A 57671-nucleotide genomic window follows, 5' to 3' on the forward strand; every position below is an offset into this window, starting at 1 on the left:
TTTTAATTTTTAATTTCAAATGAAAGGTAGCCAATTTTTAAATGACTAAATAAGGAACCTTTTAAAAATTTAAGCATTCGGCACTTATTCATTTAAAATTTAGCCTTTAAAATTTAAAATTATGGATCGGATTCTTTCCTAGATTTCTCCGACATGGTCGAATTGACAGCTCGTAGCATTTTAGTATCCAATTACCTTTCCAAAAAGGTCTTCTTTTGGTACGTAACCGAAGAAGCGAGAGTCGTTGCTGACTTGGCGATTGTCGCCTAATACCAGATATTGATCATTTGGCACGGTGCCATCAATATCGATCACGCCCGTAAAGGTGATTGATCCCGAAGGTAAATAATCCTCGGTGATTTTTTGATTGTTGCGATAAACAACATCATCTACAATTTTGATTTGATCGCCCGGGATGCCAATGATTCGTTTTACATACCATGTGTTTAACGGATCGCCGGGGAATCGCAAAATGACCACGTCGCCACGGTTCCACGAATTGAAATTTTTCGAAACTAAATCTACCAGCACCCATTGCTTATCCTTTAGTGTTGGATCCATGCTGTGTCCATCAACTTTAACGGCAGTAATTAATGAACGCATGATTATCAACAACAGAATTACGCTCAGTAAAATGCCTCGGCCGAATAACATTAGCCAAGAAGCAAGAGTAGCAAATTTTTCTAACGTGTTGTTCATATCACCTTTACAAATACGCTGGCATAATGGTGTCTCTAATACTTTCAGACGCAACTTTTAATACCGGTGCAATATATTGCTGGAACTGGTCAAAATCACGAATTGGGTCTGGTGTCATTAGCCATGATGGCTGTCTAAACTCAGCATCTTTCCACCGCCCAAGCCACTGTGGAGTGACGCCCAGCACAATTGCCAATGGCAAATACTGTTCCCATGCGTTCTGATTTACCAAAGATGGGGGCACAGGGATTTTTGAGGTCAAAACTGATTTGCTGGAGATTAATTTTGCTAGTACGTCTGAGCCGTGTGGGCTCATGCGAGCAATACCTGGGGTAGAGGAATATAAAATGGCACAAGTAACCATTACCCCGCCTAAAAACCACAACAGTGGTGTAGCAGATGGCAAGAATAAGTAGGCGGATAAAAAGATGGTGCCAAAGATGGCAGTAAGTAAGAACGTAATGATATAAAGCCTCCAGTGAGTTACCAGTGGCGAGGGTTTAAACCAGCCGTAGCTTTCGACTTCTTGATAAATTGCCAAGTTGGCAGTTTTACTTTGCTGATTAATCATCTGCGTTTTTATCTCTTTGGATAGCTGGTATCCGGTGGAGTTGAAGCTCTGTTTAAACCATCGTTCCATCATAAATGATTCGTGATTGCGAAGCTCATCGCGGCCTTTATCGCGATACATCACTACGTTATCATCGCGAATAAGTATTCTAATATGACCGCGAATTGCCAAATCAATTAGAGTAGCCGCACTGGCACGCCGAGAGACGAATCCTCGGATTAGCACGGTTAAAGCACCGGGCGAAGTGTTTAGTATCTCTGGATGAATGTTGGAATCAATGTCAGTTATCCTGACGCGTAACCGACGCCTGAGAGCAAGAGAGGTTAACAAAACTAACGGTAGCAATAGCCCCATTGCTACCCATGCGGGATCTGGGATATTGCTGAGGGCGGATAAAATTCTCCAAATTATCGGATCGCTAAAAATACCACTTTTAACCTCGGCCACAATGGTAATTTGCCCACCATACATAGAATTTACAAACCAACTGCGAGATTGTGGAGAACTGGAAATTTGTTGGCTGGATGCGCCATGGATGGCGTATAATTTTGGATTAACTGAATCAATTATCCCATCGGAACTGGTAATAGTGATAGTATCTGTTGGGCCCGAATCTAGATTTGTTAGAATCGGAACAAATAATACATTTGTCCGCCAACCACGATGAAGCTCCCCTAACGATTCACCTGTTTCGGCATTCGTAACTTCTCCGTTTTTGTTTAAGGTTAAATTAATATCAGCCGCATATAATTTGGCGGGGATGAAAAATATACTCAAGCATATGAGCAATAAGAAATATTTTACAATTCTAGCCATTTTAACTCTCCACCAAAAAATTCTAAGCACCAAATTCAAAAAAAAATTAAAAATTTCGGTTTGATATTTTCCCCAAATTTGTTATGCTTTAAGCAAAAGAGAGGAAAAATGCTTCCAGAAACATTATCTCAGATAAAAGGTCAGATGACCAAATCCGTGGATCATTTGTCAGAGCAGCTTAAGTCGCTGCGTACCGGCCGAGCAAATTCGGCAATGGTTGAGGATGTTTTGGTAACATACTACGGTGCAAAAACGCCGCTAAAACAAGTGGCAACCATTCAAATTCCAGAAAGCTCTCTGATTGTAATTCAGCCGTGGGACCCGAAGGCATTAAACGATATTGAGCAAGGAATTCGTGAGGCCGAGCTGGGGATGAATCCAACTAACGATGGGCGAGTAATTAGGCTTAGTTTACCGCCGCTTACAACGGAGCGCCGTACGGAGTTAATCAAAATGCTGCATAAAATGGGTGAGGAAACCAGGGTAGTCATTCGAAATATCCGGAAAGAGGCATGGGATTCTACGCAAGCAGGTTTCAAAAAGGGTGATGTAACAGAGGATGATAAATATCGCACCGAAGAGCAGTTGAACAAAATTGTTGATGAATATAACAACAAAATTGAAGAAATTATTAAACTAAAAGAACAAGATTTGCAGACGGTTTAATAAATTTCTAATTACTAATTTCTAATGTCTAATCAATGTCAAATTCCTAATTACTAAAAGCACCATTAGACATTTAGTCATTAATAATTAATTAGTAATTAGACATTAGGCATTTGAGTAGCAGTATTCGCTTCAGAAAGACTTGGCACAATGACGTTAGTAATAACACTTGTAATATTTATCCTCATCTTTGGTCTAATTGTGTTTGTGCATGAATTGGGGCATTTTTTGGTGGCCAAAAAATCCGGAATTTTAGTTGAGGAATTTGGTTTTGGTTTTCCGCCCAAATTATATAGCCGAAAAATCGGCGAGACCAAATATGTGATAAACGCAGTTCCTTTGGGGGGATACGTAAAAATGCTTGGTGAGGAGCGCACTAGCGCAGACCCACGCTCGTTTAGCCAGCAGCCTGCTTGGGTTCGGGTGTTAATCTCGTTAGCTGGGGTAACCATGAACCTGTTGTTAGCGTGGGTGGTGCTGTCGGTGGTGCTTTGGTTGCCAAATTCAGTCAAAGGGTCAGACACCATATTTATTTCCGAAGTAATGCAAAATTCAGCGGCTGCAAAAGCCGGATTGACTGCCGGTGATGTAATCAGCCAAATTGATGATGTTAAAATGTCTAACGCTGAAACGCTGCACAACTTTACTACTTCGCATAAAAATCAATCCGTAACCGTAAAAATTAAACGCAATGGTTTTGAGCAGACCAAAACCGTCACTTTGGCCAATTCTGATACTCCGCTGGGCGTTTCGGCCGGTAGTTTTTCGCTGGCCGATGTTGTCCACGAGCGCTGGTGGCAGGTGCCGTGGCAGGCTATCACAGTGATTTGGTCCACCATTGTGGCAAACTTTCAGTTCTTAGGCAGTTTGGTTGGGGGGATATTTGGACTAAAAACTACCGTGGCCGTTTCGGCGGATCAATTAAGTGGTCCGGTTGGGATTTTTGGCATGGTGGCACAGTTTGCGGCAATGGGTTGGGTGTATGTTTTGCTGATCACCGCTCAACTATCGCTTGCCGTAGCCATCTTCAACATCTTACCAATTCCGGCGCTTGATGGCGGTCGCATACTATTCATTTTGTTAAATAAAATTTTTGGTAAGAAGATTGTCTCAGAGCAGATAGAAAACATCGTTCATCTAACCGGATTTGCATTACTGATGCTGTTGTTCGTTTTTGTGACCTATCGTGATATATTAAAGTTAATCAAATGAAACAATCGGGAGGATTAAATGGGTGAAACTCTAGGTGCAGACGTTTTGGATACGAAAGAGGCCATCAAATCTGAAGAATGGCGAGATGAGACTGAAAAATGGGCAGATGTCGCGCGCCAGTTTCTGAATAACTACAGAGAAAAACATCCGAGATTTAACGATCGTGTTGATTTTTCAAATCCATCGGATACTTTGGACAAATTTCTAAAAGAAGGCGCTGATCCGGGCCGAATTTCGGTGATGTATGAAGATGATAAACCGGTCAGAATGACAATCAGTGTGAGTCCAAGTAATATTCATATTTGGGGCGATGCAATGGAGGCTTTAGTCGCATTTTCACAGGAAAACGAAGCTAGTTAATCAAATGAAACAAACTCAACTTTTTGGTACAACCAAAAAAGAGACACCAAGCGGCGAGGTCTCAAAAAATGCCATTCTATTAACGCGTGGTGGCTATATTGATAAAGAGTTAGCGGGCATATACACCTTGCTACCGTTAGCGTTGCGCGCGGTGCAAAAAATTAGCGCCATTGTGCGTGAAGAGATGAATCGTCTGCCGCACACTAGTGAAGTTTTGATGCCGATGTTGCAACCGCATAGTTTGTGGGAAGAAAGCGGCCGGCGCGAGGGCATTAAAGAAATTATGTACGATTTAAAAGATGAGGCAATTGGCTTGGGGCCGACTCACGAAGAAGTAGCTCAAGATGTTTTTCGTCATTTTGTACAATCATATAAAGATTTGCCCAGGGCGTTTTATCAAATTCAAACCAAGTTTCGCCATGAGCCACGCGCCAAATCCGGCCTGCTGCGTGGGCGTGAGTTTATGATGAAAGATTTGTACAGTTTTCATCTAACTGCCGAGGATTTAATCGAGTATTACGATTTGGTAAAACAAGCTTATCTGAAAATTTATTCGCGTTGCGGGCTAAACGCTATTTATACTGATGCAAGCGGCGGGGTATTCACCAAATATCGATCGCACGAATTTCAAGTGTTAGCCGAAAATGGCGAGGATACTATCTACCTCAATCAAGCTGGGGATAGAGCGTGGAATAAAGAGGTTGTGCAGGAAGACGATCCGGAATTTTTGCAGTTTTGCTCTGGCGAAATTATTAAGAAAAACGCTATCGAAGTGGGGAATATTTTTCGATACGACAACAAATATTCCAAACCAATGCATTCAACGGTGGTAAATAAGAACGGTGAAGAAATTGAAGTGCTTGGCGCCAGCTACGGCATTGGTATCACGCGGTTGGTGGGCACAATTGTTGAAGTTTACGGAGATCTGGAAAAAAGTAAAATGATTTGGCCGGCGAGCGTGGCGCCATTCAAAATCCATCTGATTGAGTTGAGCGAAGGACTAGGTGAAGATATTTATAATGTGTTAATGTTGTCAAATATCTCCGATGTTTTATATGATGATCGCGCTGTTTCGGCTGGGAATAAATTTGCTGATGCCGATTTAATTGGATCGCCAATTCGGATTATTGTTAGTGCCAAAACGCAAGCGACAAAATGCGTCGAAATTGTTTTGCCCGATGGTAAAACCGAGCTAATAAAAGAAAAAGATCTCATCAATTACTTAGCAAAAAACTAAAATTGTGCTATAATCTCATCATCAGCACCGTATATTCCGCGTAGAGGAGGGGGCGGATGGACTTTGTTGTCATCTTCGTGATCGTGCTGTTTGCATCATCCGCGTTCATGTACTTCTCACCGCCGAGGTATGGTGAGCGGTTCAGGCGAGCGTGCGAGTGGACGTTGGTAACGGTAGGGTGGTTCATTGTTACCGCGCTGTACTGGGGATCGGGCATTTTCCGGGATGTATGTAATTTGACCATGACTATGTGGTCATTCTACATGCTCCTGGATACGACCAATCCAAGATTGTGACAGCACCTGACAATTCATTCTGTGCCTCTTGGAGGAGGTGAGCAGAGCAATGCCGAAGCAGACGATGTTCGCAAGGTACGCACACGAGGTATTTGTGGTTGCGTTCTGTCAGCCGCCGATAGTTCTGGCTTATCCGGCCGAAGCCGCTGTCCACCCGGTGGTTTTCACTAGCGGTTTCGGTGATGACACCCGGAGTTGTGGTTGGAATTGCCCGGGCTGTGGTGAGTACATCAAGGCGCCGCCGGTTGCTGATCAACTACCAAATGACCTGGGTACGTACAACAGCTGGCGGCGAAAGCATCGTGGAACGCAGCTCGCTCCTCACCTGTTTCTCGAAGCTACAGAGGGCGAAGGCCTGGTAATGGTGGCGAAGTGGTTCGCTGGAATATGGCTACAGACCGTTACCGGCGACTACCAAATCAACGACCTGCGCTGGCCAACCAATACCAATGTAGTGCCATACGAGGCGATGATGGAAGCGCAGCGAATCCTCGCTGAGTCACTCTCAACTCCGTAATGGACCACGCCCAGACGCATTTGTTTTGTTAGGAGGGAGGTGAGACTGCAATGCCTGAAATGTCAGATGTAACTGTTGTGTGCTCCGATATACACTTTACCGAGGTTACGGTGTACTCGGTATTGCGAGTTGAGCATAACCGAATCATTCCAATCGATTCGAACAAACCCAACTCACGGATCACTCTGGTGTGCCCAGCATGTGGTGCGTTCCTCAATGTCCCAAGTAAGCCAAAGGGGCTGCCTAATGTTCTCGACGCGCACTACACGACAACCGCAGCTAAGGTTGTGTACGGGCACCGATTCTTGGACGGTGACATCGCACACTGTGCCAAGGAAGTTGCAGATTGGTACGCACAGAAAAGGAAAGAGATGGCTAATAGTAGCTTCCCACACCGAAACCTCTGTGTTGTGGGTTGTGAAGATCCTTCAGCTACCCATCTCATTCAGGGGATCCTCGGACGTACCTGATGTGACTTTCCTGGTCCAAATCCACCCGGACGATTCGTCGCCCGGGTGTTTCTTTTATGTTATAATCTGGCTATGAAAATACCAACTCATATTAAACCGCAAATTGAAGCTCTACCAAAAACGGCGGGGGTGTATTTTTTTAAAGGTGAGTTGGGCGAAATTATGTACGTGGGCAAAGCCAATAGCTTGCGCGACCGCGTTAAATCGTACTGGGCCAAAGAGCTAAATCGAAGCACGTTAATTTACAAAATGGTTGAGCAGGTGGTTACGATTGATTTTGAGCTGTGCGATTCGGGTATGGAAGCATTAATTGCCGAGGCAAACTATATCAAACGTTTGCTGCCAAAATATAATACCCGTTTGAAGGATGATAAAAGTTATTATTACGTTAAATTAGATTCATCTGACGGCTCGGATTTCCCCAAACTGTTGCTGATTCGCAAAAATCAGATATTGGATGATGAAAAAAAAGTGCGCTATTTTGGTCCGTACACTTCGGCAAAAAATCTGCGCTTGGCACTCAAAATGATCCGTCGTATTTTCCCCTATCGATCATGCAACATTATGCCCCAAAAACCGTGTTTGCAATATCATATCAAACGGTGCAGCGCGCCGTGCGCCGGAAATATCGACCAAAAAGAATATGCCAAAACCATCTCGCGAATTGTAATGATGTTGGAAGGTAATACGCAAACACTAATTAAACAACTTAAAAAAGAGATGGATCAGCTGGCAAAAAAACAGTTGTTCGAACAGGCATCCGTTGTTCGCAACCAATACCTTGCCCTTCAACACTTGCGCCAATCGGCAAAAATTTTAGACGTTGACGATATTCGGGTCGAGGATAATGTTGAGGGCGTACCAGGTCGTCTGGAAGGGTTTGACGTCTCTAACCTGTCTGGAAAAGAAGCGGTTGTGTCGATGGTGGTATTTACCAGCGGAAAGCCGGACAAAAAGCGGTATAAAAAATTCAAAATTCGTGGCGTTTTTCAGCCCGATGATTACGCCATGTTACAAGAGACAATTACCCGCCGTTTAATTAGGGCTAACGTTCGGCCAGATGGTGCGGAAGAGCTGGTTAACGCTGTCACCAACGATTTTTCTGCTGACAATGAGTGGAGTCTGCCCGATATTTTCATTATCGATGGGGGCAAAGGCCAGGTTTCGGCGGTTAAGGCGGTTTTAGATCAATTTAACGTCGAAATTCCAATAATTGGCATTGCCAAAGGTCCAGACAGAAAAGGCGAAGATTTGTATTTTTCAACTCAGACAGATTTTAAGGATATTAAAATAATTAGGTCAATTCGCGATGAAGCCCATCGATTTGCCATTGCGTATCATCGTTTATTGCATCAGAAATCTATCATTAAATCTGAATTAGATGACGTTCCCGGTATTGGCAAAATTACTAAGACAAAATTGTTGAAACATTTTGGCTCGGTGGCCAAAATTAGACAAGCATCAGAGTTAGAAATTGCGTCAGTTGTTGGCCCAAAGCTAACCAAGGCTATCATAAAACATCTAATTTGATTGTTTGGGCAATTTGGCGAAATGACAGGAGACATGAACTTTGCTATGCTTAAATTGAGGCAATATGGCTGACGAACCGTCTGGGTCGGAAGTAATGATCGACCTTAATATAGTGCTTAATAAAATGTCCGATGACAATGCGCGGTTATCGTTTTTGGAGAACTTGCGTAAAAAAGTTGAAGACAATTTGACTAGTAACCCAAAGTTAAAGCCATTACTATGGCAAATTGCCTCTGCGTTATCGCCAATATATATTCACCATAATCGTACTGAAGACGCTGCCAAGCTGTTTGAAAGTGCCGGTGTGTATGATCAAGCCGCGGTAAATTTTATGAAAGTCAGAGCGTTTGGCGATGCCGGGCGCTGTTACTCTAAAAACGGTGAGCACGAAAAGGCGCTTCAACTGTATACTCAAGCTGAAATGTGGTTGCCTGCTGCTGAAATTGCCGATCAAACAGGTAATCCGACAGTTGCCAAAAACTTATATTCAAAGGCAATTGAACAGTTTACTAATAGTCGTGAGTACGAAAAAGCTGCTTATGCGGCGGAAAAGGCCGGTTTGGTTAAAGAAACTTTAACCTTGACCGCGGATCATATTGATCATATTGGTAATAAAGATTCCAAATTTTTGTACCAAGAGTTAGTGGAGCGGGCGCTGAAGGCAAATTTCAGACCGTTAGCGATTGAGCTGGCTATTCGAGGTGAGTTGTTTGACCAGGCTATTCAGATGGCAATCCAAGACCATCAAACCGATCAAGTGCCGGAAATTTATCAACAGTATTTAAATTCACTTTATCCCAAAGAACGAATGCCGGTTTTTAAGCGCTACATATCATTTCTAACTGAGCACGCAACGGTTGCAGTGGTTAGAGTGGCGTATCAGAAGGAAGTGAGGCATTTGATTGAGCGCGCAGAGCTTTTGTCTGCTGGGATGCTGGCAGAGGAAGCAAAGTTGCCAGAAGCGGCTGAAATTTATCGTCAAGCAATGGAAATAGCGGAGAGCAACGCTGATTTTGCCCAGGCAACCTTGGCTGCCACTAAACTTGGATTAGCTAGCGAAGCAAATTATTATCGCCAGTTGGCATCCATGATCGGATGATGAGAAATGCCGCAATCTGTCATTTCGACTCCTCGAGCCTTGTCTCGAGGGTGGCTTCCTGCCCTCTTAGGGCGTAAGCCCGGAGGGAGAAATCTACAAAATTAGAATTTTTAATTTTTAATTTTTAATTTCAAATGAAAGGTAGCCAATTTTAAATGACTAAATAAGGAACTATTTAAAATTTAAACATTTGGTTCTTATTCATTTAAAATTTAGCCTTTAAAATTAAAAATTATGTCGGGACGCGTCACGTTTAATTATTGCTGAAGTAACGAATTTGATTAGGTATGAGCACAAAAACATTGTTTGACAAATGGTGGCATTATCTAAAATATAGCCCAACTGATCCGCATTTTTATGCCGATTCGGCACCAAAAGTGGTGGCAATTGGTGGTGGAACCGGCCTGTCTAGTTTACTACGCGGGCTAAAACAAATTACGCCAAACATTACTGCTATTGTTGCCGTTACGGACAATGGGCAGAGTAGCGGACGATTGCGAAAACTTTATGACACGTTGCCACCGGGAGATATTCGTCAGTGCATCGCCGCGCTTTCACCGGATGAGGATGTTTTAACCAAACTAATGAACTATCGTTTCAAAAAAGGTGACGGGTTAAAGGGGCATGCGCTTGGAAATCTGCTGATGGTAGCGTTGGCAGATCAATCCGGTGGTTTTGACCGTGCCATCATTAGACTGAGCGAAATTTTACGTATTACTGGACGGGTAATGCCGGTTTCTTTAGGAAATATCCAATTAAACGCCAAATTAAAATCCGGCCAAGTGGTGGTAGGCGAGGAGCAAATTAGTCTTGCCGGGCACGATGACCCAATAGATCGTGTCTTTCTGCCTCATTCAGTGCGTGTTTATCCGCCCGCGGTACAGGCGATACTTGAGGCCGATCTAATTATTATTGGCCCGGGTAGTTTGTACACCAGCGTAATTCCGCCTTTGCTTTTTTCGGGCATCACTAAGGCGCTAAAAAGCTCGTTGGCGGTTAAAGCTTATGTTTGCAACATCTCGACCGAGCGTGGCGAAACCGAAGGATATTCGGTTCAGAATCATATCGAAAAAATTGTAGAGGTGGTTGGGAAGAATGTCGTTAATTTTGCGTTGGTGAACAAAAATCATGTTAGATCAAACCAGATCCCAGAAGGCGAATTGGGATCGATTAAAGTGATTTCTACCAGGCAATCGATAATTGAGGGCGTGCGGATCAAATTAGATTCAGTATCAAATTCAAAACAGCCGTTGTATCATGACAGTATTCGTTTGGCGGAAGTGTTGATTATGGAATATAATGAAATCAAGAAAAGGTTGAAACGATGAAACCGTTGGTTGTGGCAAATTGGAAGATGAATACCACTTTGGCTGATGCCAGTGTGTTGGCAACGCTGGTGCGCAATCAGTTGCACGACTTAAGTGGGGTAGATGTGGTGCTTTGCCCGCCGTACATTTGGTTGCAAGAAGTCGCGTCAATCTTAGAGGTTTCGGCCAGGCATATCTATTTAGGAGCGCAAAACTGCCATCCAGATAAGTTTGGAGCACTAACTGGCGAAGTCTCGGTGGCGCAAGTTAAAGATCTGTGCCAGTTTGTGATTGTGGGACATTCCGAGCGCCGTGAGCATTTTCATGAAACAAACGAATTTGTCAGCGACAAAGTGCAGGCGGTACTGGAAAACGGAATGACGCCAATTTTGTGCGTAGGCGAAAAAACCAAATCTGACCGTAGTATTGGGCTGGTAATAGATGAATTGCATCAGTCGCTGGCTGGAATCAAGCCAGCCGAATACGAGAAGTTAGTAATTGCGTACGAGCCAATTTGGGCAATTGGCACCGGCAACGCGTCCGAGGCGGTTTACTGCGAAATGGTCTGCGATGAAATTAAAAAGGTTGTGGGCAAAGAAACACGAGTGTTGTATGGTGGCAGCGTTACTGCCGAAAACGTTGACCGATTTACTAGTCTAACAGCAATCGACGGTGTATTAGTGGGTGGCGCCAGTTTAAAGGCATCAGAATTTGTTGAGCTGTGTAAAAAGGTTAGATAATGCAAATATTTACCGAATCTGACGTTAAAAATAAACGAATCATTTGTCGGTTCGATTTTGATGTACCGGTTTTAGATGATGGTAAAATTGCCGATACAAACCGAATTGATGCGGCAATCCCCACTATTTCACGTCTGTTGCAGCAAAATGTCGAACAAATTCTTATTTTGGCACATCGTGGTAAGCCGGTTGGCGTAGACGCAACGCTAACAATGCAAGAAGTGGCAAACTATTTGGCCCAAAAATTGTCCGACAACCCATCCGCAACATCTGAAATTGTTCAACAAGATGCAATCAACAATTTAGGTGTTTACGGGATTTTTCCAAAGGTTTATCTGCTAGAAAATATCCGATTTGATGCAGGTGAAGAGAAAAACGATCCAAAATTGGCGGCCGAAATTGCCAGACATGGCGACGTTTTTATTTTTGATGCCTTTGCCACAGCGCACAGAGAACATGCCTCGACGGTCGGTGTATCGGCGCTGTTGCCACATTTTTCGGGGCTGCATTTGGCGCAAGAAATCCAATATCTATCCAACATCAAAGATAACCCAAATCAGCCACTGATGTTCATTATTGGTGGCGCCAAAATTGAAGACAAGCTGCCAATAATCGAGAAATTAGCACCCCTGGCTGATCAATTTTTGATTGGCGGGGCAGTGGCTAACACCTTTCTCAAATCTAGAAATATTGATGTCAAAAGATCGCTGGTTGATCCGGATTTTATCACTCAAGCCAACGATATATTTGAGCGGTATGAAGACAAAATTATGTTACCAACCGATTATGCGTGGGACAGAGATTCGATTTGCGATATTGGGCCCGAAACTATTATGCAGTTTGAAGATGCGTTGGCAGATGCAAAAACGGTGTTTTGGAACGGTAATTTGGGACGAACCGAAGATCCGCGGTTTAGTCGCGGCACGCTAATGATTGCCGATGTCTTGGCTCGCTCACCACAAATTACGCGCGTAATTGCCGGCGGCGATACGGTTGGGTTTTTGAATCAGCATCAGTTGGCCGATAAAATGACTTTTGTTTCAACCGGCGGTGGTGCCAGTCTGGATTATCTAGCCGGCAAATCCCTTCCAGCTCTCACAATATTAGATGAGTAACTTGACTTTTTGCTCTTAACTCGCTACACCTATGGTATAAGTGAGTAATAAATGGCCACACATTTAGCAGTGTTTGTGGGGGAAGCGATTAATCATATTTTGACCGGCGATAAGTCGGTTGATATTCGATTGTCGCGGTCGGCTACCTTGCCATATCGCAAAATTATGAGTGGCGATGAAATTTACCTAAAACAGTCGTCGGGGGCGGTGATGGCAAAAGTTGAAGTTGAAAATGTGCTATATTTTCATCATTTAACGCCCGAAAAGATAGCCCAGATAGCTCAAAAATACGGCGAACAGATAAATATGCCAATCGCATTTTGGGATTCAAAACAAAAATCCCAGTATGCCACGCTAATTTTCTTATCTAACCCTCAGCGGCTATTAAGCACCATCAACTATCATAAAAACGACAGGCGGTCTTGGGTTGTACTGCAATAATAGATCGATATCAATGCTAGTCAAATCGATCGGAATCAGTTATAATTGACTATTGAAACAAAGGAAAATAATGCAGACAAAATTAGAGAATCTACCGAAATCTCGAGTCAAAATTACCATCACCTTAACCGCGCAAGAGTGGCAAAAAGCTTACGAGGAAGCGTTGGTAGAGATTGCCAAAACAATTAAGCTAGCCGGATTTCGTCCTGGCAAAGTGCCAGCAGTGATGGCGGAAAAACACATTGGCAAGGCCGGTATTACTTCGGAAGCGCTAGAGAAAGCCATTCCGCATTATTATTACGAAGCGGTTTTGGAACACAATTTACACCCGTTGCATCAGCCCGCCGTTACGGTGGCAAAATCTGATCCGGAGCTTGAATTTAACGCCGAGGTAGATATTTTACCAACAGTTGAAATCAAAGATTGGCACAATATCAAAATAAAAAAGAATGATGCCCAAAAAGTAACTGACTTGGATGTGAAGAAAGTGCTCGAGCACTTGCGCAAAGAGCGATCTCAGCTGGAAGCGGTTACTCGTCCGGCAGAAACTAAAGATTTTGTGCGAATTAACTTTTCCGGGTCGGTAGATGGCGTCAAACACGAAGGAATGCAGAGTAACGAACATCCTCTAGTTTTGGGCGATAATACGATGATCTCGGGATTTGAAGACCAAATTGTGGGCATGTCAGTGGATGAAGAAAAAACCTTTGACATCGTTTTTCCAAAAGACTATCGCGACAAAACTTTAGCCAAAAAGAAAGCTCAATTTATGGTCAAATTACTTGAAGTTAAACAAATCAACCTACCTGAATTAGATGAGAAATTCGCCGCAGACTTTGGCAAAAAGAACATGACTGAAATTGAATCTGCTATTTTAGAGCAGCTGGAAGCTGAAGCAGAAGAAGAGGCCAAAAATAAAGACGAGGTGCTAATTTTAGAAGAGTTGGTTAAGCGCACCAAAGTGGTTTTGCCAAAATCGATTGTGGAAAGCGAAATCGATCGCATTATAGACACCATGAAAGAGCGCATGGGTGCCAATGACACTCAGTTTAGTCAATACCTAGAGAGCCAAGGTAAATCGTTAGTCAAGCTGCGCGAAGAGGCTAACGATCAAGCGATCAAAAATGCCACCATTGGATTAGCGTTGGGAGAAATAATGAAGGCAGAAAAGATTGATCCCGAAGACAAAGACGCGGTAAAATTAGTTTTAGATAAAATCAAAGCAGAATCAACTAAATAACCCCCTGTCATTCCGGACATGATCCGGAATCTATGCGATAACAACAATTCCATCATTAAAAATTTCAAATTTCAAATTTCAAATTCTTGTTTGAGATTTCTCCCTCCGGGCTTACGCCCTAAGAGGGCAGGAAGCCACCCTCGACTCGAATGTCGAGTAGTCGAAATGACAACTCGTGAGCATAAAAATTAGAAACCAAGGAGCCCTATGTCCTATTTAATCCCCACGGTAATTGAAAAATCGCAGTATGGTGAGCGTGCCTACGATATTTATTCGCGCTTGCTCAAAGAACGCATTATCTTTTTGGGTGGGCCGGTAGATGATGTTATCGCCAATTTGGTAATTGCGCAAATGCTATTTCTAGAATCCGAAGATCCAAAAAAAGATATCCAGCTATACATCAACAGCCCGGGTGGATCGGTTAGCGCCGGCATGGCCATTTACGATACCATGCGGGTGATAAAGCCGGATGTTTCGACTATTTGCGTTGGTCTAGCGGCGTCAATGGGCGCGTTTCTGCTAGCCGGTGGCGCCAAAGGCAAGCGATTTTCATTGCCAAACAGCAAAATTTTAATTCATCAAGTGATGGGCGGGGCAGAAGGCCAAGCGACCGAAATAGACATTGCCGCCAAAGAAATCATCAAAACCCGCGAACAGCTAGATAAAATTTTAGCCGAAAATACCGGGCAAAAATTAGAAAAAATCTCGCACGATACCGAGCGCGATTATTATATGACCTCACTTGAAGCCAAAACCTACGGCATCATTGACGAGATAATTACAAAGAAATAGTCGAGCTGATTAGGGGAGGAAATGGATAATATCATTGCATCTTATCCTGTTTTGTGGTAAAACAATTATGGAAATCACATACCTCTGGGAGGTGCGCATGGCTGATCACGGGTATCGCGCCACCGTTGGGTTGAAGGCGCGAACGATGGCTGAAGCACAGAAGGTGGTCGCCCATCTGCGGGAAATGGACGGAATCGAGTTCGTTCTCGAGCCGTTCCAGATCCGCAGTGCCGCGGCGGCTGAGGAAGGCGCTGCTCAAGAGTCTCGGCCGCGAGTGCTAGCCCAGCAAGGTCTGGCAGCGGTTGCCGGCGGGGTGGCAAGCGGTGGCAATTGGTTTCGCGAGCAGTTGGACGAGGTCGCTCAGGAGGCTGAGGGGTGGCCACCGTGGCGCACAGCGGGCACTGATCGCTTCGCGCCGAGCAATGAGCCCGTGACGTTGTAGGTCGGTATGTCGTTTCTGGTGAGGGAAGGGAGGTGATGAGCACAATGTCGTACAGTTTCGTTGTCGTGTGCGACGATGAAATCGATCAAGATCAGGCTTATGCCATCACGCAAGAGGTTGATAGGATCCGAGGTGTTAGGTTCACCTACGCTCCCTATCGCAGTGGACCGGAGTCGGAGGCTCCGTCGCGACCGAAGACGTGGGGCGATGTCTTCCCGTCTGCACCGTTTTATCGAGCGGGATCGGCCGATCCGGTTGATATCCCGTTGGCAGATGGTGATGCGGACGACAAGCCGCCGCGGCCGGCGAAGGTGGGGGCTGCTCGGTTTGACTTCGCGGAGGTTGTGGAAGTCGAAGACCCTCCGCGGATGGAGAAGCAAGGGCATTACCCCGGCGAGGTCGGGTGATACCGGGGTTATTGGGCGGGAGCTGCATTGCGCAGCCCTCGCCCGTTTTCTTTTCTATCATCTGTTGACAAATGGTCGCGACTTTGATAAATTGAATAAGTCCTTTGAATAAAAGAGATTTTTGAAACGTTAGCAATACGATGACGTATTGCTGATTGTTGCGAACTTTAATAATTTGATTTTTATCGTTTTACATTTTATTTGTGGTCAATTGACCATCGCAGGCTGACGAAAGTTGGTCGGCGAAAGATTTCCGAATAAGTTTTTTAATTTTAGAGCTAACAAGCATCTAATTCGATCCTTAGGGATCTATTTGGAGAGTTTGATCCTGGCTCAGAATGAACGCTGGCAGCGTGCCTAACACATGCAAGTCGAACGGTCCGCAAGGACAGTGGCAGACGGGTGAGTAATGGTTGGGAACATACCCAGAAGTGGGGGATAGCCGCCCGAAAGGGTGGGTAATCCCGCATGTTATCGCAAGATCAAAGCATTTATGCGCTTCTGGAGTGGCCCAACTCCTATCAGCTAGTTGGTGGGGTAATGGCCTACCAAGGCAACGACGGGTAGCTGGTCTGAGAGGATGACCAGCCACAATGAGACTGAGACAAGGCTCATACACCTACGGGTGGCAGCAGTTGGGAATATTGCACAATGGACGAAAGTCTGATGCAGCGACGCTGCGTGAAGGATGAAGGCTCTCGGGTCGTAAACTTCTTTTGGCGGGGAGTAATCTTGAAAGTACCCGCAGAATAAGCACCGGCTAACTACGTGCCAGCAGCCGCGGTAATACGTAGGGTGCGAGCGTTATTCGGATTTATTGGGCGTAAAGCGTGTGTAGGTTGTAAGTTGCGTCTTTGATTAAAGACCCGGGCTCAACCCGGGGGATGTTGAAGATACGGACTTACTAGAGGTTTGCAGGGGCAGATGGAATTCCTGGTGTAGCAGTGACATGCGTAGATATCAGGAAGAACACCGATGGCGAAAGCAGTCTGCTGGGCTTATCCTGACACTGAGACACGAAAGCGTGGGGAGCGAACGGGATTAGATACCCCGGTAGTCCACGCCCTAAACGATGCTGACTAGGTATATGACGTATCGACCCGTGGTGTACCGTAGCTAACGCGTTAAGTCAGCCGCCTGGGGAGTACGAGCGCAAGCTTAAAACTCAAAGGAATTGACGGGGACCCGCACAAGCGGTGGAGCATGTGGTTTAATTCGACGGTAAGCGAAGAACCTTACCGAGGTTTGACATCCCTGGAAAGTCCTGGAAACAGGACCGTGCCGCAAGGAATCAGGTGACAGATGTTGCACGGCTGTCGTCAGCTCGTGCTGTGAAGTGTACGGTTAAGTCCGTAAACGAGCGCAACCCTTGTCGTATGTTGTATTTTTCATACGAAACTGCCGGCGTTAAGTCGGAGGAAGGTGGGGATGACGTCAAGTCAGCGTGGCTCTTACACCTCGGGCGACACACGTGCTACAATGGACAATAACAATGGGTTGCGAAAGCGTGAGCTGAAGCTAATCCCACCAAACTTGTCCTCAGTTCGGATTGAAGGCTGCAACTCGCCTTCATGAAGTTGGAATCGCTAGTAACGGCCGGTCAGCCATACGGCCGTGAATACGTTCTCGGGTCTTGTACACACCGCCCGTCACGTCACGAAAGCTGGTAATACCCGAAGTACCTTTTTTAGGTCCCACGGTAGGATCAGTAATCTGGACGAAGTCGTAACAAGGTATCCCTATCGGAAGGTGGGGATGGATCACCTCCTTTCTAAGGAGTCTAGCCCCTTTTTGTCGCAAGATAAATTGGTAGGTTAGGTCGATCGCTCCGATGTCCTGCTTGCAGGAACCGGAGTGACACTCTCGGAAACTGGTCACCCTCCTACGCTCCTTGGAGCTTCGGAAGGGCAAGATTGGCCACAAATAAGATGTAAATAGTTCTATAAAACAAAAATCCCCGTTAATTTGGGGATTTTTTGTGTGATGTGATATTCTTGAAGAAAAGGAGTCGAAGTGGTAGAAAATGGTGCACCTAGTCCGGATGGTCAACGTCGGCAGCCAACGAATGAGGAATATGGTCGAATGTACGCGGAGGATGATGCTTATGAGAAAAAAATTCGCGAGCTTACCGAAATGTCAGTGAGTTTTCTAAATGAGCTTGATCAAAGGTATGAAGCCGAAGGTAATTTAACTGGACTGATAGCAACCAAATATTGTGAAGAAGTGGCAGATTGGCTTGGGCAAAACCCTGAATGCTGTGAGCCGTTTTTAGAGGTGTATTTTGAGCGTAATAGACATAAATATGACGAGAGTACCTTGGCATCGCAGTTGGTAAATGAGCACGGTGTGTTGCTAGCGGCGGTGGCTAGAAAAGCAAAACCAGTAACCAACTAGTTAATCCAAAAATCCCCAAATCAAGGGGATTTTTGTGTAATTGATAATCTGGTGGGCGTACATGGATTTGAACCATGGACCTCGTCATTATATTTCGTGCTTCGCGCGAAATTATTTACAACTGAGAAATCGCCTATCTGGTGGGCGTACATGGATTTGAACCATGGACCTCGTCATTATCAGTGACGCGCTCTAACCAACTGAGCTATACGCCCTTTATGCCCACCAGATAACAGATTTTCAGTTGTAAATATCATTGTACGCGCTCTAACCAACTGCCTGCCCTTCCGTAGCCTTGGCGAAGGAGGGAGCTATACGCCCGTGTTTGATGTTAATATCATAACAAATTCTGACGCTTTCAGCAAGACCGTGCAATATGATATGTTAAACGCGTAATAAGATAATAAATATGGAGAGAATATGGATCATGCAAATGTAACCACTGCTTTGGAACTACCGGACAAGAAAATTGTCAAAAATTTGGGATTAGTACGCGGGGTAACTGTTCGTTCTCGTTCAATGTTTGGCACCATTGGTGCTTCATTCCAAACTTTATTTGGTGGAAACATCTCTTTATTCACCGAGTTGTGTGAGAAAACGCGACAAGAGGCGTATGATATTATGATCAAACACGCCGAAACTATGGGCGCAAACGCCATCATTGCAGTTAGATACGATGCCAACGAAGTGATGCAAGGCGCCACCGAAGTATTGTGCTACGGCACCGCTGTTGTGGTGAAAGAATAATCTATGAACACGTACCAAATGAGGCTGGCGAAGAGTCAGTTTGATATGATACGAAACGGACAAAAGATTATCGAGTCTAGAATATGCGACGAAAAGAGACAGCGTCTTAATATCGGGGATGACGTGCTGTTTATATCCAGAAACGATCCTAAGCAAACAGTCCTGACAAAAATCAAAGCACTTTTTCGCTACGCTACTTTTGATGATTTATTTACGGATTTCCCCCCTGAGTTGTTCGGAAATCATTCAAAATCCGCGCTGATTCAAGATGTCAGAGAGTTCTACTCTGTTGATGAAGAAAAGAAGTATGGCGTTGTTGGAATTAAAATTGAGTTAGTAAAATAAAATGCTATCAACCCCACATATATTAACCGGATCGGCTATTGGCAAAATAGCGGCGCCTTTAGGCTTGCCGGCAGTTTTTGCGCTCGGATTCATTAGTCATTTTGTATTAGATTTAATTCCGCACACCGATGCAGCGCTACTAGAAAGTTCAACCGAAGATCATACCTCGACCCACGACCTATTAGTGGTGATTGCCGAGGTCGTGGTTGGCACAGGGCTGTTTTTGTATTTTTGGTATATCAGCCACTGGAATCTGAGTTTATTAGTTGGCGCATTTGGGGCAACACTACCGGATTTATTTGACAACGCGCCGTGGTGGAAAAAATGGTTTCGCACTTCCAAACTTGGCTCAATTTTTCACTATCTGCATGAGCTGGTTGATGGCGGGCTAGAGAAAAATAAATTACTTGGCATCGCTACGCAATTTTTGGTTATTGCCGTGGCCATTATTGTTTTGACCTAAATCGTGCTAAATTAGAACTATGTGGATGATTATCTTACGTCGATTATTTGTTGGCCCAATTGCTATTCTGCTTGGGTATTTGTTGATCAAATATACCGACCGACTTTTGATGTCTGTTGGTAATCCAGAATGGATGGATAATTTTCCCGGCGGGGCACAGGCTGTTTGGAAAATCGCCGGTATTATACTAATAATGCTCGGAATCGTCGTCTTGTTAGGCGGATTCTCGAGCATGGGTTTGTGATTGGTGGACCTGAGAGGATTTGGACCTCCGACCTCTTCCTTGCAAAGGAATTGCTCTACCACTGAGCTACAGGCCCTTAACTTTTCGACTGTCTGTCAAAACTTATTTTAACATAAAATTTAACTAATTACTACGTCAATCGCTTAGAATTTATTCCATTTTGGGTTTTGGAGATAGAATAGGTCTTCTTTGACAATGAATTTGACTCCTTCCTTCTCGAGGAGGATTTTTTGTTGCGTGGGAGTGACGCTTGGGTTAACAATCGAAATATATCCTTTAGCATTAATCACCCGCCACCAAGGGATTTCAACTTCTGCGGGTAATCGTCTGAGTGCCCAGCCGACAACGCGAGCGCCGTTTTGTAGTCCCGCTGCTTTTGCTACATCACCGTAACTAGCCACAATACCGGAGGGTATTTTGGCGACGATTGAATATATTTTGGTATAAAGTTCAGACATTATAATCCTTGTAGGGGTGGGTCTCGACCCGCCCACGGGCGGACATCCTCCTTCGCCAAGGCTACGGAACGACAAGTATGAGTCCGCCCCTACATTGCTCGGAGAATATGATAGTGAAAAAGGAAGGCCCGCCTGCGAACGTCGCAGGCGGGGTCGAGCTACTGTGGGATCTCCTCTAGGGGAGAGGGGGTTCCTGCATGGAAGCAATCGGGCTGGTCGGCGTGATAGTGTCCGGTGAAACCAAGCGCGGAGCCCCATGCGAACTGAACGATTGGGGAGAAGTATCTGCCCCTTGGTTGTCTCGGGCTGTCATCTACCCGATCTAGTTGTGGAGGGGGCGATCCCTCCGGAATTGTGAGGACTAACTCCTGCCCATCAGGCATCATAAGTTCCTCCGAAAATGGCTTAGCATCTTGGCCTTAATTTAATCATATTCTTATGTGTCCAGGCGGCGCAACTTGTACAAATCCAGCGGCCTGTGTCATAATTAAGAGTGAGAAATGAGGGGAAATGCCACAAGCACAAAATTTACATCGTCGTACAACACATCCAAAAGCAGACGATAATGTTTCGCCAAAAGTCAATCGGAAAAATAGCAAAAAAGCCGAAGCTGAAAAAGTGGATTTACATGTTTTGCCTGTGGAAAAACATGAATCTTTTCACGAGTTTTATCCGTTAAACGTAACCAAAGTTGAGACTGAAAAAACCGGTGGGTACATTGGTTTGATTATTGGGTTGGTAATTCTGGCGCTGGTGGGTGGGCTGACGTTTTGGTACGTAAAAGAGCAGAACAATGCCACCAGTTCATCATCAACGCCAGCAAGCTCGGATCAAACCGGCGCCTCGACGAAATATCAAAACTCTACGTATGGATTTAATCTAACCCTTCCTAGTACATGGAAAACGGTTAAATACTCGGACGGCACGGTTTGCACTGCTACAAATTGTCCGGTGGCAGATATAATTTTTGTGATGCCTGTTGGGGGCGCATCGGACAGCATTGCGCTGTTAGCTCTTGACGTGTATTCAATCGCAAATTACACTGCCTTGGTTAGTGCCGCAACAATAAGTGGTGGGGTCGCGCCTGTGTTGGTAGGGCAGACTGACCAGTACGCGGTGGTAGTAAATTCGCAAGCAACTCGTGAATCTGGTACGACCGAGTTGGTTGGGATGGCGATTGATGCAATTCCAACGGTATTAAACTCATTTATAGCCACAACGCCGGTTGTAACCCCAACTCCGACCGCGACAGCCACACCTTAATCATGAAATAAAATAGATTTGACAAGCCCGCCTCTACACTGGTCGTGGCGTTTATTCTCCATTTGTGCTAAAATAATGTTAGAAATGGGCCTGTAGCTCATCTGGTAGAGCGCAGCATTCGCATTGCTGAGGTAAGGAGTTCGAGTCTCCTCAGGTCCACCAAATCAGAGGATGGGAGATGGAATATGGATGATGGAAACAGTGATTTTTATTGCGATTTTGTTTTAAATGACAAGATTAAGGTCAATATTATCAAAGAGACAGACATGGTACTGGCCTTCTTTCACACTAAACCATCTTGGGCTTTTCATGTAGTGATTGTGCCAAAAACTCATATATCAAATATTACTGAGCTAAAAGATCTGGCGATAATTGAAGAAATTTTTAAAATCGCACAAGAAATTATTAATAACAATAATCTCAAGGCTATAAATTATCGCATAATCACCAATGGTGGTGGTTTTCAGGACTCAAAACATTTGCATTTTCATTTAGTGTCTGGGGATAAGTTGTGAAAAAGCTATTGCATTGTTTTTTAAACCATATAGAATTAATATATAAGTAATAAATATTTAGGAGGGGTTTATGGATGGAAAAGAACCATCTAGCCATTTGGGGCATGTGGCGTTCGTGATATTAGCGTTTGTTTTGGGCGGAATAGTCGGATATATGGTTGGCGCAGCATACAATAGTATGTATACCAACGAAGATTCGTCATTCTTGTCATCTTGGGTTAAAAAGACCAATTCAACCGCATCACCAAGTGCGACAACATCTGCGTCGCCAAGTGCTACGGCAACCACAACTGCGTCACCTTCGGCTACTGCTACTCCGTAGTTGTAAAATCGTTGACATTTCATATCAGTTTGTGATAAGATGATTTAAAGTTGTTTGATGTACAAATAACCGTGAGGTTAAAACGTTTTACTTAAACAATCAGTTTAATTTCGGGATGGAATTAAAGATGTGAGCAATATTGTTTTGCTTGTGTTTTTGAACGCTTCCCGATGGGAAGTTTTTTGTTTCACTAGCCAGTGATGAGTCTCGGTCTTGAAACCGGGTCCACAAATTGCACGGGGACTGATGTCCTGGCGAGTAAGTTCTTTTACAACTGAAAGGTGCATTAACGTGTTAAGTAATTTCACGGTTAATGCATTAAATTATGTATAACTTCCTTATTGATTATACATAATATGATTCTTCCGATAATACTTAAGCCGCAAGGCTGTAGCAATTCGAAACCCCGCGAGGTTTTGTTTGCGCGAGCAAATGAAAATGAGCAACGAGGTGAGAGCCGAGTTGATCCAAAACCGACACGAGGTTTCCATAAAAAATAAAATTGTTAGGATGAAACTTACCAAAGCCTGGTAAGGATCAGTCATAACGTGTCAAGTAACCAATAATGAAAACAGATGACTAGAAGCACTTGTGTTTCAAATCTGATGTTTAGTTAAAGGTTTTGTTAGATCCGTTAATTAGAAGCAGAGACTCGAGACTGTAGAGGATTTTTCCTCTTAGGTTTCTTGTTTCTGGTCTCTAGTTAGCAGTCATGTAAAAAGTGACGAAAGCGCATGTGGAGGATGCCTTGACTGAAGATGCTGATGAAGGACGCACGAGGCGGCGATATGCTCCGGGAAGGTGCCAACGAACCAATGATCCGGAGATTTCCGAATGGGGTAACCCATCCCGTTTTACGGGATACTCTCCTTTGAATATATAGAAGGAGTAGGAGGCAGCTCGGGAACTGAAACATCTTAGTACCGAGACGAAAAAAAAGTAATTAACGATTCCGTGAGTAGTGGCGAGCGAAAGCGGATCAGCCTAAACCATCCGGAGGACTTAGAGCAGAATTATTTCTGTTTTATGTCTTCTGGATGGGGTTGCAGGGTGCGAACAGACCGTAAGGTCGAGTAGTTTGAAAAAATCAATTTATAGCAGAAGGTGCCTGGAAAGGCCCACCATAGAGGGTGATAGTCCCGTTATGCGAAATATTTTGGTCTACTTGGTTTGCAAACCTAAGTACCACAGGGCACGAGAAACCCGGTGGGAATCTGGGACGGTCACGTCCTAAGGCTAAATACATCTTCAGATCGATAGTGAACAAGTACCGTGAGGGAAAGGTGAAAAGAACGCCGCATAGGCGAGTGAAATAGTACCTGAAACCACAATGCGTACAAGATGTCGGAGGGCTATGCCCCGTAAGGGGAATGCCTGACGGCGTGCCTTTTGTAGAATGAGCCAACGAGTTAGCTGTGTATGGCGAGGTTAAACTTTAAATTAGTGAAGCCGTAGTGAAAGCGAGGCCTAAATGGCCGACTAGTCGTACACACTAGACCCGAAACCAGGTGATCTATCCATGGTCAGGGTGAAGCCCCAGTAAAAAGGGGTGGAGGCCCGCACTCGGCAACGTTGTAAAGTTGCGGGATGAACTGTGGATAGCGCAAATATTGCAATCGAACCTGGAAATAGCTGGTTCTCCTCGAAATATATATAGGTATAGCCTACATTTAAAATACACAGAGGTAGAGCACTGGTAGGGCTACTCCGCCGTGAGGTGGGGAAACCCTGATAAACTCCGAATTCTGATGTATGTTCATGTAGAGTCAGACGGTGGGGGCTAAGCTTCATCGTCGAGAGGGAAACAACCCAGACCATTAGCTAAGGTCCCAAATTAATCGCTAAGTGGGGAAGGCAGTGATCGTCCCAAAACAACCAGGAAGTTGGCTCAGAAGCAGCCATCTTTTAAAGAGTGCGTAATAGCTCACTGGTCTAGTTAAGGATGGTTGCACCGAAAATGTAACGGGGCTCAAGCGATTAACCGAAGCTATGGACTTCAACGCAAGTTGGAGTGGTAGAGGAGCGTTCGTAACTGCTGTGAAGCCATACCGTAAGGAGTGGTGGAGTGTTACGAAGTGAGAATGTTGGCATGAGTAACGAATTAGGCAGGCGAGAAACCTGCCCACCGCAAGAGCAAGGTTTCCTGGGCCACGATAATCGTCCCAGGGTTAGGCGGTCCTAAGTCGAGGCGCAAAGGCGTAGACGATGGACAGCTGGTTGATATTCCAGCCCTTGTTAAATTTTGATTGGCGTGACGCCTCATAGGGGCTTAAATGATCGCATGGTTGAAAGTTTAAGTGAGTACGAGGACAAGAAAAGCGTCCAATCGCTAAGGTTTAACAATCCGTACCGCAAACCGACGCAGGTGCTCGAGTCGAGTAGACTCAGGTGATCGGAAGAACCCTCGTTAAGGAACTCGGCAAAATAGCGTCCGTAAGTTCGCAATAAGGACTGTCCCGCGAAACTCGCAAGAGTGTAGAGGGATTACAACAAAAGAGATCAAGCGACTGTTTAGCAAAAACTTAGCTCCCTGCCAAAGCGAAAGCTGATGTATAGGGGGTGATGCCTGCCCAATGCCCGAAGGTCAAGAGGAGATTTAAGATTATATCAGGAATCGAATTTAAGCCCGGGTGAATGGCGGCCGTAACTATAAACCAAATTGTAGTTATAAAATTCGGCCAAATGCTGGAAAATCTGTCCTGAAAAAGGACTAGTATCCCGAACTAAAACCGTATAATATTAAATTATGTACGATTTTGAAAATGTTACGGGTGCAGACAATCAGCAGGAAAGACTTGTCGTGAGTATTTCATCCGAAATTGGCTCGTTTCTCTCCGGTTTTGCCATGGGAGAAGCCAGTTTCATGATCGTTTGTCGTTCAAGAAATGACTATAAAAGAAAATGGAAAGTGTCTGCAGCGTTTAATGTTTCTCAACACGATCGAGAGCCTCTCGATTTGTTTCATGAAACATTGGGTTGCGGAACGATTAGAAAAGCAGGAAATGATGGTTGGTATTTCGAAGTGAATAAATTATCAGATATCTGTAAAATAATTATTCCATTTTTTCTTAGGTTTCCTTTAGTGGGAATTAAGCAGAAAGATTTTGAATTATTCAAAGCTGCTGCTCAAATCCTGTCAAAGAGTGAAATTGACGATCAAGATTTTTCTAAAGTACTTTCACTGCGTGAGCAGATGAATAACGGAGGAAAAAGAAAATACTCAAAAACAAGAATCCTCAGAGACTATACGCCGAACTCCCGCTTAGCGGGATGATGATATAGTCCGATCTTCATGGCGACATGAAGTATCAATCAGAAATGATTGGTCTTTCAAGAAATTGAATGTAACATAAATGAACGGTCCTATGGTAGCGAAATTCCTTGTCGGGTGAGAGGAAACAAGCCCGACGCAAAAAAGTTGGCTTATAACGGTGAAGCCCTATTGTAATTATGGTATATGTTCGGTTAGAATGAATGTATAAATGCAAGGGTAATACCGTGGGAAGTCTTAGTGACCCCGTAACGACTGAGAGCGTAAGCTCGAGAATCCACGCAAGTGGGTTAACACGCCAGCCTTTAAAGGATGAAGAAATTAAATTTGCTTCATATCTCTCTGGGTATGTTGATGGAGAAGGATGTTTTTCCGTATCCCTCAACCCTAGAAAGAAAATGAATAATACTTGGGAAGTCAGACCGAGTTTTTCGGTCAGTCAGAATGCTGAACGTTCAGCCTTTTTATTCAAAATGAAAGAATATTTTTCGTGTGGTACTATCCGGCCTGATCGGTCTGATAATACCTTGAAATATGAAATTCGATCATTAGATAAATTAATTGAACGAATAATCCCGCATTTTGAAAATTTTCCATTACGTTCCGAGAAGCAAAAATCATTTCTAATATTCACGCATATTTGTCAGATGTTGAAATCAAAAAAGCACTTAACTTCAGACGGAATTTCTGAAATTATTGCTTTAGCCCCGACAATCAACAATGGCAAGCGAAGATATTATCCATTAAAGAAGATATAGTCTGCGCCACTAGTAATAGTGGATTGAACAAACGTTCAAAGAACGCGAAGTTCCGACCCGCACGAATGGCATAACGGTCTTGATCACTGTCTCAACGAGGGATCCGGTGAAATTACAATCTCGGTAAAGATGCCGAGTACCCGCATCAAGACGGAAAGACCCCGTGGAGCTTTACTACATCCTGGCATTGATATACGGATATCTTCACGTAGCATAAGTGGGAGCCTTTGATAACATTCTCGCGGGAGTGTTTGAGGCGACAGTGAAATACCACCTCTAGCTATTTGTGTATCTAACCCCTCACCCTGAATCGGGTGGGAGAGACAGTGTTTGGTGGGTAGTTTAACTGGGGCGGTTTCCTCCCAAATGGTAACGGAGGAGTACAAAGGTCGGCTAGCTCCGGATGGAAATCGGAGTGATAGCGCAAAAGCATATGCCGGCTTAACTGTGAGACCTACAAGTCGAACAGATGGGAAACCAGGTTTTAGTGAACTGCTGCACTTGAGTGATTTAGGCAGCAATCAACGGATAAAAGTTACCCCGGGGATAACAGGCTGATCGCATCCAAGAGATCACTTCGACGATGCGGTTTGGCACCTCGATGTCGGCTCGTCGCATCCTGGAGGTGAAGTCGCTTCCAAGGGTTTGGCTGTTCGCCAATTAAAGCGGTACGCGAGCTGGGTTCAGAACGTCGTGAGACAGTTCGGTCCTAATCTGATGTGGGCGTGGAATTTTGAGTGGGGTTGCGCGTAGTACGAGAGGACCCGCGCGAACGAACCTCTGGTGTGCCAGTTGTTCTACCAAGGGCAGTGCTGGGTAGCTATGTTCGGTTATGGATAACCGCTGAAAGCATATAAGCGGGAAGCCGGCCACAAGATAAGAATTCATAGATCCCCTGTAGACCACAGGGTTGATAGACGCTAGGTCGAAGCTCTGTAAGGAGTTAAGCCAAGGCGCACTAACGGATCATTTCATTTTTTATAACAACCCTCCTTCGCATAAAGCTACGGAGGGCAAGCGCTTGACACGTTATGACTGGTCTTTTAAAAAAAGTCCATTGTTCTGGTGCCTTTTGCCCCTAGGAAACACCCGTTCCCATCCCGAACACGGTCGTTCAGCTAGGGAGTCGCCAATGATACTTGCCTCGCAAGGGGCCGGGAAAGTAGGTCGGTGCCAGAACAATGGGCTTTTTTTGGTGCCTAAATTGCTCTAAAAAATTTGTTGACAATAAAATTAGCAGTAGATAACATTATAATGAGGTAATGTACAAATGAAATTCATTATGGGACATGCTGCTATCCCAACTTTTTTGGGGTACAAAAGGTGTATCTACAAATTGTTAGTTTTATTGATGTTATTTTTCTCTATGTTTGGCGGAGAGGTTTTTGCATTATCAGCGTTAACCAAATTAGCGAACGCGGCCGGCCCAACCACCTATTACGTGGATGCTGCTACCGGTTTAGATACAAACGATGGTAAATCAGAAGGTGCTCCTTGGCTAACAATAAATAAAGCCGCTACCACATTGGTCGCTGGAGACACAGTCTATATTAAGAACGGTGTTTATCGCGAAGGGGTTAGTTTCACTGTGTCGGGAACAAGTGGCAGCCCAATTACCTTTAGTGCGTATCCCGAACATTCTCCGGTGTTGGATGGGGGGGTAGCGGTGTCCGACTGGACACTACACGCAGGAAATGTTTATAAGACTACTTGGAACTATACCAGTGCCGGTTTTTGGGAGGACACGACAAAATTATTGACACCGAATGGCGCAGTGCCAGACGCTGCTGGTGAGTGGTATTTAGACGATGCGGGTAATACCTTGTACGTCTGGCCGTCAGACTCGGCCAATCCAGCCACACATACTTATGAAGCATCGGTTCCAACTGTTGCCTCAACAACATCGGGCAATATGTTGGAAATGACGGGTGAAAATTATATCACGATCAATGGGCTAAAAACTATTCATGCTAATAATGACGGAATTAATATGAGCGGAACCAGCACCGGCCTCGTATTTAACGATGTTATTTCAGAAGATAATACATATGACGGTTTTTCTCAGCATAATACGGTTAGAACCACTGTGACAAATATTACAGTGAACCGTAATGGAAAATGTAATCTTGTTAACGTAAACGATACATATATAAGCCTAAATGGTTTAAGTTCTACTCAAGGTACTTATGGGCCTAATGCTGCCGCGTCAATTCTATTCACCGAAAATGCAGCAGCGGACATTTATGACGCCACTATTGCCAGCGGATCCCATGATCTTACGTCTGTTTTTGCTACTGCAGCTGGAATAGTGAACCTATATGATTCTACCATGACAGCCAGAGCGTCGTCATATTACTTAAATTGTGGCGAGAAAACGGTTTTTGACCGAGTAGTGATTGACGCGCAAGATACAGGGGCACGGCTTTATAGTGGCTCAAATTCATCCGCAGATGCTGCTGATAAATTTATTTTTCGAAATTCCATCGCAAAAAATATTGGGACCGATGGTTTCTATATTACTACTGCCAACATTAAGGTGCTGATTGAAAACAGTATTATCATTGGTCAGAGTAGCTCCAACTTGTTACACGCTTGGGGAGCCGGGACGACTCTAGAGGTGTACAACACGATTATCGCCGATAATCCACTTCGGACATTCAAAGCCACAAGTGGCACAGTGACCGAGGATTATAACATTCTTTATAACTCTGGTGGGTATAGTAGCGTTGCAGCTGGAGCACATACGGTTGCAACTGACCCGAAATTTGTTAATTTTGCCGGAGGTGATTACAATATTCAGTCAGACTCACCGGCGATTGATAGTGGTATCTCTACTTACTCATCCACGACAGATTACGCCCAAAATAGCCGTTACGACCTACCGAGTACTGTAAACACCGGTGCGGGTACGTACGATTATTATGATCGTGGAGCCTATGAATACATAACGCCGCCAACCCCGGCTGTCTCTAGTGCGTCTCATCCGTCGCAAACCACATATTACTCTGATAGTACGCCAGATATAACGATAACCTCAGACACTTCATCAACAACTTTGTACCGTTATTTAGTTGATCAAACCGCAACCCGGAGCGCGGCAACGGTGGTGGCATCTGGAACATCTATTGGGACAAATACCACTTTTACGGTGGCAGCAGGAATAATTACCAGTAGTGGCACATGGTATATTCATGTCGTCGCTCAAAACTTAGATAACGATCCGGGTGGAGTAGTAAATTATACTATTAAGTATGATGGCTCTGGGCCAGCTGCATTCGCCCCCACCGCCGATCCGGCAAGTTGGGCAAGCGCGAATTCAAGTGTTGTTACTTTTGTCACCACCGATGCAGAATCAGGTGTGGCTAGCTATTCAGTGAAAATTGATAGTGGTGCATACATGGATAGCGTTGCCAGTCCATATACCCTTGACACATCGGCGCTTACCGATGGGGCTCGTACTGTTACAATTAAGGCGACCGATAATGTGGGAAACCTAACAACCGGAACGGTTACCATTTATATTGACAGAACATCTCCGGTTAGTTTTACCCCAACCCTAAATGTCGATTCCGTAACTAGCTTAACCAGCGCAGAGCTATCTTTTATTACCACCGATGCTGGATCGGGAATCGAATATTATACAGTTAGTGTAGACTCCTTAGCTGCTTCTACCCAGGTATCTCCATATTCAATAACAGGATTAAGTAGTGGTTCTCACACCGCCACTGTAATTGCGTATGATGTTGTCGGCAACACCACATCTGGTAGTATCACATGGACAGTAGACACCTCTGTTTCGGAAACAACTTCATCCACCGCAAGTACCTCTACCGTACCCGCGTTTTCGCTGGATAAAATTGGAGGAGTTAACATTAGCACTACTGCGACTCGATTTACGTATTGGGGGCATTTGCCAAGGTTCAGCGGTACCGCCGATGTTGGGGTATCTGTTGTTATCTCTACTCCCTCGATTACACTTTGCAGTGTTGTTGTCGACTCAGCAGGGAATTGGGAATGTCAATCTGAACAATATTTAGCTTTTGGCGAATATGCCATCACCGCAAGGGCTACAAATTCTATCGGGTTATTAACCGAACGAACCATAACACTTATTGCTGTTGAGGCAACATCTGTTGCTACTGAGCCGACAAGTCCTGCCACCGTTTCTCCAACACCAACAAGCGCTACTTCTGCTTCGCCAACTTCAATGGTTACAGTCTCGCCTGGTCCGATATCGTCCGCAGACTCAGGATCAAAAGCAAAATTACCAGTTTTGCCCAATGTAATTAGATATGCGCTCGAAGGACTAGGATCCTTAATTGTAGGTTTTCTACTAGCACGCCGTTATTATTTTAACAATAACACATAAGCAAGTCTGTGGCTTGGCCAGCGAATAAGCAGTTTATTAAAAAAAACGACTGATTTTTTGACGTTGATTTTATTGTTGAGATATAATATTAGTGTAAGAATGGAGGGTACTAATGTATAGTCGAACAAGAGGATTCACTCTATTAGAACTAATGGTGGTTATTGCAATTATTGGTATTTTGGCTGCGCTTACGATCTCACTTACTGCCAGCTCACGGCAACGAGCGGCAGATGCAGCTATCAAAAACAACGTTCACTCTGTTATGGTCGCGGTTGAGGCGATATCTATTGCTTCAAATCCGCAACAACAATCCTCTGGTATGATTAACCAGTTTATTCCAAAGGCAGGTGCGGTTACGGCTCCAGAGCCTCCTCCGGGAGACCCGTACGGAGTGTTAAGTAATACCATGGCTGATGCTGTTTGGATAGACGGTACATTTGACTTAATATCCTTAAACACGACTGATCCGGGGTACATTGTGATGCAAATATTACTTAACCATAACTTACTTCATCCACCAACATTATTGGGCAGCAAGGCAGGAGTTTATTATTATGCAAGTTGGGGAGGCAATATCATCTCCACAACCACCGCACCTGCGTTGCGTGCAGTTAATGCGGCGGCAATTGGTAAGCTAAACGCAAAAGTCAAGCCGGATAACAACGCTACCTTCAATGGTGGATCATTGGTTAAAGGTAAAGCAACCCTGCCCGGAAACAATACAACTCAATATTTTGTCGTTACCGACAATTAATTTTAATTTATTTACTGAACGATTTACTGGGCATGTGTTGAGACTGGCCCAGTTTTTCGGTATTCTAATAACATGCCAATAAATATTTCAACTTGTGCGGTAGTGCTAGCGGCGGGCAAAGGGACGCGCATGCAATCCGATATTCCGAAAGTACTGCATTTATTGCATGGACGGTCGTTAATTGATTTAACTCTGTCTCAGGTTAATCAATCAGCTATTAATCAAACGGTAGTTGTAGTTGGTTATGCAAAATCTGCCGTTGTTGCCGAGATCGAATCACATAAATATTCTGTTGATTTTGCGCTGCAAGATCAACAACTTGGCACCGGACACGCGGTTCAGATGGCTATTCCTCAAATCAAATCAAATACCTCGACGGTCATTGTAACCTACGGCGATATGCCATTTGTCTCGTCCGATATCTTTAATCAACTTATTGCAAAACAGCAGCAAACAAATGCCGCGGTGGTACTAACCTCGGTATTTTTCGATGACCCAATGAAGCCGGCATTCGGACGAATTAAACGTGATATCAACGGTCGTATCGAAAAAATTGTCGAGCAAAAAGTGGCCAGTCCGGCAGAACTTAAAATTCAAGAATGTAATGCCGGTCCGGTGGCGTATGATTATCAATGGTTGATCAAGGCGTTACCCAAGCTAAAGCGAAATCCGCAGAGTCAAGAATATTATCTGACAGATTTGGCCGAGGAGGCGTGCCTAGAGGGGCGACTAGTTGAATCCATTGTGGCCGAAAATGAAAACGAGGTGTTTGGAATTAATACTGTTGAACACCTAAGCCAAGCGATTCTAATATGAAAGTAAAAATTAACTCATTCTGGTTTGGTTTGATAATTGTTTTTGCTACTGCAGGAATTGGACTGGGACTTTATTTGCGTACTCAAACCGATAATCTGGTCACCGTAACCATCGGGCAAACCAAAATCACGACTGAAATTGCAAAGACGTCGACGCAAAAAGAACAGGGGCTTAGTGGGCGAACGTCTCTCAAGTTCGATTCCGGGATGTTATTCTCGTACGATAATCCGACTCGTCCAACCTTTTGGATGAAAGGGATGAAATTCCCGCTCGATTTTATCTGGGTGCGTGACGGTAAAGTGATTGAATTAACCGAGCACGTTGCAGCGCCGCTATCAAGTATGACCGAAAGCCAGATGCTAAAATACGTGCCAAAAGAAAATGTTGACGCTGTAATAGAAGTGAACGGCGGATTTGTGGAGTATAATAAAATCAAAGTTGGTGATACGGTTCAAATGACGAATTGAGATTGAAATGAGAAAAATTGGTTGTCATATTTCTAGTGCGGGGGGAATCAGCAAGATTTTTGATCGTGCCAAAATTGCAGATGCTGAATGCCTACAAACCTTTGCCGGAAGTCCGCAAACATGGAAACCAGCGGAGTATTCGGATGAAGATGTTGAAAAGTTCAAAACTGAGCGAGTAAAAAACACTAACATTGGGCCGTTGTTTATTCATGCAATGTATTTAATCAACCTAGCCTCGCCTAATAATCAAATTAGGCATGGATCAATTAATGCGTTGGTCAAAAGTCTAATGGTAGCCGAAAAATTGGGATTTGACGGGGTGATTACGCATACCGGCTCAGCAGGGTCGGCTAGTTTTGATGATGTTTTGCCTACGTTGCAAAAATCCCTTGGTCAGATTTTGGAACAAGTGCCGGCAAATCTTAAGACTAAATTACTGTTAGAAAACGCGGCCGGTGCGGGCGGAATTATCGGTGGTTCTGTAAGCGAGTTAAGCCAGATGTTAAAATCGGTTGGTTTGGATGAACGAATCGGTTTTTGCATCGACACGTGCCACGCCTTTGTTTCCGGTTATGATTTGCGCACCGACGCAGGTATTTCTCGCCTCGCTACAGAAATCGAATCCGACTTGGGTTGGAACAGGTTGAAAGCTATCCACTTAAACGATTCAAAAGGTGATTTAGGTTCAAAAAAGGACCGGCACGAAATTGTGGGCAAAGGATATTTAGGGCTCGAGTCATTTAAAAAAATCCTACATCACCCGCAATTCAGTCAGATCCCGATGATTTTAGAAACCCCAGACCTAAAATCCGACCTAACCGAACCTCCGGAGAGTCTGGTATCGATCAGATCGCTGATGTAAAATACAGATGAAGGGATAATAATGAACCAAATTTTTACCTACTACGACAAATTTTTAACCATGTTCCCGGATCCGTGGCATCCGTATGTTTCCATTGCCATTTTAATCGCCATGGCCGTCATTGTTTTTCGATTTTGGAAAGTAGAGATCGTTGGTATTATTTTGCTGATAATTTTCGTTCCCGCGTCTATTCCAATCTTGCGCAATCTTGGCCAGACTCTCCTTCAATTTGCCAATCATATTATTGGTAAATAAAAGACATTGGAGTAGTTAGGGAGATTTGGGATTTTAGGGGTCGCGGACGATTATAAAACAATCGCTTTATTTATAAGTGGCATTATTTCGCCGTACGTTTTAGCCGCGATGCGAAAAGCGGATTTACCTTTGGGAGTGATTTGGTAAACTTTGCGCTCGCGACCCTTAAAAATAGTGCCGTGAACCGTAACATATCCCTCTTTTTGCAACTGATTTAACGCGGGATATAAAGTGCCCTCAGTTGGTTTGCATGCGCCCCAACTAAGATCATCAATTTTTTGTGAGATCACATATCCGTACAAAGCTTCATCTTTAAGCGCTTTGAGCAAAAAGAATCGAATTAGGCCCTGATTAATCAACTTTTGCCAATAATCTGGCGATTCTAAATCGGGCATTTTTCCTCCAATTGAACCGCATTTGCAGCTCAAACTTTTTGTACTTTGCCCCACTTCAAGTAACTTTAGACTAGACCAATAGTAGGGCGTGTGTCAAGGGCGATGCGGGTGACAGTTGATCTTATAAATGATATGATCAACGGGTAAAGGATAAAGATTGGAGGAAGTATGGTCAAAAATCTACCTTTATGGTCATTTGCAGTTCTCGGATTGTCGTTGGTGCTCGGCATTAGTTTTTATGTTAAGAACCAGTTTAACCAAAGTATTATCTCTGAAAACTCGTCTTATGAAGCAATCGCCGCCGAGGATGCTCCCGTTGCGTCAACTCAGCAGAAAAAACTTATTGACCAATGGATTACCGCGAACGACTTAAATACCTATGGCGATCCAAAGTGGGTGGTTTATTCCTCGGGTCCGTTGAAAAAAGATGGCGGCTTGAACAAGTACACTGATCGTTATATCTACATTATTGATAAACATCCTGACGCGCCTTGGAATACTGTTACTAACTAGGAATGATGATGAAAAAATGGCAATTAGCGCTAATTGGAGTGGCTATTGGATTATTGGCCGCCTTAATATTCCCGACAAAATCGGCCAGCAACACTTTACCAGGGCAAAACGTGATTAAAGTGAAAACTGCTGATGGTGTTTCGCCCGTGAATAGCCAAGTTTTTGGAGTGAACGCACTCGGATCGGCCATAATTGGGCCAAAAAAAGGTGATAGCGGGCAAGTTTTGCAGAACACTGTGAATAATATAATCGGGAATTAGCATCACGACCTGTCATTCCGGACTAGATCCGGAGTCCAGGCAATAATAGATTTTTTATATAGATTCCGGGTCGAGCCCGGAATGACAAATTAAGGAATATAGTATGCCAGAGCTACCAGAAGTTGAAACTTTAAAAAATGGGCTTAAAACCGTTCTCATTGGGCAGAAATTGGCATCGGTGCAAATTAACAAACCCAAAATGTGGCGTGGTTTATCCTCGGATCAACTTGTAAATCAAACCATCCAGTCTATCGACCGGCTGGCTAAAATGCTGGTGATAAACTGGTCAAATAATTTAACCTTAATTGTGCACCTAAAAATGACCGGTCAGCTGATTTTTGTAGATAAAGCAGGTGAAGAAATTGCCGGCGGTCATCCTGATGATCAATTTGTAGCCAAGCAGCCGAGTAAATACACCCACATTATTTTTGATTTTTTGAGTGGTGATCATCTGTATTTTAATGATATGCGTCAGTTTGGTTATGCGCATTTAATTGCGTCTGATCAATTGGAGCAGGAACATCAGCAAATTGCTAACATTGGGGTTGACCCGTTTGTGGCAGATTTTACGCCGGAATATTTATTTAAACATTTTCAGGATAAGCCAAAAACCTCGGTCAAACAGGTGATAATGGACCAGTCGGTTGTCGCCGGCATTGGCAACATCTATGCCGATGAAAGTTTGTTTGAAGCCAAAATTGCTCCAACACGACCAGCCAAGAGTATTACCGAAGTTGAGTCAACGAAACTACACCAAGCGATTATCAATATACTCAAGCTTGGCATCAACTTGGGTGGCACATCGTACAAAGATTATGTGCATCACGACGGTAAAAAAGGGACCATGCAAGATCATCTAAAAGTTTATCGCCGGGGTGGTTTGCCTTGCGTGGAATGTGGTGGAAAAATATCGCGTATTACCATTGGCGGCCGTGGTACTCACTTTTGCCCACACTGCCAAAAATAAAATTCGAAATTCCAATATATCCAATCAATCCAATTTGGCCAATTGGAAACGGTGTGAATGATTTTATGTGGTCTAACTATGGTGTAGAATAAAGTTATGAATAAAAAAACTTTACCGCGACACATCATTGGTGGGGTGGCGTTTACCTCTGGGCTGGTGCTTTACGCGCCAGACGTTGCGGTAATGGCGCTGCGTGAGCCATCGGGTCAAATTGCGGTTAAGTCTGTTGCGCTTGATCCGGTTCACTATCAAAACAAACTAATAAAACTGTTTTTTGTGCGCGGGTTGTGGCTATTGTGGAACAGTATTAGTCTAAATGGCCGATTAAGGCGGATGGTAGATCAAACCGCCAGCGCCATGATTGAGCCGGGCGACAAATCGACCGGGGCCAAACACAAGCCATCCGCTTCACTATTCCCGACTGTTGGTTTGGTGGCAGCGGTGTTGATTTACGGCGCGGTTTTATTTGCAATCGATTTGTGGAATGCGGTGTCTGCGGGCCAAAATGATGCCGTTCAGACCAACGGGGTGGCGCTGGGCTTGAGTTTACTGGCGGTGGCGTACATTTTATGGAAAGGTGATCTGTGGTCGTACTTGGGCTATCACGGTGCCGAACATCAAGCCATTACCGCCTACGAAAACGGCAAAATCGACATAAAGAACATTGGGCTTGCCTGGCCATATCAAAACCGCTGTGGTGCCGGGGTGGTGTCTTACGTGGCGATATTTTTGGTAGCGCTTGGGTTATTCGCGCCGGAATTAACTTTTTGGCAAACGGTGGCGCTGGCTCTGGTCTTGTTTAGCTTGTCCTACGAGTTAGTGCACTTTTTAGATAAGTACAGCGCACATCTTTGGGCGCGGTTGTTACTGATTCCGGGAGTGCTGTTGCAGCTGTTGGTGGCAAAACATCCGCATGCCGACCAAAGCGAGGTAGCTTACGCCGCAATATCCGAACTGGTTAAAGAAAGTGCTGTGCTAAAATCGCAAAATCCTAAATTTGATGAAATGACACTAGACTAAATTCGAAGCACTAAATCCGAAATCCGAAAAAAATTAAAAAAGCTCAAATTCAAATTTTTTAAAAAATAAAAAAATTGTAATTAACTTTTTGCCACCATTGACAAAATACTCTCGATTTTGATACTATACCAAAGTATGATTAAACACATTCAACCAATTAATAAGTGCTTTACGCTCTATCGCTTAGAAGGGCACGGGCTTAATTTGTAAGATGACAATAAATCAGAATTAACAAATAAGAGCTCCTCTAAGGCCCAAACCACCTTGTAGGAGCTCTTTACAGTTTATTCTGGAAAGACCTTAACAACTCACGCCTCGTTAGCTCAGATGGCAGAGCGGCCTGGTTAGCACCAGGACGGCCGGCGGTTCGAGTCCGCCCCGGGGCATGTATTCTACGGCAAGACGTCCACAACGCGCATCAAGGAGGACAGCAAGTGAGGCGAAAGCCAGTGGACCAACTGATGGTCCGAGATGTCTTGTCACCAGGCGAGGCATTGAAGATCATGCGTGATGCCGCCGAAGCGGCTAAGGGCAATGTCCTGCAACGTCAGGACGACGTCACGAAATCCGGACAGGCCCATGTAATGCGGGCCACTGCCGGAACGACTGTTACGCAGTACCGCAATGAGGAGGTCAAGCGCTGTGACAAGTGACTTGGAGGCAATTCGTGAAGCGGCTGGACTGCCAATTCCGATTGCAGATGCCACCAGTGGTTTCATCACCAACTCGGACACGACACAAGGAAGTGGAAGGGCTGGTGGCAATGCCTAAGCAACGGACACACTCCACTGCAGCGGGGCGGCGCGTCACTGATGAAGATGCGCGTGATGGCGATATAATGCAACTGGCCAAGGCTGTGGTTGATGGGGCACGAATAACTGAGTTCCAAGCTGCCAATGCATTGTGCCATCGTCTTCGGGTCGCCATTGATAGCGAGTCGCCCAAAAGCAGATCTCTCGTGACCCTTCGTCTGGCAATACGGACTCTCGAGGCACAATTCTCGACCATGGTTGGGTCTGTCACCTTGTCCAGTGCCGTAGTCCGGGCGCGGTAACAGGCGCAATACTCGCTCCATTGGGAGCAGACCGATAGTCCGGGCGGGAGAACATCCCCGCTCGGGCTTCTTTTTATCCATTAATCGTAGGGGCGGTCTCATACCTGCCCCTCGTAGCCTTCTTGACCTTCCGAAGCTTTAGCGCAGGAGGTGGCGTAGTGGGGTGTCCGCCCGTTTAATTATATAGATTCCGGGTCAAGCCCGGAATGACAAGTGAATAATGTGCTAAAGTAATCTTATGAGAAACGTTACCACGCTTGGAATAGTGTTAAAACGCACTAATTTAGACGAAACTGACAAGATCTTGACCATTTACAGTCAAGAACTGGGAAAAGTGTCGGCTATTGCCAAAGGTATTAAAAAAATCACCAGCCGTAAAGCCGGGCATTTAGAACCGGGTAACGTGGTGCAATTTGAACTAGCCAAAGGTAAAACATTTTACATTATTACAAACGCCAAAATTACCCATTCTTTTGCTTATGCTGATTTGGATAAAATGAAAAAATTATTTTTGTGGTGCGAGATTCTGGATAAATTAGCACACGATAGTGAAAAAAACACCGATTTGTTTGATCTGGCTGTTAGGGGGTTAAGTCATATTGCCGCTGAAAACGATCTAATTAAAGCCGAATTAGAGTTATATAGTACTACTGGTTACCAATTAGAAATTCGCCAATGTATTTTAGGACAAGAAGTCCTAAAACAAGATCAAAATTACTTTAGCATTACCGGTGGCGGGGTGGTTTGCGCAGATCACATGGCCAAATATCCCGATTGCGTCCCCATCTCCGTTGAGGCGATTAAATTTTTGCGGTTAATTCAAAATCGAGATTACGAAACGCTGGCTCGAGTAAAAGTTGGCGTCGAAATTGGGGAAGAACTTGAAAGAATTGCCATATTACAGCGCCACCATGTCATTGAGCGGAAAATAAATTCTGAAGGATAGAAAAATAATTTCAAATTTCAAATTAAAAATTTCAAATTGGGGGGATTCTTCTATGTAGATTTCTCTCTCCGAGCCGTAGGACTACGAGCCGGAGGCCAACATAGTCGATTTGACAATCTCCTAGGGTCGAAATGACATATTTGGTAATATCGTCTAGAATCCCGGCCGATATTGTGCTAGGGTGGGCGTATGCATAACGACGTTTGGGCTGAGGTCAATTTAGAAAATATCAAATATAATTTTAATGTACTAAAAAAATCGTTAATGCCGGAAACCGGAATAATCGCCGTAGTTAAATCTAATGCCTATGGGCACGGTCTAGTTGAAACATCGCGTGCACTATCAGATGTTGGTGCGGATATGTTGGCAGTAACCAGTATTAAAGAAGCGCTAGATTTGCGCCAGAATAACATTACCACCGCCATCATCAACCTCTCATACACCGCCCCCGAAGACGTAGAGCAATGTATCACCAAAAAAATCACCGCCACCATTTATGATGCCGGGCAAGCGGAAAAGTGTAATCAAATTGCGTCCGATTTAAGAAAGCCGCTTCGGGTGCACCTGAAAATAGACACGGGGATGTCGCGATTGGGGATTTTGGCAGAAGAGGTTGAGGCTTTAGTGCCCAAAATTATGCGTTATCCGTATTTGCGAGTAGATGGGTTGTATTCGCATTTTGCCGACGAAACCGATGCGCAGATGGTACAAAATCAATACCAGAATATGCAGATGGCATTGTTTTCGTTGCAAAAACAAGGGTTGGTAGTGCCGGCGGTACACATGGCCAAGTCTGGTGTTGTGTTTAAATCGAATCAGTATCACTTTGACGCGGTGCGTGCGGGGATGGCGCTTTACGGATATGAAGACTATGGCAAAAATTTGCGCCCCAGCATGACTCTTAAAACAGTGCTCGCGCAGGTAAAGAAAATCAAAGCTGGTGCCAGTGTTGGGTATATGCAGACGTTTACCACGTCCAAAGACCTCTTAATTGGCGTTTTGCCAATTGGTTACGCGCATGGGATTGACCGCGGGTTATCAAATGTTGGCCATGTTTTGGTGGATGGTTGGAAATGTCCGATCATTGGGCGGGTATGTATGGCGCAAACGATTGTAGATTTGTCGCCGGTGCTAATGACATCTAGAATAAAAATGGGTGATGAAGTGGTGGTGCTGGGTAAACAGGGCAAGCAAGAAATCACCGCGCGCCAGATTGCGGATTGGCTTGGTACTAACACCTACGAGGTAGTCACCCGCATTCCCGAATCCGTCCCCAGGATTTATATGAATTGAATCCTTGTCATTCCGGACTTGATTGTTCCGTTAGGAACTAATGACCCCGACCGGAAAGGGCGTGAGGAATATCCGGAATCTATATAATATAAATTTCCTTAAGGAGAGAAACAGTGAATCTATCACCAGAAGAAATTAAGACAATCAAAACGTATGATGACCATTATGATGCCATTTATCAACAGCGTAATACTGATGGATATTGGAAAGCAGAAGCGGACGAACTAAAAAAACATCTGCCGAGTGGCAAAATCATTGAATTTGGTTGCGGTGGTGGGCGTGACGTTCGAATGTTATTAGATTTGGGATACGAATATATTGGCACCGATATCTCCAAGGTAGCGGTGGAAAAATGCAAAGCAAAATTTCCAAATCAAGAATTTATAAGCACAGATTTATACTCGCTTCCATTTGAAGATGGTAGCTTTGACGGATTCTGGACCATGGTAACATTGATGCACATCTATCCACGGCAAAAAATTAATCTGGCGTTGGCCGAAATAAAACGCGTTCTTCATCCTGAAGCATATGGTTGTTTATCAATTAAAAACGGAGAAGGTGAGACATTGCATCCGGATGTTTTGAAGCAAGGCGGTGAAAGGCCACGAATGTTTACGCTATGGACCGAAAAACAATTCGCAGACGTTTTAGCTAAAAACGGGTTTGAAGTGCTAAAATCATATGGAAAAACAGCAAATTCGTGGTCAGATTGGTTAGTTTATTTTGTCAAAGTGAGATAATTTGGAGGAAATATGCAAACATATAACAAATTGGTGCGGGATAGAATTCCCGAGATCATCAAATCCAAAGGTGGGGAGTTTAAGACACGTATTTTGTCTGATGACGAATACAAAGTTGAACTAGACAAAAAATTATCCGAAGAAATAAAAGAATATCAAGCAGATCAAAATATGGATGAATTAGCTGATCTGCTAGAAATAATCTATGCCATTGCCGAAAATAATGGGGTAAGTAAGGAAGAGCTCGAAAAAATCCGCGTAGATAAGGCGGCCAAACGAGGTGGATTCAAAGACAAAATCTTTCTCATCGAATCGTAAGGGATCAAGTCAAATACTACGACCTGTGTAGGGGCGATTCTCGTTGGCCGTCGGACATCCGATGCGTCAGATAGGACATCGCCCATTTATGGTTGACTACATGTACTGTAAAGCGTATATTTGTGTTGCCTGCAAAACTGCGCAGAGTACCGATACAGAACGGTGGTGAGACAAACGTGGTAGATTTGGACGGATTTCCGGCCAGCATCGCCAATGGTGAGATTCGGGTAGAGGTGTACGATAACCTGAAGTACCCTGAGTTCGGTCGGTTGTACACCGAGCGCGTTGTTACTATCCCCTCTGACGATCTGCACGCATGGTCTTTGCTGGCTGATGGTGCCCAACTGTTGGTGACTTACCGTCATCTGTATCCCACTGGTGGAGGCGTGGCCAGCACTGAGGTTGGAGAGTACCGGGTTCCCGAGGGCACGAAGGAGGTATTCGTGTCGTACGCCTTTGGGATGGATGACTTGATACCGTTCCATGGGTCTGGCGATGACAGAGCATCTGAGCTACATGCTTCGAAGCAGGGCGTGTTCCCTTTCCGGCAAGGTTTGGGGCGTGCCCACAACTTGTACCACCAGCCTCTTGGGCTCGACTGGGGCCAACTGTGTAAGGCAGCAGATGTGTTGGCTATTCATGGTCGGTTAGTCGGGCGAAAGGGCATCCCTGCTGACTTGTCCGAAGGTAAAGTGCTTAAGAGCGGATGGGCAGCCGGCGAAGGTGGTGCCGAGGTGTATCGTGGTTACCACGATGTCGTAAGCGGTCGCCTGGTCTATCCCAACAACCTACCAGGCCGATCCCCGTATCTGGTCCTCAAGTTTGACCAGCCGCACATCATCTGGTGCCCGGAGATCAACTGGAAGTAGCGCCGAGTCTTGTCGTGTGGGCTGTGCCAACTGGCGCAGCCCACGTTTCTTTCGTAGACCACGCTTTAGCGTAGGAGGTAGCTAAGGAGGGCGCCCGCCCGCTTGAGATTGACTAGATGTACCGAAAAGCGTATTTTGGTGTTGCCTGCAAAACTGCGCAGAGTACCTAAACAGAGAGAAGGTGAAAATCGTGGCAGTTTCACCTAAAAGACCAACCGAGGTTGGTCGGATCAGAGTGTTGTGGAAGGACAACCTGGAGTGGCCAAACATGGATGATCTTCTTGGGGCTAACGTGGTCTCTCTGCCTACCAATGAAGACCGTTGGGCCATGCTTGGGGGCGAGGACAGGCAATTGTTGGTCACTTACGACCGCCCTGTGGGTGTTGGAGCGGCGAAAGTGGACATGAAGACCAGCTTCATCGTTGGGGACGATGGTGGCATCCCGTTCTGTTTCTCGGCCACAGGGCAGGCAGATCAGCTGTTCGAGACGCAGCTAAGCGTTTTCGAAGTGCCGCGGCTAATGAGCCAGATTACGGAAGAGATGGATTTGGTGAGTAACCGGCGCCATGACGTCTATTACGCGCCACTCTATCTCGGGTGGAAGGAATTCCTTCGTGTAGTCGCTGCCCTGAACATCCTAGGAACCTCTTGTTTGCCAGACGCCAATCCAACCAATGTTCCTCGAGGTGAAGTTGTGCTTCGGAAGTGGGTGGCAGGCGATAACACATTTGTGGTCAAGGGGAATGGAATCATGATTGCATCTGGGACCCTTCACCATCCTCAAGCTGGCCCATTGTCTCTTGGTGATCCTCACCTCGTTCAGGCGATCACATTCCCGACCCTCTAGCCCCAACAACAATATCGCCAACACTCACGGGCAGGCCAACTGGTCTGCCCGTTTCAATATTTTGAATAGCCGAATGAGCAAAAGTTTGCTATAATTCGAATATGAGTTCAACGTCTTTAGACCAAATTGTTAATCTAGCCAAGCGGCGGGGATTTGTTTTCCCATCGTCCGAGATTTATGGTGGGCTAGCTAGCACCTGGGATTACGGCCCGTACGGTGTACTGCTCAAGAATAACGTCAAAGCGGCCTGGTGGAAGGCGATGGTGCTAATGCGCGATGATATTGTGGGGCTAGACGCCGCTATTTTGATGCATCCGCGCACTTGGGAAGCCAGCGGGCATACTGATAGCTTTTCTGATCCGCTAGTAGAATGTCGTCAGTGTCACAATCGATTCAGGCTAGATGAGTTGCAAGATCTACAAAAATCCGACAAAGACAAATTACAATGTCCGGTTTGTGGCACCAAAGATAACTTTACCGAGCCTAAAAACTTTAATCTGTTAATGAAAACTTTTCTGGGTACAACTGAAGATGCAAAATCGGCCGTGTACCTGCGTGGAGAAACTTGCCAGGGTATTTACGTTAACTTCAAAAACGTCCTAGCTACATCGCGCCAAAAAATCCCGTTTGGGATTGCCCAAATTGGTAAAGCGTTTAGGAACGAAATCACCCCCGGAAACTTTACTTTTAGAATGCGCGAGTTTGAACAGATGGAGATGCAGTTTTTTGTTAAACCAGATGCCGCTGCGGTCTATTACGATGAGTGGAAATCGCGTCGGTTAGACTGGTACAAATCGCTTGGGTTTGAAATGACGCGAGTCAGGTTCAAAGACCACGACAAGCTGGCGCACTACGCCAAAGCGGCAGTGGACATTGAGTACGACACGCCGTGGGGTTGGAAAGAGGTAGAGGGAATCCACAATCGTGGTGATTGGGATCTATCACGTCACTCCGAGTTTTCGGGTAAAGATCTATCTTATTTTGATGAAGAAAGCGGCGATAAATTTATGCCATACATTGTAGAAACGTCGGGTGGTGCTGACAGGATTAGTTTGATGGCTCTAATAGATGCGTATAACGAGGAAGAAACCGATGGCGAAACTCGTGTGGTATTAAAATTACATAAAGATTTGGCACCAATTAAAGTGGCGGTAATGCCGTTATTAAAGAATAAGCCGGAGCTGGTGGAAGTTGCTACCAAATTATTCCATGAACTTAAAGCGGCCGGCATTATGGCCGAATACGACGAATCGGGTTCAATTGGGCGCCGTTACCGCCGCCAAGACGAGATTGGTACACCAATTTGCGTAACCATCGATTTTGACACACTCGAAAATAAAACTGTCACCATCCGCGACCGCGATACAATGAAGCAGGAACGCGTTGGGCTAGACAAAGTACTAAAACTGACATAGCGCACTATGTCATCCCGGACTTGATTGTTCCGTTAGGAACTAACGACTCCAACCGCAAGGTTGCGAGGAGTATCCGGGATCCAGACTATAAAAGACGAGAATGAACTCTGTTTTTTTATATAGATTCCGGCTCGGGGGCCGGAATGACACGATGGGACGGGTGATTCGTGAATCACCCCTACGGGTAACAATGGATTGCGAGGGATTTTGCAATGTAGTCCGTCATCTGTCCTCTGTTATCTGTCTTTTGATCCCCTTGACAGTGGTGGGGTAGGGGGATTATTATCAATACAGATCCTTAAAAGTGGGGCAAAGTGGGGAAAAGTGGAAAACTTCTGGGGATAACTCCGCTGATTCCAACTAAGCAAGCCGGCCCAAACGAACCCATAGGTTCGAGCGGGTTTTTGAGGAGGGGCACGGCCGGTACCCGAGGGAGTTATCTCTTGGGTACCGCGCCGAAAATAATCAAAGGAATAAATGTTTATTGGCGAACACAACCACAACATAGACGACAAAGGGCGCTTACAGATACCAGCGCGTTTTCGGGGTGCGTTTGCTGACGGTGCGGTTGTGACTCGGGGCTTAGACGGTTGTTTGTTCATCTACACCTTAACCGAATGGCAAAAACTAGCCGAGAAATTAGACGAATTGCCGCTAACCGGCAAAGATGCTCGTCAATTTAGTCGGTTAATGCTGGCCGGTGCAGTAGACGTTGAGCTTGACAAGCAGGGTCGCGTTATCTTGCCTGGCTACTTACGTCAATTTGCCGGAATAAAGTCAAATGTAGTAGTAGCCGGTTTAATGAATCGTCTTGAAGTTTGGGATGAAGCCAAGTGGAAGACAGAACAATCATCTTTAGATCAGAATAGCGACGAAATCGCTGAAAAATTGATGGACTTTGGGATTTAGATGCATCCCCATATTCCAGTTCTTTTACAACAAGTCACGGATTTTGCAAAAGTCGACCATGGGGATACAGTTGTCGACGCAACGGTTGGTTACGGTGGGCATGCCGAAGCGTTATTGGAAAAAATCGGTTCAACCGGAAAATATCTAGGCATCGATAAAGATGAACAGGCAATTGCATATTGTCAGAGCCGACTAAAAAGATTTGGGGGTATCGTCAAAGTTGAAAACGCCGCAATGGGGCAGATGTCTCAGGTCGCTGAGCGTTTGGGAATAGATCAAGTAGACGTGGTATTGATGGACCTTGGAGTGTCGTCGCCTCAATTAGACGCGCCGGACTCCCCCATTAGTTTCAAATCTTCAGGAAGCTTGGATATGCGTTTGGGCTCTGGTCAAGGCGATCAAACAGCGGCAGACATTATCAATAAATGGGATTCAACTCGCCTCAAGAAATTATTTACCGAACATGGTCAGACCGGCACTAACAGGTTGGTTGATGCAATCATTCAGGCCAGACAGAAATCACCTATCACCTCAATTCCACAGTTAGTTCAGATAGTTAATCAGTCCGTACCGCACTTTCCTGGGATTAACCCAGCTACTCAAGTAATGCAGGCGCTGCGGGTGGAAGTTAATCAAGAATATCAACAAATACGTCTTGGGTTGGAACAAGCAGTTCGCTTACTGAAAAACGGGGGCAGACTGCTGGTTATCAGCTTTCAAAGCGGCGAGGACAGGATTGTGAAGCAATTTTTGCAAACCGAGAGCAAGGATTGTATTTGTCCGAGTGATTATCCGGTTTGTCGTTGTGATCATCGTGCATCCTTGCGGGTGATTACATCTAAGCCGATTGTCCCGGATGGCGTAGAGGTAAAATCCAATCCGCGCAGCCGCAGTGCCAAGCTTAGAGTCGCGATTCGGAGGATGGAAGATGGAGCATAGAGGATAGACGTCACGACCTGTCATTTCGACTCCCTCTGGGCGTAGCCTACGGGCAGAGCCTCGAGCATTGTCTCGAGGGCGGAGAAATCTCAAGAAAAATCAGTTAAGGGAGGGAACACAAATGGGGCGAGCACTTGTTTATACTGGCAAAAATCGATATCGTCACGGTTACCGTCGTCGAACGGTAAGTAAGTCGGCATTTATTGGGCCGACCACATTTAGGTTCGTCGCCATTGCGGCGCTCGGAGTATTGTTAGGTTTGTACGTTATCAATACTACGCGCACCACTGGGAACGATGCGGTGATTCGGGATATCTCGCAGCAAAAAGAGAGTTTGAATAATCAACTAGACGCCTTAACCGCTGAAGAAGCGCGAAACCAGACCGCAACCGAGACAAAAAAGAAGGCTGAAGGTCAGGGGATGGTGCAGGGGGCAAATCAGGTACAGTTGGCGAGCCCAACTCCGTAGGGAAAGCACGAAGCACGAAATACGAAGCACGAAAAAAATTTCAAATCACAATTTTTAATTTTAAATATAAAACCGTAGCCCAGACTTCGTGACCTTCCGTAGCTCGAAGAGCGAAGGAGGTTAGTCTGTTTTCCAGAGAAAAACACGCTGAAGCGTGGACTACGTTTATAATTAATGATTTGGAACTCAGAGTTAATATATTATGAAACCGATATCATTTATTAATCGCGAATCTAATCATTTTGCGCCGGATCGTCGTATCGCGGTGATGTTAACGATATTAATGGCGTTCTCGGCGGTGGTGTTAATCCAACTTTTCCGCCGCTCGGTTTTGCAATCAGGTCTTGCCGAAGCTAAGGCAGAAGCGCAACAGACGGTGCAGGTCAAATTAAACCCGTTTCGCGGGTCAATTTTGGTTAAAGACAAAGACAGCACAGCAACTACGCCAATCGCTCTAAACGAGCCACAATCAACCGTAAACGTGGTGCCTAATCAGGTTAAAGACGCTAAAATGGTGGCGCAAAAGTTATCACCTTTAATCGGGATGGATGAAGCAGCCCTTTTTGATCTAATCAATAACAAAAAAACCTATATTCCGCCGGTGGCCAAAAAGTTATCGCTTGAAGTTGGCCAGCAAATTATCGCGATGCACTTAAATGGGGTGACGGTTTCAATTGATGGTTATCGCACCTATCCCGAAGGCCAGCTAGCCAGCCAGTTACTCGGATTTGTGAATGCGGAAGGCAACGGCCAGTATGGAGTCGAAGGATACTATAACAACCAGTTGCAAGGGTTTATTGGTAGCATTTTCGGCAAAAAGGATGGTTGGGGGAATACCTATATCGACCAAGAGTCGGTTACGAATAACAAAGGGGCGAGTATTGTCTTGACCATTGATCGCGATGTTCAGGCAACGGTGGAGCAGCTGCTTCAAAAATACGTGGACGAATTCAAAGCCAAAAGCGGTTCGGTGGTGATTGTAGAGCCTCAAAGTGGCAAGATTATCGCTATGGCCAGTATGCCAACTTATGATCCGAATAATTATAACCTAGTTAAATCTGATCAACAAAACGTATTCCAGAATTTGAACGTGTCAAGAACTTTTGAGCCAGGTAGTGTAATGAAAACTATCTCAATTGCTGGCGCACTAGATTCGGGCAAGGTGCCGATAGATTATACTGGTAATTATGGGTCATCTGTAAATGTGGATGGATTTGAGATTCACACAGCTGATAATAAGTCGTACGGACACGAAACTGTGGCTGATATCTTGGTTAATTCAGACAACGTGGCCATGGTAGACATTTCGTCAAAAATGGGGCGAGAACTATTAAATGACTATATGAATCGTTTCGGTTTTGGGTCAAAAACCGGCATCGATTTAGACTCCGAAGTCGCTGGTTCGTTTCCCGCGCTAAAAAATTGGCGGTCGACAAACCTGGCTACAATTTCATTCGGACAAGGTATTTCAGTAACCCCTCTACAAATGGCAATGGCATATTCTGCAATTGCTAATAATGGTAAGTTGATGAAGCCGTACGTTGTTGGTGAGATTGATTATTCCGATGGCCGAGTAGATAAAACTAAAGCACAAACTGTGCGTCAAGTGGTAGGTTCTAGTGTGGTTCAACAGGTTACTGATATGATGGTACAGGTAGTTGATCGAGGCCACGGAAAGCGAGCAGGGGTAACGGGATACAAAGTCGCCGGTAAAACTGGAACAGCCCAAATTGCTAATCCAGATGGCCCCGGATATGTTGAAGGTAAGAATAACGGCTCGTTTGCCGGTTTTGCCCCCGCCACCGACCCAAAATTTGCGATGTTAGTAACAATAGAAGAGCCACAAGGGGTACAGTTTGCCGAAAGTTCCGCAGCGCCGCTTTGGGGCGATATTGCGAAATACCTGTTAAAAGATTATTATCGGGTTGCGCCAAACGGAGGATAGAGTATAGAATATTGACGATGGATTTCTTTGTTTGTCATTTCGACCCGAGGAGTGTGTCAACACGACTACGATGGAGAAATCTAAGAAAAAATCTCATCCGCAATTTTAAATTGTAAATTGAAAATTTCAAATTCTTTTGTAAGATCTCTCCACCCTCTCGACAACGCTCGAGGAGTCGAGATGACAAGTCGTGGAGTATAACAACATTCAAAATTAAAATTGAGGCAATAATGGAATTACTAACTAACAACATTCTCGCTTTGCAGAAAATTTCTTGGCTGACTTTTGGTGCATTTGCTCTGGCAATGCTATTCACCCCCATTCTGACTGATATTTTATATCGCTATAAGCTAGGCAAGAAAATTCGACAGGGTTCCACTCCAATTTTTTCCATGCTTCACAAGGGCAAAGAAAACGTGCCTACTATGGGCGGAATCTTAATTTGGTTGCCGGTTATTATTATTACCTTACTATTTAATAATGTGCGCGGGCAAACTTGGTTGCCGTTATTTACATTAGTCTGCGCCGCCCTGCTTGGTTTAACCGACGACATCTATAACGTCTTTCGCATTGGGCCAAACGGTGGTGGTATTCGCACCCGTCACAAATTAATCTGGCTGCTGGCCATCGCTTTTGTTGGCGCATGGTGGTTTTACACTAAACTAGGATGGGGAACTCAATTCGGAATTCACATTCCGGGATTATCCGACGTGTCTATTGGTTGGTGGTACATCCCGTTGTTTGTCTTTGTAATCGTTGGATTCGCCAATGCCGTCAACATTACCGATGGGCTTGATGGTTTAGCGGGTGGGTTAGTGATGTGCGCGTTTGGAGCTTACACCATTATTGCATATGTTAATGGTAGCTATGGGCTAGCCGCTTTTTGTGCCAGTATTGTGGGTGCCACGTTGGCATTTCTGTGGTTCAACATCTACCCGGCGCGGTTTATTATGGGAGATACGGGCTCGCTAGCCCTTGGAGCCACGCTTGGCGTGGTCGCAATGTTAACCAATACAGTTTTTATTTTACCTATCATTGGCTCGGTTTTTGTGATCGAAACGTTATCGGTTATTCTTCAGCTAAGCTATCGTAAAATCACGCATGGCAAAAAAATATTTAAAGTTGCACCAATTCATCATCATTTTGAAGCCATTGGCTGGCCCGAACCCAAAGTAACAATGCGCTTTTGGGTTGTCGGTATGATCTCAGCTGTTATCGGTATCTTGCTTGCTCTTCTTGGCAAAGGATAGAGTAGAATTTCTAATGTCTAATTACTAATTTCTACCATCACGACCTATCGTTCCGTTCTCGATCCATGTCATCCCCGACATTATATTCGGGGATCCAAAAATAGAACGATTCTTTTTATGTAGATTCCGGATTAAATCCGGAATGACAACATCCCCCAACCACCCCAAAATCCCGAATATGCGCTATAATAGAAACATGAGATTACGTGACCGCGGGCGAATTGATGTACAACTTGCCACCGCCATTTTTGGCTTGGCTGTTTTTGGGTTGTTAATGTTGTACTCAGCCTCGGCTGATCTATCACGCGTGGCTACCGGTAGCGCCACAAATTCCACCTATTACCTAATCTTACAGCTAGAGGCGTTTGGTGTGGGCATGGTAGCGTGGATATTATTGCAGCTAGTGGATTATCATAAATATCAAAAATGGATGTGGTGGTGGTTTGGTGTTACTGCAATTCTATTAATTTCTGTTATTTTTATTTCTAAAGGCGAAGTTAACGGAGCCCATCGCTGGATTAGCGTGTTTGGTCAGACTTTCCAGCCCTCCGAAATTTCTAAACTGACCTTGATATTATTTTTGGCTTCGTGGTTTAGCCGCCAGCAATCTCGCGTGACCAGCTGGACCACCGGTCTTCTGCCATTTTTGCTCATCATTGGTGCCATTTCAGCGTTGATGTTAAAACAGCGCGATCTAGGGTCGCTCGGGGTTTTGGTCTGTATTGCCGTGGCGATGTATGTGGTGGCCGGCGCCAAGCTATCCCAAATATCAACGGTCATTTTGGCGATGTGCGCGGTGGTAGTGACAGCAATCAAAATCGCCCCTTATCGTTTAGCCCGCATTACCGCATTTTTGAATCCTGATGCAGCGACGCTTGGGACCGGATATCATATCTCGCAAGCAAAAATTTCGATAGGTTTAGGTGGGTTGTGGGGTAAAGGATTTTTGCAAGGAGTACAAAAGCAAGGTTTTTTGCCCGAGGCGCACACCGACTCGATTTTCGCGGTGGTGGTAGAGGAGCTGGGTTTTTTACGCGCCAGCTTGGTGGTGCTGGTCTTTGGATTCATAGGATTGCGGGGGCTAAGGGTGGCAAAATACGCGCCGGATATGTTTGGTACGCTTTTAGCGGTAGGCATAACCACTTGGTTTGTGTCACAGGCACTAATAAACATGTCCGCGATGGTTTCTTTGGTGCCTTTAACCGGCGTGCCGTTGCCGTTTATTAGTTTTGGCCGCTCAGCTCTGGTTGCGGCATTTATGGCTACGGGGGTGTTGTTAAATATTTCTAGACATATGGAGGCGAAGTGACAGAACAAGCACGAAGCACGAATTTCGAAATTCGAAAAATTATTAATCCAAAAATTGAATATTCGATTTTGAGATTTATTTCGTATTTCGAGTTTCGTATTTCGAATTTTTATTGATTGTCGGAGAATTAAATGTCCAAAGAAGAAAATCACAATTTGAGAATAGTGGTAACCGGTGGTGGCAGCGGTGGACACATCACTCCAATTATCGCGGTCATAGCACAGCTGCGAACCAAAACCGACGCCCATATTTTATGGTTGGGTGAGAAAAATGGGCTAGATGCCTCAGCGGCAAAGCAAGTGGGGGTGCGTTTCATGCCCGTGGCGGTTGGAAAATGGCGTCGGTATTGGTCTGTCGATAACTTAGTCAGCATCGCCAAAACATTTTTGGGATTCTGGCAAGCGCTCGGATATCTAGCTACCTATAAACCCAATGTGGTTTTCTCTAAAGCAGGTTACGTGGCGGTGCCGGTGGTAATTGCGGCACGCGTGTTAGGAATCAAAGTAATCGCACACGAATCAGATACGGTGATGGGTGCGGCAAATCGGGTATCAATCGGTTTGAGTCAAACTGTTTGTACCGGGTGGCCGATTGTGAATTATCCCACCAACTTTAGACGCCAATTAATTTACACCGGGAATCCAACTAAAAAGTACTCAAAAACAATCGATAAAGCCAAGGTTCTTAGTCGCTTTGGATTCACGAACGATATGCCGGTACTACTGATAATGGGGGGCAGTCAAGGCGCCTTATTTATCAACGAACTAATTTGGCATAACCTTGAGCAACTGGCCGAACATTTTCAGATTATTCATCAGACTGGGGCAAATTACAAAATTACGGCCGAAAAATATCGTCAAAAACTGTCTGCCACTTGTAAATCGCGTTATCAGCCGTTTGGTTTTGTGGAACAAAATATGGTTGAGCAGTGGCTAACCATTGCAAACCTAGCATTGTTTCGCGCTGGGGCAAACGGTATTGCCGATCTGTCGTATTTTGGCATTCCGGCGGTGCTGATTCCACTACCAAGTGGTGCTAACAATCATCAGGTTAAAAACGCTGAGGTTTGTGAGAAAGCTGGCGGGGTGGTGATGATGGATCAAAATGGCTTGGATTCGCAAAAATTTGTTGGACAGTTGTTGCATATCGCATCCGAGAAAAACAAATTACATCAAATGGGTTTGAATATGCAAAAAATTAATCCTAAAGATGCCGATATCAAAATCGCCGAAGTGATTCTCAGCGCGGTCAAATAGCATGTCATTCCCGTGAAGACGGGAATCCAGTCTATAAAAGAATTTTCTATCTCTGCTCCGAATCAAGTTCGGGGTGGTTGGCGCCAGATCCCCAAATAGTCCGCCAGCTGGCAGAGTCGGGGATGACAAACTATTTTGTCAGCTTATTAATCGCGCTGATAATTTTTGGAATAGAGCCGTCTAGGCTGCCACTGGATTCGATGAGTACAACATCTTTTTTGGAATTTAGGTGGGGAAGTATTTGGTCGCTCAAATTATCTGATTTTTTTAGGGAAATTACTTTTTTACCGGTACTTTTTACTCGCTCCACAATTTGCGCTTGTGTTAGTTGATCATGAGTTTCTGACCCGGCGGTTGGTGGTTGGTAAATAAAGACTAGGTCGGCAAAATCAAACAAACGGTCATACCATTCCAATGCACCGTGATTACGAAAACTAAAAGTGTGTGGTTCAAAAATTACTACAATTCGTTTATCCGGATATTGATCGCGTACTGCTTTAATGCCAGCGGTTGCTTTGGCGTAGGAGCTGCCAAAATCTTCATAAACCGGCATTGGATGAGCGGTTTTTAACTCTAGCCGTCTAAATAATGGTTTGAATGTGGCTACCGCCTTGGAAATTTGCTCAGGACTGGCTAGCTTTAACTCTAGTAGCCACGCTGCCACGCCAATAATATTTAACCAATTATGCTCGCCAAGCAAAGAGGTGGTGATAGGAATAATTTGGTCATGGTGATGAATATCGAATCTGGTTTGGCTACCAATGCTAAACCCACTGCCATAATAATCTGCATCAGTATTTTTTAAACTATAATAAATTGCTTGACGATCGCTTTCTTTCACAACCTCGGTGGTGTTCTTTTCGTCAAAATTAGCCACAATCACTGCCGATTTAGGTAAAGTTTTTAACAGCTGAACAAATGGTTTTTTGTAACTCTCTATGGTGGGGAAAACATTGTAGTGATCGTGCTCACAACCAGTGACTAAAACATTACGAGCGTTTAGATGTAAAAATTTGGCGTCGCTATCCCAATTTGAAGAAGGATATTCATCGCCTTCCATCACAAAAATTTGATCTTTGCCAACATGGGCGTTTTCATCAAAATTATCCGACAATGCGCCTAAAAAGTAATAAGGATCAAGATTGCTATGAGCTAAAATGTAGGCGGCTAAAGTGGAACAGGTTGATTTGCCATAACTACCAACCACCACTAAATTGCAGGTATCTTTGGCGATGTCGGCCAGCACCTCTGGGTATGATAAAGTATGATACTTCTTCGCAAAAACTTCTTTTACCTCTGCATTTTGTTCCGGGGTCAAAGTTGAGTGTTTGCCAATTACTACCATATCCGGATTATCGGGAACGTTATTTTTTTCATACTTTGTATGAAACTTGATATGATTTTTGATTAAATAATCGCTAATTGGTGGGTAAAATCCTTCATCAGATCCTTCTACCTGCCATCCCTTTTGTTTAAGTAAAATGGCGGTGGCACTCATTCCCACGCCGCAAATGCCAATAAAATATGCTTTTTTCATTGGAATCTTTCCGCTTGACGTTGCTTCCATTCATCTACCAAATGTACCTGACGCCCGGCGTCTGAACGGCAACGGTCACGCAACTGATCGCGACTGTCTACCCAGCGCTCACCGTTCCAAAACTCTAACTGATCAAAGTTAGTTTTATACAAACCTTTATCGCCATAGGCGGTGCCTAAATAATGATATTTTTTGCCATCATCTTTAGCGTATTTAATACAATCGGTCATTAGCCACAACCCAAGTGAATTGGAAAAATGTTCAAGGTTGTAAAAGGAATAAATATAATGACTCATCTGGTCATCTTGAATCAAAAAACAGTAGCCAAAAACTTCATTATCTTTTTTGTATTCAATAATGTCGGTAATTACGCCCATATCCAAAATCTGTCTAAACCGACTTTCAGGCATTACTCTTTCGCCAAATCGTTCGCCAAAATAATGCAGGCAAAAATGGACAAATTTGGGGTCGTGGGTGTCAAATTTAGTAATGGGGATAAGAGTTGATTTTAGATCGTTAAATTTGGCATAGATGCGACGGTTTTCGCTGTTCATCTGCCAATCATCTAGTTTGATTCGCACGCTACGAGACATATAGTACATATTATTAATGCCTTTGGTGCCGGTGTAGGGTAGGAAGCCGAGGTTGTAGATATCTGCTAGTTTGTCACCATCTTCGCGTACGGCGTAAGTGGTGTAGCCAAAAGTGTAGGTGCCGTAATCTTGCATTAGTTCGGAATTAAATATTTTCATACGTAAATTATAACATAATATATGGAAATGTTCTTTCTTGTTCGAACGCAGCGAGAACTCTGTTGGGGGTGCATGACAGTTCTCGTCGCAGTGCTCCTCGAACAAGAACAGACTGGATTCTGGACCAGTCTCGACGAGGTTGAGCAGAGGTGGATCAAGCCCAGAATGGCAAAGAATAAGCCCGGGGACGTCGTGTGACATCCTCGGGCATTAGGCATCCTCCTGTTGGCTGGCACGGAGCAGTACCTCTTCGTCAGGGCGATCAGATGGCCGCAGCAGCCTGGCGGTTTTGGCAGCCTCGTCCACGGCCAGTTTCCTCGCCAACTCAGCGAGCCTTCTTTCCTCCGCCTGCGCTTTTCGGATGACCTCGGCTTGTTCTACAACGGTAACCTCGTGGGCGATCTCCTGCTGTTGACGAGTGCCCCACTGTACGGCTGCCTGGCTGGGAGTAACAATCAGGTACTTCCAGAACGCTTTGGCAACCGCCCCGATCGAGGGTGAATGTATCCAGCAACATATCAGGAGCAATGTCCACTCCCAAAGTGATCTGTGACTGTGATGCGTGACAAGATCGAATATCGTGACAAATCCGATGGCCATCCCGAATGCCCATATACCTACCGCGAAACCGCAAGTGCTCTCACCCACCCAATTTGGGACATACATAACGGCACGCCCAAATCGGCGAAGCTTTCGGCCAAGGTATCGGCCGATTGCTTTCAGCCAAATGTGCATCTCCGTGAACCTCCTGTTGAGGGGAACTTGCGGCACGGTGCCACAATGACCATATTTTACACCATTTTTAGAACTTTGTCCAGTGGTTTGCCACTCTATCCTCCTCACCCGGCCTACGGCCACCCTCTCCTCTAGGAGGAGAGGGAAACCTCGAAACCCTTCTCCTCGTTTTGAGGAGAAGGTGCCTGAAAGGCGGATGAGGAGCTACAAATTCTGACTTTTGTTGTTGAAAAGTGTATAATGGCAATATGAATCACGATCAAGTTGAAGAAATTTTAACTAAAAATCTACCAGGGGTGCAACAAAATGTACTTTTGCGCCAATTTACCACCATGCGCGTTGGCGGCGCGAGTGACTTCCTGATCGAAGTTTCAAATATCGATGACTTGGTTAAAGCCCTAAAAACCTGTTTTGAAAACGATATTCCTTATATCGTATTAGGCGGTGGAAGCAATGTCATTGCATCTGATTCCGGTTTTCCCGGGTTGACTATTATTAACCATGCCAATCACATTTCTTTTGTGCTTGAAAAAAGCCAGGTAATGGCTGAATCCGGCGCTATATTGGCTCAGGTTGTTACAGAAGCGGCAGGGCGAGAACTGGGCGGTTTGGAGTGGTGGTTTGGTTTGCCGGGCACGCTTGGTGGGGCGGTTCATAATAACTCAGAGACTTGGGGTCATAGCATGTCTGAGATCGTGAAATCTGTTACCATCCTATTTCCGCCAACAAACGGCGAGGCGGCCAAGATTGAACAAGTTGATGTGAATTGGATGGGATATGGCTATCGAACCAGTAAGTTGAAACAATGGCACACGGATCAGAAGCCGGTAATATTGTCTGTAACGTTGCAGCTGCGTCAGCAACGTAAAGATGAAATTTTGCGTCGGATGAAAGAATCCAAACAAGGGCGATGGGATTTGAATCAGCCCAAAGGCATTGCTTCTGCGGGTAGTTACTTCAAAAATCCGGGTGGGGCAAGCCACGCCGAAAATGCCGATCGTAAACCGGAAGATTCTGCGGGTTGGCTGCTAGATCAGGTTGGGGCTAAAAAAATGCGAGTGGGCGACGCTGGGGTAGCCAAAGAACATGCAAATTTTGTCACTAACGGCGGTAAAGCATCGGCGTCTGAAATAAAACAGCTATCAGATAAATTAAAACATTTAGTTAAAGAAAAATTCGATATCAATTTAGAAGAAGAAGTCGAATATATTGGCACTTGGGCAAAGCACTAGTATGTGATGTCATTTCGACTCCTCGAGCATTGTCTCGAGGGTGGAGAAATCTCAAAGAAAGAAAATTTTTAATTTTTAATTTTTAATTTCAAATGAAAGGTAGCCAATTTTTAAATGACTAAATAAGGAACCTTTTAAAAATTTAAACATTCGGCACTTATTCATTTAAAATTTAGCCTTTAAAATTTAAAATTTGGATAGGATTTTTTCTTAGATTTCTCCAACATAGTCGAGCTGACGCTCTTCTAGGGTCGAAATGACATATTTTGAAGTTGATTAGAGGAAATTTATGCGACCATTATCTGAGCCTACACCGCAATTGACGCCAAAAGCGCCTAAAATTAGCCAAAAAACTGTTATTAGACAGCGAAAGATCTCTGCCTCAACGGCTCCAATTAAAAGTAAAAAGCAATTTCCTTGGCGCCCAATTGTTAGAATTAT

At 44.8% G+C, this 57671-nt stretch carries 60 protein-coding genes, 3 tRNA genes and 3 rRNA genes (1 of these 66 running past the window's edge); 57 read left to right on the top strand and 9 right to left on the bottom strand.

What is annotated here, in order from left to right:
• Positions 1 to 180: 180 nt before the first annotated feature.
• Complete coding sequence (gene lepB, locus WC773_00005; GenBank protein MFA6081791.1) at positions 181 to 699, bottom strand: signal peptidase I; 519 nt, start codon at positions 697 to 699, stop codon at positions 181 to 183.
• A gap of 7 nt (positions 700 to 706) precedes the next feature.
• Positions 707 to 2086: a hypothetical protein gene (locus tag WC773_00010; GenBank protein ID MFA6081792.1), complete on the bottom strand. Its 1380-nt coding sequence runs from the start codon at positions 2084 to 2086 to the stop codon at positions 707 to 709.
• Positions 2087 to 2194: 108 nt separating this feature from the next.
• Between WC773_00010 and frr the strand changes: the two genes are divergently transcribed.
• From frr to WC773_00095, 17 genes are all read left to right on the top strand, one after another.
• Entirely contained in the window at positions 2195 to 2752 is a 558-nt protein-coding gene (frr, locus tag WC773_00015) for a ribosome recycling factor (protein ID MFA6081793.1), read from the top strand.
• Positions 2753 to 2902: 150 nt separating this feature from the next.
• Positions 2903 to 3964, top strand: a complete 1062-nt coding sequence (locus WC773_00020; protein ID MFA6081794.1) for a M50 family metallopeptidase — start codon at positions 2903 to 2905, stop codon at positions 3962 to 3964.
• Between the two features lie 18 nt (positions 3965 to 3982).
• The gene (locus WC773_00025; GenBank protein MFA6081795.1) at positions 3983 to 4324 is read left to right on the top strand and encodes a hypothetical protein; all 342 of its coding nucleotides are present in this window, start codon (positions 3983 to 3985) and stop codon (positions 4322 to 4324) included.
• Positions 4325 to 4328: 4 nt separating this feature from the next.
• On the top strand, positions 4329 to 5561 hold the full coding sequence (locus WC773_00030) for an aminoacyl--tRNA ligase-related protein (GenBank protein ID MFA6081796.1): 1233 nt from the start codon (positions 4329 to 4331) through the stop codon (positions 5559 to 5561).
• A 345-nt stretch (positions 5562 to 5906) separates the two neighbouring features.
• Positions 5907 to 6374 carry a hypothetical protein gene (locus WC773_00035; GenBank protein ID MFA6081797.1) on the top strand — a complete coding sequence of 156 codons (468 nt, stop codon included), beginning with the start codon at positions 5907 to 5909 and terminating at the stop codon, positions 6372 to 6374.
• 542 nt (positions 6375 to 6916) lie between these two features.
• Entirely contained in the window at positions 6917 to 8374 is a 1458-nt protein-coding gene (locus WC773_00040; GenBank protein MFA6081798.1) for an excinuclease ABC subunit UvrC, read from the top strand.
• A gap of 64 nt (positions 8375 to 8438) precedes the next feature.
• Entirely contained in the window at positions 8439 to 9473 is a 1035-nt protein-coding gene (locus WC773_00045) for a hypothetical protein (protein ID MFA6081799.1), read from the top strand.
• Between the two features lie 287 nt (positions 9474 to 9760).
• Positions 9761 to 10801, top strand: a complete 1041-nt coding sequence (locus tag WC773_00050) for a gluconeogenesis factor YvcK family protein (protein ID MFA6081800.1) — start codon at positions 9761 to 9763, stop codon at positions 10799 to 10801.
• On the top strand, positions 10798 to 11520 hold the full coding sequence (gene tpiA / locus WC773_00055; GenBank protein ID MFA6081801.1) for a triose-phosphate isomerase: 723 nt from the start codon (positions 10798 to 10800) through the stop codon (positions 11518 to 11520). The genes WC773_00050 and tpiA overlap by 4 nt, the downstream gene beginning before the upstream one ends.
• Positions 11520 to 12635 (top strand): phosphoglycerate kinase, encoded by a 1116-nt coding sequence (locus tag WC773_00060; GenBank protein MFA6081802.1) that lies wholly within the window; start codon positions 11520 to 11522, stop codon positions 12633 to 12635. The genes tpiA and WC773_00060 overlap by 1 nt, the downstream gene beginning before the upstream one ends.
• Positions 12636 to 12686: 51 nt before the next feature.
• Complete coding sequence (locus WC773_00065) at positions 12687 to 13076, top strand: hypothetical protein (protein MFA6081803.1); 390 nt, start codon at positions 12687 to 12689, stop codon at positions 13074 to 13076.
• Positions 13077 to 13146: 70 nt separating this feature from the next.
• Positions 13147 to 14316, top strand: coding sequence for a trigger factor (tig, locus tag WC773_00070; protein ID MFA6081804.1), 1170 nt, complete (start codon positions 13147 to 13149; stop codon positions 14314 to 14316).
• 207 nt (positions 14317 to 14523) lie between these two features.
• Positions 14524 to 15108, top strand: coding sequence for an ATP-dependent Clp endopeptidase proteolytic subunit ClpP (gene clpP / locus WC773_00075; GenBank protein MFA6081805.1), 585 nt, complete (start codon positions 14524 to 14526; stop codon positions 15106 to 15108).
• A 34-nt stretch (positions 15109 to 15142) separates the two neighbouring features.
• Positions 15143 to 15550 (top strand): hypothetical protein, encoded by a 408-nt coding sequence (locus WC773_00080; protein ID MFA6081806.1) that lies wholly within the window; start codon positions 15143 to 15145, stop codon positions 15548 to 15550.
• A gap of 35 nt (positions 15551 to 15585) precedes the next feature.
• Positions 15586 to 15957: a hypothetical protein gene (locus WC773_00085; GenBank protein ID MFA6081807.1), complete on the top strand. Its 372-nt coding sequence runs from the start codon at positions 15586 to 15588 to the stop codon at positions 15955 to 15957.
• Positions 15958 to 16267: 310 nt separating this feature from the next.
• A 16S ribosomal RNA gene (locus tag WC773_00090) occupies positions 16268 to 17728 on the top strand.
• Positions 17729 to 17970: 242 nt separating this feature from the next.
• Positions 17971 to 18351, top strand: a complete 381-nt coding sequence (locus WC773_00095) for a hypothetical protein (protein ID MFA6081808.1) — start codon at positions 17971 to 17973, stop codon at positions 18349 to 18351.
• 138 nt (positions 18352 to 18489) lie between these two features.
• Here the strand turns inward: WC773_00095 and WC773_00100 are convergent.
• Positions 18490 to 18566: transfer RNA gene (locus WC773_00100), tRNA-Ile, on the bottom strand.
• Between the two features lie 205 nt (positions 18567 to 18771).
• Between WC773_00100 and WC773_00105 the strand changes: the two genes are divergently transcribed.
• The 4 genes from WC773_00105 to WC773_00120 are packed head-to-tail and all read left to right on the top strand — an operon-like array spanning position 18772 to position 20150.
• Positions 18772 to 19098 carry a YbjQ family protein gene (locus WC773_00105; protein ID MFA6081809.1) on the top strand — a complete coding sequence of 109 codons (327 nt, stop codon included), beginning with the start codon at positions 18772 to 18774 and terminating at the stop codon, positions 19096 to 19098.
• A 3-nt stretch (positions 19099 to 19101) separates the two neighbouring features.
• Complete coding sequence (locus WC773_00110) at positions 19102 to 19443, top strand: ASCH domain-containing protein (protein MFA6081810.1); 342 nt, start codon at positions 19102 to 19104, stop codon at positions 19441 to 19443.
• Position 19444: 1 nt separating this feature from the next.
• Positions 19445 to 19906 (top strand): hypothetical protein, encoded by a 462-nt coding sequence (locus tag WC773_00115; GenBank protein MFA6081811.1) that lies wholly within the window; start codon positions 19445 to 19447, stop codon positions 19904 to 19906.
• 19 nt (positions 19907 to 19925) lie between these two features.
• Positions 19926 to 20150 (top strand): hypothetical protein, encoded by a 225-nt coding sequence (locus WC773_00120; GenBank protein ID MFA6081812.1) that lies wholly within the window; start codon positions 19926 to 19928, stop codon positions 20148 to 20150.
• Position 20151: 1 nt separating this feature from the next.
• On the opposite strand, the gene WC773_00125 is transcribed toward WC773_00120, so the two are convergent.
• Together WC773_00125 and WC773_00130 are read right to left on the bottom strand one after the other, a co-directional pair.
• Positions 20152 to 20226 (bottom strand) — tRNA-Ala (locus WC773_00125).
• A gap of 67 nt (positions 20227 to 20293) precedes the next feature.
• Positions 20294 to 20608 (bottom strand): MGMT family protein, encoded by a 315-nt coding sequence (locus tag WC773_00130; GenBank protein MFA6081813.1) that lies wholly within the window; start codon positions 20606 to 20608, stop codon positions 20294 to 20296.
• A 510-nt stretch (positions 20609 to 21118) separates the two neighbouring features.
• On the opposite strand from WC773_00130, the gene WC773_00135 reads away from it, so the two are divergent.
• The 12 genes from WC773_00135 (at position 21119) to WC773_00190 (ending at position 34260) form a co-directional block, all read left to right on the top strand.
• Entirely contained in the window at positions 21119 to 21871 is a 753-nt protein-coding gene (locus WC773_00135) for a hypothetical protein (protein MFA6081814.1), read from the top strand.
• A gap of 86 nt (positions 21872 to 21957) precedes the next feature.
• A tRNA-Ala gene (locus WC773_00140) sits at positions 21958 to 22033 on the top strand.
• Between the two features lie 23 nt (positions 22034 to 22056).
• Positions 22057 to 22386 (top strand): HIT domain-containing protein, encoded by a 330-nt coding sequence (locus tag WC773_00145; GenBank protein MFA6081815.1) that lies wholly within the window; start codon positions 22057 to 22059, stop codon positions 22384 to 22386.
• 70 nt (positions 22387 to 22456) lie between these two features.
• Positions 22457 to 22708, top strand: coding sequence for a hypothetical protein (locus WC773_00150; GenBank protein MFA6081816.1), 252 nt, complete (start codon positions 22457 to 22459; stop codon positions 22706 to 22708).
• A gap of 716 nt (positions 22709 to 23424) precedes the next feature.
• Positions 23425 to 27719, top strand: a 23S ribosomal RNA gene (locus WC773_00155).
• A gap of 79 nt (positions 27720 to 27798) precedes the next feature.
• Positions 27799 to 27916: ribosomal RNA gene (gene rrf, locus WC773_00160) — 5S ribosomal RNA — on the top strand.
• 91 nt (positions 27917 to 28007) lie between these two features.
• A complete protein-coding gene (locus WC773_00165) occupies positions 28008 to 31106 on the top strand; it encodes a hypothetical protein (GenBank protein ID MFA6081817.1) in 3099 nt (1032 codons plus the stop codon).
• Between the two features lie 112 nt (positions 31107 to 31218).
• The gene (locus WC773_00170; protein ID MFA6081818.1) at positions 31219 to 31860 is read left to right on the top strand and encodes a type II secretion system protein; all 642 of its coding nucleotides are present in this window, start codon (positions 31219 to 31221) and stop codon (positions 31858 to 31860) included.
• A 72-nt stretch (positions 31861 to 31932) separates the two neighbouring features.
• Entirely contained in the window at positions 31933 to 32676 is a 744-nt protein-coding gene (locus WC773_00175) for an NTP transferase domain-containing protein (GenBank protein MFA6081819.1), read from the top strand.
• Positions 32673 to 33143, top strand: a complete 471-nt coding sequence (locus tag WC773_00180) for a DUF192 domain-containing protein (GenBank protein MFA6081820.1) — start codon at positions 32673 to 32675, stop codon at positions 33141 to 33143. The genes WC773_00175 and WC773_00180 overlap by 4 nt, the downstream gene beginning before the upstream one ends.
• A gap of 7 nt (positions 33144 to 33150) precedes the next feature.
• On the top strand, positions 33151 to 34005 hold the full coding sequence (locus WC773_00185) for a deoxyribonuclease IV (GenBank protein MFA6081821.1): 855 nt from the start codon (positions 33151 to 33153) through the stop codon (positions 34003 to 34005).
• A 21-nt stretch (positions 34006 to 34026) separates the two neighbouring features.
• The gene (locus WC773_00190) at positions 34027 to 34260 is read left to right on the top strand and encodes a hypothetical protein (GenBank protein ID MFA6081822.1); all 234 of its coding nucleotides are present in this window, start codon (positions 34027 to 34029) and stop codon (positions 34258 to 34260) included.
• A 50-nt stretch (positions 34261 to 34310) separates the two neighbouring features.
• Here the strand turns inward: WC773_00190 and WC773_00195 are convergent, their stop codons facing one another.
• Positions 34311 to 34655, bottom strand: coding sequence for a PadR family transcriptional regulator (locus tag WC773_00195; protein MFA6081823.1), 345 nt, complete (start codon positions 34653 to 34655; stop codon positions 34311 to 34313).
• Between the two features lie 168 nt (positions 34656 to 34823).
• Between WC773_00195 and WC773_00200 the strand changes: the two genes are divergently transcribed.
• From WC773_00200 to WC773_00300, 21 genes are all read left to right on the top strand, one after another.
• Complete coding sequence (locus tag WC773_00200; protein MFA6081824.1) at positions 34824 to 35168, top strand: hypothetical protein; 345 nt, start codon at positions 34824 to 34826, stop codon at positions 35166 to 35168.
• 2 nt (positions 35169 to 35170) lie between these two features.
• Positions 35171 to 35428: a hypothetical protein gene (locus tag WC773_00205; protein MFA6081825.1), complete on the top strand. Its 258-nt coding sequence runs from the start codon at positions 35171 to 35173 to the stop codon at positions 35426 to 35428.
• A 103-nt stretch (positions 35429 to 35531) separates the two neighbouring features.
• A complete protein-coding gene (gene mutM / locus WC773_00210) occupies positions 35532 to 36395 on the top strand; it encodes a bifunctional DNA-formamidopyrimidine glycosylase/DNA-(apurinic or apyrimidinic site) lyase (protein MFA6081826.1) in 864 nt (287 codons plus the stop codon).
• Between the two features lie 96 nt (positions 36396 to 36491).
• On the top strand, positions 36492 to 37415 hold the full coding sequence (locus WC773_00215) for a DUF1385 domain-containing protein (protein MFA6081827.1): 924 nt from the start codon (positions 36492 to 36494) through the stop codon (positions 37413 to 37415).
• Between the two features lie 434 nt (positions 37416 to 37849).
• A complete protein-coding gene (locus WC773_00220) occupies positions 37850 to 38068 on the top strand; it encodes a hypothetical protein (protein ID MFA6081828.1) in 219 nt (72 codons plus the stop codon).
• The gene (locus WC773_00225; protein MFA6081829.1) at positions 38058 to 38186 is read left to right on the top strand and encodes a hypothetical protein; all 129 of its coding nucleotides are present in this window, start codon (positions 38058 to 38060) and stop codon (positions 38184 to 38186) included. The genes WC773_00220 and WC773_00225 overlap by 11 nt, the downstream gene beginning before the upstream one ends.
• Positions 38179 to 38469 (top strand): hypothetical protein, encoded by a 291-nt coding sequence (locus WC773_00230; GenBank protein MFA6081830.1) that lies wholly within the window; start codon positions 38179 to 38181, stop codon positions 38467 to 38469. Before WC773_00225 ends, WC773_00230 begins: the two co-directional genes overlap by 8 nt.
• A 238-nt stretch (positions 38470 to 38707) precedes the next feature.
• On the top strand, positions 38708 to 39415 hold the full coding sequence (gene recO / locus WC773_00235) for a DNA repair protein RecO (GenBank protein ID MFA6081831.1): 708 nt from the start codon (positions 38708 to 38710) through the stop codon (positions 39413 to 39415).
• Positions 39416 to 39604: 189 nt separating this feature from the next.
• Positions 39605 to 40708, top strand: coding sequence for an alanine racemase (alr, locus tag WC773_00240; GenBank protein MFA6081832.1), 1104 nt, complete (start codon positions 39605 to 39607; stop codon positions 40706 to 40708).
• 113 nt (positions 40709 to 40821) lie between these two features.
• The gene (locus WC773_00245) at positions 40822 to 41448 is read left to right on the top strand and encodes a class I SAM-dependent methyltransferase (GenBank protein ID MFA6081833.1); all 627 of its coding nucleotides are present in this window, start codon (positions 40822 to 40824) and stop codon (positions 41446 to 41448) included.
• Between the two features lie 12 nt (positions 41449 to 41460).
• Complete coding sequence (locus WC773_00250; protein ID MFA6081834.1) at positions 41461 to 41766, top strand: nucleoside triphosphate pyrophosphohydrolase; 306 nt, start codon at positions 41461 to 41463, stop codon at positions 41764 to 41766.
• 629 nt (positions 41767 to 42395) lie between these two features.
• Positions 42396 to 42635, top strand: coding sequence for a hypothetical protein (locus tag WC773_00255; protein MFA6081835.1), 240 nt, complete (start codon positions 42396 to 42398; stop codon positions 42633 to 42635).
• Between the two features lie 268 nt (positions 42636 to 42903).
• Positions 42904 to 43482, top strand: a complete 579-nt coding sequence (locus tag WC773_00260) for a hypothetical protein (GenBank protein MFA6081836.1) — start codon at positions 42904 to 42906, stop codon at positions 43480 to 43482.
• A 101-nt stretch (positions 43483 to 43583) separates the two neighbouring features.
• Positions 43584 to 44897 carry a glycine--tRNA ligase gene (locus tag WC773_00265; GenBank protein ID MFA6081837.1) on the top strand — a complete coding sequence of 438 codons (1314 nt, stop codon included), beginning with the start codon at positions 43584 to 43586 and terminating at the stop codon, positions 44895 to 44897.
• Positions 44898 to 45374: 477 nt separating this feature from the next.
• The gene (mraZ, locus tag WC773_00270; protein ID MFA6081838.1) at positions 45375 to 45806 is read left to right on the top strand and encodes a division/cell wall cluster transcriptional repressor MraZ; all 432 of its coding nucleotides are present in this window, start codon (positions 45375 to 45377) and stop codon (positions 45804 to 45806) included.
• On the top strand, positions 45807 to 46745 hold the full coding sequence (gene rsmH, locus WC773_00275; protein MFA6081839.1) for a 16S rRNA (cytosine(1402)-N(4))-methyltransferase RsmH: 939 nt from the start codon (positions 45807 to 45809) through the stop codon (positions 46743 to 46745).
• Between the two features lie 121 nt (positions 46746 to 46866).
• Entirely contained in the window at positions 46867 to 47214 is a 348-nt protein-coding gene (locus tag WC773_00280) for a hypothetical protein (protein ID MFA6081840.1), read from the top strand.
• A gap of 202 nt (positions 47215 to 47416) precedes the next feature.
• A complete protein-coding gene (locus tag WC773_00285) occupies positions 47417 to 49159 on the top strand; it encodes a penicillin-binding protein 2 (GenBank protein MFA6081841.1) in 1743 nt (580 codons plus the stop codon).
• A gap of 230 nt (positions 49160 to 49389) precedes the next feature.
• Positions 49390 to 50409 carry a phospho-N-acetylmuramoyl-pentapeptide-transferase gene (gene mraY / locus WC773_00290; GenBank protein MFA6081842.1) on the top strand — a complete coding sequence of 340 codons (1020 nt, stop codon included), beginning with the start codon at positions 49390 to 49392 and terminating at the stop codon, positions 50407 to 50409.
• Positions 50410 to 50605: 196 nt separating this feature from the next.
• A complete protein-coding gene (locus tag WC773_00295) occupies positions 50606 to 51718 on the top strand; it encodes a putative peptidoglycan glycosyltransferase FtsW (protein ID MFA6081843.1) in 1113 nt (370 codons plus the stop codon).
• Positions 51719 to 51849: 131 nt separating this feature from the next.
• Positions 51850 to 52974, top strand: coding sequence for a UDP-N-acetylglucosamine--N-acetylmuramyl-(pentapeptide) pyrophosphoryl-undecaprenol N-acetylglucosamine transferase (locus tag WC773_00300; protein MFA6081844.1), 1125 nt, complete (start codon positions 51850 to 51852; stop codon positions 52972 to 52974).
• A 130-nt stretch (positions 52975 to 53104) separates the two neighbouring features.
• On the opposite strand, the gene WC773_00305 is transcribed toward WC773_00300, so the two are convergent.
• The 3 genes from WC773_00305 to WC773_00315 form a co-directional block, all read right to left on the bottom strand.
• Complete coding sequence (locus WC773_00305; GenBank protein ID MFA6081845.1) at positions 53105 to 54511, bottom strand: Mur ligase family protein; 1407 nt, start codon at positions 54509 to 54511, stop codon at positions 53105 to 53107.
• Positions 54508 to 55263 (bottom strand): hypothetical protein, encoded by a 756-nt coding sequence (locus WC773_00310; protein ID MFA6081846.1) that lies wholly within the window; start codon positions 55261 to 55263, stop codon positions 54508 to 54510. The genes WC773_00305 and WC773_00310 overlap by 4 nt, the downstream gene beginning before the upstream one ends.
• Before the next feature lie 210 nt (positions 55264 to 55473).
• The gene (locus tag WC773_00315; protein MFA6081847.1) at positions 55474 to 55791 is read right to left on the bottom strand and encodes a hypothetical protein; all 318 of its coding nucleotides are present in this window, start codon (positions 55789 to 55791) and stop codon (positions 55474 to 55476) included.
• 30 nt (positions 55792 to 55821) lie between these two features.
• Between WC773_00315 and WC773_00320 the strand changes: the two genes are divergently transcribed.
• From WC773_00320 to WC773_00330, 3 genes are all read left to right on the top strand, one after another.
• Complete coding sequence (locus tag WC773_00320; protein MFA6081848.1) at positions 55822 to 56133, top strand: hypothetical protein; 312 nt, start codon at positions 55822 to 55824, stop codon at positions 56131 to 56133.
• A 113-nt stretch (positions 56134 to 56246) separates the two neighbouring features.
• A complete protein-coding gene (gene murB, locus WC773_00325; protein ID MFA6081849.1) occupies positions 56247 to 57230 on the top strand; it encodes a UDP-N-acetylmuramate dehydrogenase in 984 nt (327 codons plus the stop codon).
• Positions 57231 to 57519: 289 nt separating this feature from the next.
• A protein-coding gene (locus tag WC773_00330) for an FtsQ-type POTRA domain-containing protein (protein ID MFA6081850.1) crosses the window boundary here: on the top strand, positions 57520 to 57671 show its start. 664 nt of this gene lie beyond the right edge of the window; the window shows 152 of its 816 coding nt (coding positions 1–152); its start codon is at positions 57520 to 57522; its stop codon lies off the right edge, out of view.

The organism is Patescibacteria group bacterium, assembly GCA_041660565.1.
In the GTDB taxonomy this organism is placed as follows: Bacteria; Patescibacteriota; UBA1384; order CAJBMM01; family CAJBMM01; genus JBAZWC01.

Coding starts and splice junctions, on each gene's coding strand:
- WC773_00130 (MFA6081813.1), bottom strand. CDS start 20,608: ATGTCTGAACTTTATACCAAAATATATTCAATCGTCGCCAAAATACCC.
- mutM (MFA6081826.1), top strand. CDS start 35,532: ATGCCAGAGCTACCAGAAGTTGAAACTTTAAAAAATGGGCTTAAAACC.
- WC773_00295 (MFA6081843.1), top strand. CDS start 50,606: ATGAGATTACGTGACCGCGGGCGAATTGATGTACAACTTGCCACCGCC.
- frr (MFA6081793.1), top strand. CDS start 2,195: ATGCTTCCAGAAACATTATCTCAGATAAAAGGTCAGATGACCAAATCC.
- WC773_00135 (MFA6081814.1), top strand. CDS start 21,119: ATGCCACAAGCACAAAATTTACATCGTCGTACAACACATCCAAAAGCA.
- WC773_00105 (MFA6081809.1), top strand. CDS start 18,772: ATGGATCATGCAAATGTAACCACTGCTTTGGAACTACCGGACAAGAAA.
- WC773_00020 (MFA6081794.1), top strand. CDS start 2,903: ATGACGTTAGTAATAACACTTGTAATATTTATCCTCATCTTTGGTCTA.
- WC773_00195 (MFA6081823.1), bottom strand. CDS start 34,655: ATGCCCGATTTAGAATCGCCAGATTATTGGCAAAAGTTGATTAATCAG.
- WC773_00025 (MFA6081795.1), top strand. CDS start 3,983: ATGGGTGAAACTCTAGGTGCAGACGTTTTGGATACGAAAGAGGCCATC.
- mraZ (MFA6081838.1), top strand. CDS start 45,375: ATGTTTATTGGCGAACACAACCACAACATAGACGACAAAGGGCGCTTA.
- WC773_00045 (MFA6081799.1), top strand. CDS start 8,439: ATGGCTGACGAACCGTCTGGGTCGGAAGTAATGATCGACCTTAATATA.
- WC773_00265 (MFA6081837.1), top strand. CDS start 43,584: ATGAGTTCAACGTCTTTAGACCAAATTGTTAATCTAGCCAAGCGGCGG.
- clpP (MFA6081805.1), top strand. CDS start 14,524: ATGTCCTATTTAATCCCCACGGTAATTGAAAAATCGCAGTATGGTGAG.
- WC773_00215 (MFA6081827.1), top strand. CDS start 36,492: ATGAATAAAAAAACTTTACCGCGACACATCATTGGTGGGGTGGCGTTT.
- WC773_00190 (MFA6081822.1), top strand. CDS start 34,027: ATGAACCAAATTTTTACCTACTACGACAAATTTTTAACCATGTTCCCG.
- WC773_00185 (MFA6081821.1), top strand. CDS start 33,151: ATGAGAAAAATTGGTTGTCATATTTCTAGTGCGGGGGGAATCAGCAAG.
- alr (MFA6081832.1), top strand. CDS start 39,605: ATGCATAACGACGTTTGGGCTGAGGTCAATTTAGAAAATATCAAATAT.
- WC773_00120 (MFA6081812.1), top strand. CDS start 19,926: ATGTGGATGATTATCTTACGTCGATTATTTGTTGGCCCAATTGCTATT.
- WC773_00305 (MFA6081845.1), bottom strand. CDS start 54,511: ATGAAAAAAGCATATTTTATTGGCATTTGCGGCGTGGGAATGAGTGCC.
- WC773_00145 (MFA6081815.1), top strand. CDS start 22,057: ATGGATGATGGAAACAGTGATTTTTATTGCGATTTTGTTTTAAATGAC.
- WC773_00050 (MFA6081800.1), top strand. CDS start 9,761: ATGAGCACAAAAACATTGTTTGACAAATGGTGGCATTATCTAAAATAT.
- WC773_00320 (MFA6081848.1), top strand. CDS start 55,822: ATGCGTGACAAGATCGAATATCGTGACAAATCCGATGGCCATCCCGAA.
- WC773_00165 (MFA6081817.1), top strand. CDS start 28,008: ATGAAATTCATTATGGGACATGCTGCTATCCCAACTTTTTTGGGGTAC.
- WC773_00280 (MFA6081840.1), top strand. CDS start 46,867: ATGGGGCGAGCACTTGTTTATACTGGCAAAAATCGATATCGTCACGGT.
- WC773_00010 (MFA6081792.1), bottom strand. CDS start 2,086: ATGGCTAGAATTGTAAAATATTTCTTATTGCTCATATGCTTGAGTATA.
- WC773_00300 (MFA6081844.1), top strand. CDS start 51,850: ATGTCCAAAGAAGAAAATCACAATTTGAGAATAGTGGTAACCGGTGGT.
- recO (MFA6081831.1), top strand. CDS start 38,708: ATGAGAAACGTTACCACGCTTGGAATAGTGTTAAAACGCACTAATTTA.
- WC773_00085 (MFA6081807.1), top strand. CDS start 15,586: ATGAGCACAATGTCGTACAGTTTCGTTGTCGTGTGCGACGATGAAATC.
- murB (MFA6081849.1), top strand. CDS start 56,247: ATGAATCACGATCAAGTTGAAGAAATTTTAACTAAAAATCTACCAGGG.
- WC773_00175 (MFA6081819.1), top strand. CDS start 31,933: ATGCCAATAAATATTTCAACTTGTGCGGTAGTGCTAGCGGCGGGCAAA.
- WC773_00115 (MFA6081811.1), top strand. CDS start 19,445: ATGCTATCAACCCCACATATATTAACCGGATCGGCTATTGGCAAAATA.
- tpiA (MFA6081801.1), top strand. CDS start 10,798: ATGAAACCGTTGGTTGTGGCAAATTGGAAGATGAATACCACTTTGGCT.
- rsmH (MFA6081839.1), top strand. CDS start 45,807: ATGCATCCCCATATTCCAGTTCTTTTACAACAAGTCACGGATTTTGCA.
- WC773_00205 (MFA6081825.1), top strand. CDS start 35,171: ATGATGATGAAAAAATGGCAATTAGCGCTAATTGGAGTGGCTATTGGA.
- WC773_00040 (MFA6081798.1), top strand. CDS start 6,917: ATGAAAATACCAACTCATATTAAACCGCAAATTGAAGCTCTACCAAAA.
- WC773_00260 (MFA6081836.1), top strand. CDS start 42,904: ATGGATGATCTTCTTGGGGCTAACGTGGTCTCTCTGCCTACCAATGAA.
- WC773_00285 (MFA6081841.1), top strand. CDS start 47,417: ATGAAACCGATATCATTTATTAATCGCGAATCTAATCATTTTGCGCCG.
- WC773_00310 (MFA6081846.1), bottom strand. CDS start 55,263: ATGAAAATATTTAATTCCGAACTAATGCAAGATTACGGCACCTACACT.
- WC773_00200 (MFA6081824.1), top strand. CDS start 34,824: ATGGTCAAAAATCTACCTTTATGGTCATTTGCAGTTCTCGGATTGTCG.
- WC773_00170 (MFA6081818.1), top strand. CDS start 31,219: ATGTATAGTCGAACAAGAGGATTCACTCTATTAGAACTAATGGTGGTT.
- WC773_00150 (MFA6081816.1), top strand. CDS start 22,457: ATGGATGGAAAAGAACCATCTAGCCATTTGGGGCATGTGGCGTTCGTG.
- WC773_00060 (MFA6081802.1), top strand. CDS start 11,520: ATGCAAATATTTACCGAATCTGACGTTAAAAATAAACGAATCATTTGT.
- WC773_00250 (MFA6081834.1), top strand. CDS start 41,461: ATGCAAACATATAACAAATTGGTGCGGGATAGAATTCCCGAGATCATC.
- WC773_00065 (MFA6081803.1), top strand. CDS start 12,687: ATGGCCACACATTTAGCAGTGTTTGTGGGGGAAGCGATTAATCATATT.
- tig (MFA6081804.1), top strand. CDS start 13,147: ATGCAGACAAAATTAGAGAATCTACCGAAATCTCGAGTCAAAATTACC.
- WC773_00035 (MFA6081797.1), top strand. CDS start 5,907: ATGCCGAAGCAGACGATGTTCGCAAGGTACGCACACGAGGTATTTGTG.
- WC773_00230 (MFA6081830.1), top strand. CDS start 38,179: ATGCCTAAGCAACGGACACACTCCACTGCAGCGGGGCGGCGCGTCACT.
- WC773_00110 (MFA6081810.1), top strand. CDS start 19,102: ATGAACACGTACCAAATGAGGCTGGCGAAGAGTCAGTTTGATATGATA.
- WC773_00180 (MFA6081820.1), top strand. CDS start 32,673: ATGAAAGTAAAAATTAACTCATTCTGGTTTGGTTTGATAATTGTTTTT.
- mraY (MFA6081842.1), top strand. CDS start 49,390: ATGGAATTACTAACTAACAACATTCTCGCTTTGCAGAAAATTTCTTGG.
- lepB (MFA6081791.1), bottom strand. CDS start 699: ATGAACAACACGTTAGAAAAATTTGCTACTCTTGCTTCTTGGCTAATG.
- WC773_00030 (MFA6081796.1), top strand. CDS start 4,329: ATGAAACAAACTCAACTTTTTGGTACAACCAAAAAAGAGACACCAAGC.